The sequence below is a fragment of the Herbaspirillum sp. genome (assembly GCF_035644555.1).
Lineage (GTDB): Bacteria > Pseudomonadota > Gammaproteobacteria > Burkholderiales > Burkholderiaceae_D > Herbaspirillum.
In genome coordinates, this window is the sequence record NZ_DASQOH010000072.1 from 1 (window position 1) to 57,168 (window position 57,168).

General features: G+C 62.2%; 49 protein-coding genes, 1 tRNA gene, 1 other RNA gene, 1 pseudogene and 1 riboswitch (1 of these 53 only partly in view). Of the genes and pseudogenes, 22 read left to right on the top strand and 30 right to left on the bottom strand.

The window, feature by feature from the left end; all coding sequences use genetic code 11:
- The 15 genes and pseudogenes from VE092_RS20360 to VE092_RS20425 all read right to left on the bottom strand — a co-directional run.
- Positions 1-86: pseudogene (locus VE092_RS20360) on the bottom strand (DUF1153 domain-containing protein); the annotation flags it as partial.
- Positions 83-2,161: a phage/plasmid primase, P4 family gene (locus tag VE092_RS20365; protein ID WP_324879788.1), complete on the bottom strand. Its 2,079-nt coding sequence runs from the start codon at positions 2,159-2,161 to the stop codon at positions 83-85. The gene VE092_RS20365 and the pseudogene VE092_RS20360, both read right to left, overlap by 4 nt.
- Positions 2,162-2,269: 108 nt before the next feature.
- Positions 2,270-2,464, bottom strand: a complete 195-nt coding sequence (locus tag VE092_RS23180; protein ID WP_081496490.1) for a helix-turn-helix domain-containing protein — start codon at positions 2,462-2,464, stop codon at positions 2,270-2,272.
- Between the two features lie 430 nt (positions 2,465-2,894).
- Entirely contained in the window at positions 2,895-4,670 is a 1,776-nt protein-coding gene (locus VE092_RS20370; protein ID WP_324879789.1) for a phage/plasmid primase, P4 family, read from the bottom strand.
- Positions 4,667-4,879 (bottom strand): helix-turn-helix domain-containing protein, encoded by a 213-nt coding sequence (locus VE092_RS20375; protein ID WP_324879790.1) that lies wholly within the window; start codon positions 4,877-4,879, stop codon positions 4,667-4,669. The genes VE092_RS20370 and VE092_RS20375 overlap by 4 nt, the downstream gene beginning before the upstream one ends.
- A 116-nt stretch (positions 4,880-4,995) precedes the next feature.
- The gene (locus VE092_RS20380) at positions 4,996-5,724 is read right to left on the bottom strand and encodes a DUF6387 family protein (protein WP_324879791.1); all 729 of its coding nucleotides are present in this window, start codon (positions 5,722-5,724) and stop codon (positions 4,996-4,998) included.
- Between the two features lie 154 nt (positions 5,725-5,878).
- Positions 5,879-5,954: transfer RNA gene (locus VE092_RS20385), tRNA-Lys, on the bottom strand.
- A 111-nt stretch (positions 5,955-6,065) separates the two neighbouring features.
- Positions 6,066-6,821 (bottom strand): tol-pal system protein YbgF, encoded by a 756-nt coding sequence (gene ybgF, locus VE092_RS20390; protein WP_324879792.1) that lies wholly within the window; start codon positions 6,819-6,821, stop codon positions 6,066-6,068.
- Between the two features lie 5 nt (positions 6,822-6,826).
- Positions 6,827-7,345, bottom strand: coding sequence for a peptidoglycan-associated lipoprotein Pal (gene pal / locus VE092_RS20395; RefSeq protein WP_008326545.1), 519 nt, complete (start codon positions 7,343-7,345; stop codon positions 6,827-6,829).
- Between the two features lie 43 nt (positions 7,346-7,388).
- A complete protein-coding gene (tolB, locus tag VE092_RS20400) occupies positions 7,389-8,675 on the bottom strand; it encodes a Tol-Pal system beta propeller repeat protein TolB (RefSeq protein WP_077237655.1) in 1,287 nt (428 codons plus the stop codon).
- A 3-nt stretch (positions 8,676-8,678) separates the two neighbouring features.
- Positions 8,679-9,659 carry a cell envelope integrity protein TolA gene (gene tolA, locus VE092_RS20405; protein WP_324879793.1) on the bottom strand — a complete coding sequence of 327 codons (981 nt, stop codon included), beginning with the start codon at positions 9,657-9,659 and terminating at the stop codon, positions 8,679-8,681.
- A 17-nt stretch (positions 9,660-9,676) separates the two neighbouring features.
- A complete protein-coding gene (locus tag VE092_RS20410; protein ID WP_324879794.1) occupies positions 9,677-10,111 on the bottom strand; it encodes a biopolymer transporter ExbD in 435 nt (144 codons plus the stop codon).
- Positions 10,111-10,812, bottom strand: a complete 702-nt coding sequence (tolQ, locus tag VE092_RS20415) for a protein TolQ (protein WP_324879795.1) — start codon at positions 10,810-10,812, stop codon at positions 10,111-10,113. The genes VE092_RS20410 and tolQ overlap by 1 nt, the downstream gene beginning before the upstream one ends.
- A gap of 211 nt (positions 10,813-11,023) precedes the next feature.
- Entirely contained in the window at positions 11,024-11,476 is a 453-nt protein-coding gene (gene ybgC / locus VE092_RS20420; protein ID WP_324879796.1) for a tol-pal system-associated acyl-CoA thioesterase, read from the bottom strand.
- Positions 11,477-11,662: 186 nt separating this feature from the next.
- Positions 11,663-12,415 carry an SDR family oxidoreductase gene (locus tag VE092_RS20425; RefSeq protein WP_324879797.1) on the bottom strand — a complete coding sequence of 251 codons (753 nt, stop codon included), beginning with the start codon at positions 12,413-12,415 and terminating at the stop codon, positions 11,663-11,665.
- A 221-nt stretch (positions 12,416-12,636) separates the two neighbouring features.
- Positions 12,637-12,736: riboswitch (ZMP/ZTP riboswitch) on the top strand.
- A 139-nt stretch (positions 12,737-12,875) separates the two neighbouring features.
- Here VE092_RS20425 and glyA point away from each other — a divergent pair.
- Both glyA and nrdR read left to right on the top strand, forming a co-directional pair.
- Positions 12,876-14,120 (top strand): serine hydroxymethyltransferase, encoded by a 1,245-nt coding sequence (gene glyA / locus VE092_RS20430; protein WP_006464742.1) that lies wholly within the window; start codon positions 12,876-12,878, stop codon positions 14,118-14,120.
- 243 nt (positions 14,121-14,363) lie between these two features.
- Positions 14,364-14,843, top strand: a complete 480-nt coding sequence (nrdR, locus tag VE092_RS20435; protein WP_324879798.1) for a transcriptional regulator NrdR — start codon at positions 14,364-14,366, stop codon at positions 14,841-14,843.
- Positions 14,844-14,912: 69 nt separating this feature from the next.
- Here nrdR and ssrS read toward each other — a convergent pair.
- From ssrS to recG, 5 genes are all read right to left on the bottom strand, one after another.
- Positions 14,913-15,089, bottom strand: a non-coding RNA gene (gene ssrS / locus VE092_RS20440) — 6S RNA.
- Between the two features lie 198 nt (positions 15,090-15,287).
- The gene (locus VE092_RS20445) at positions 15,288-15,605 is read right to left on the bottom strand and encodes a cell division protein ZapA (protein ID WP_198982773.1); all 318 of its coding nucleotides are present in this window, start codon (positions 15,603-15,605) and stop codon (positions 15,288-15,290) included.
- Entirely contained in the window at positions 15,602-15,841 is a 240-nt protein-coding gene (locus tag VE092_RS20450) for a DUF904 domain-containing protein (RefSeq protein ID WP_324879799.1), read from the bottom strand. Before VE092_RS20450 ends, VE092_RS20445 begins: the two co-directional genes overlap by 4 nt.
- A 287-nt stretch (positions 15,842-16,128) precedes the next feature.
- A complete protein-coding gene (locus tag VE092_RS20455; RefSeq protein ID WP_324879800.1) occupies positions 16,129-16,815 on the bottom strand; it encodes a tRNA-uridine aminocarboxypropyltransferase in 687 nt (228 codons plus the stop codon).
- 252 nt (positions 16,816-17,067) lie between these two features.
- Positions 17,068-19,176 carry an ATP-dependent DNA helicase RecG gene (gene recG / locus VE092_RS20460; RefSeq protein WP_324879801.1) on the bottom strand — a complete coding sequence of 703 codons (2,109 nt, stop codon included), beginning with the start codon at positions 19,174-19,176 and terminating at the stop codon, positions 17,068-17,070.
- 250 nt (positions 19,177-19,426) lie between these two features.
- Here recG and queA point away from each other — a divergent pair, with 250 nt between their 5' ends.
- Positions 19,427-20,443 (top strand): tRNA preQ1(34) S-adenosylmethionine ribosyltransferase-isomerase QueA, encoded by a 1,017-nt coding sequence (queA, locus tag VE092_RS20465; protein ID WP_324879802.1) that lies wholly within the window; start codon positions 19,427-19,429, stop codon positions 20,441-20,443.
- Positions 20,444-20,475: 32 nt separating this feature from the next.
- A complete protein-coding gene (tgt, locus tag VE092_RS20470) occupies positions 20,476-21,606 on the top strand; it encodes a tRNA guanosine(34) transglycosylase Tgt (protein WP_324879803.1) in 1,131 nt (376 codons plus the stop codon).
- Positions 21,607-21,713: 107 nt separating this feature from the next.
- On the opposite strand, the gene VE092_RS20475 is transcribed toward tgt, so the two are convergent.
- The 4 genes from VE092_RS20475 to VE092_RS20490 are packed head-to-tail and all read right to left on the bottom strand — an operon-like array spanning position 21,714 to position 27,349.
- Positions 21,714-23,204, bottom strand: coding sequence for a PAS domain S-box protein (locus VE092_RS20475; RefSeq protein WP_324879804.1), 1,491 nt, complete (start codon positions 23,202-23,204; stop codon positions 21,714-21,716).
- Complete coding sequence (locus VE092_RS20480) at positions 23,191-24,159, bottom strand: HDOD domain-containing protein (protein WP_324879805.1); 969 nt, start codon at positions 24,157-24,159, stop codon at positions 23,191-23,193. The genes VE092_RS20475 and VE092_RS20480 overlap by 14 nt, the downstream gene beginning before the upstream one ends.
- On the bottom strand, positions 24,156-25,193 hold the full coding sequence (locus VE092_RS20485; protein ID WP_324879806.1) for an HD domain-containing phosphohydrolase: 1,038 nt from the start codon (positions 25,191-25,193) through the stop codon (positions 24,156-24,158). Before VE092_RS20485 ends, VE092_RS20480 begins: the two co-directional genes overlap by 4 nt.
- The gene (locus VE092_RS20490; protein ID WP_324879807.1) at positions 25,190-27,349 is read right to left on the bottom strand and encodes an ATP-binding protein; all 2,160 of its coding nucleotides are present in this window, start codon (positions 27,347-27,349) and stop codon (positions 25,190-25,192) included. The genes VE092_RS20485 and VE092_RS20490 overlap by 4 nt, the downstream gene beginning before the upstream one ends.
- 380 nt (positions 27,350-27,729) lie before the next feature.
- On the opposite strand from VE092_RS20490, the gene VE092_RS20495 reads away from it, so the two are divergent.
- From VE092_RS20495 to tcdA, 5 genes are all read left to right on the top strand, one after another.
- The gene (locus VE092_RS20495) at positions 27,730-28,026 is read left to right on the top strand and encodes a hypothetical protein (RefSeq protein WP_324879808.1); all 297 of its coding nucleotides are present in this window, start codon (positions 27,730-27,732) and stop codon (positions 28,024-28,026) included.
- Between the two features lie 253 nt (positions 28,027-28,279).
- Positions 28,280-28,558 (top strand): preprotein translocase subunit YajC, encoded by a 279-nt coding sequence (yajC, locus tag VE092_RS20500; RefSeq protein ID WP_006464756.1) that lies wholly within the window; start codon positions 28,280-28,282, stop codon positions 28,556-28,558.
- Between the two features lie 162 nt (positions 28,559-28,720).
- On the top strand, positions 28,721-30,637 hold the full coding sequence (gene secD / locus VE092_RS20505; protein ID WP_324879809.1) for a protein translocase subunit SecD: 1,917 nt from the start codon (positions 28,721-28,723) through the stop codon (positions 30,635-30,637).
- An 82-nt stretch (positions 30,638-30,719) separates the two neighbouring features.
- Positions 30,720-31,664 (top strand): protein translocase subunit SecF, encoded by a 945-nt coding sequence (gene secF, locus VE092_RS20510; RefSeq protein ID WP_324879810.1) that lies wholly within the window; start codon positions 30,720-30,722, stop codon positions 31,662-31,664.
- Between the two features lie 124 nt (positions 31,665-31,788).
- Complete coding sequence (gene tcdA, locus VE092_RS20515; RefSeq protein WP_324879811.1) at positions 31,789-32,655, top strand: tRNA cyclic N6-threonylcarbamoyladenosine(37) synthase TcdA; 867 nt, start codon at positions 31,789-31,791, stop codon at positions 32,653-32,655.
- A gap of 18 nt (positions 32,656-32,673) precedes the next feature.
- Here the strand turns inward: tcdA and VE092_RS20520 are convergent, their stop codons facing one another.
- Complete coding sequence (locus VE092_RS20520) at positions 32,674-33,624, bottom strand: DMT family transporter (RefSeq protein ID WP_324879812.1); 951 nt, start codon at positions 33,622-33,624, stop codon at positions 32,674-32,676.
- A 194-nt stretch (positions 33,625-33,818) separates the two neighbouring features.
- On the bottom strand, positions 33,819-34,379 hold the full coding sequence (locus VE092_RS20525) for a DUF4337 domain-containing protein (protein WP_324879813.1): 561 nt from the start codon (positions 34,377-34,379) through the stop codon (positions 33,819-33,821).
- A 543-nt stretch (positions 34,380-34,922) separates the two neighbouring features.
- On the opposite strand from VE092_RS20525, the gene katG reads away from it, so the two are divergent.
- Together katG and VE092_RS20535 are read left to right on the top strand one after the other, a co-directional pair.
- Entirely contained in the window at positions 34,923-37,172 is a 2,250-nt protein-coding gene (gene katG / locus VE092_RS20530) for a catalase/peroxidase HPI (RefSeq protein WP_324879814.1), read from the top strand.
- A 186-nt stretch (positions 37,173-37,358) separates the two neighbouring features.
- The gene (locus VE092_RS20535; protein WP_324879815.1) at positions 37,359-37,937 is read left to right on the top strand and encodes a phosphonate degradation HD-domain oxygenase; all 579 of its coding nucleotides are present in this window, start codon (positions 37,359-37,361) and stop codon (positions 37,935-37,937) included.
- Here VE092_RS20535 and VE092_RS20540 read toward each other — a convergent pair.
- Both VE092_RS20540 and VE092_RS20545 read right to left on the bottom strand, forming a co-directional pair.
- Positions 37,925-38,650: an AraC family transcriptional regulator gene (locus tag VE092_RS20540; RefSeq protein WP_324879816.1), complete on the bottom strand. Its 726-nt coding sequence runs from the start codon at positions 38,648-38,650 to the stop codon at positions 37,925-37,927. The two genes, VE092_RS20535 and VE092_RS20540, sit on opposite strands and share 13 nt — an antisense overlap.
- Positions 38,651-38,711: 61 nt before the next feature.
- The gene (locus VE092_RS20545; protein WP_006464765.1) at positions 38,712-39,494 is read right to left on the bottom strand and encodes a 3-hydroxybutyrate dehydrogenase; all 783 of its coding nucleotides are present in this window, start codon (positions 39,492-39,494) and stop codon (positions 38,712-38,714) included.
- A gap of 481 nt (positions 39,495-39,975) precedes the next feature.
- Between VE092_RS20545 and VE092_RS20550 the strand changes: the two genes are divergently transcribed.
- The 6 genes from VE092_RS20550 to VE092_RS20575 all read left to right on the top strand — a co-directional run bounded on the left by VE092_RS20550 (position 39,976) and on the right by VE092_RS20575 (position 49,138).
- Positions 39,976-40,743: a GNAT family N-acetyltransferase gene (locus VE092_RS20550; protein WP_324879817.1), complete on the top strand. Its 768-nt coding sequence runs from the start codon at positions 39,976-39,978 to the stop codon at positions 40,741-40,743.
- The gene (locus VE092_RS20555) at positions 40,740-41,630 is read left to right on the top strand and encodes a UDP-2,3-diacylglucosamine diphosphatase (RefSeq protein WP_324879818.1); all 891 of its coding nucleotides are present in this window, start codon (positions 40,740-40,742) and stop codon (positions 41,628-41,630) included. Before VE092_RS20550 ends, VE092_RS20555 begins: the two co-directional genes overlap by 4 nt.
- Positions 41,631-41,675: 45 nt before the next feature.
- Positions 41,676-42,725: a glycosyltransferase family 1 protein gene (locus VE092_RS20560; protein WP_324879819.1), complete on the top strand. Its 1,050-nt coding sequence runs from the start codon at positions 41,676-41,678 to the stop codon at positions 42,723-42,725.
- A gap of 237 nt (positions 42,726-42,962) precedes the next feature.
- On the top strand, positions 42,963-44,936 hold the full coding sequence (locus VE092_RS20565; protein WP_324879820.1) for a methyl-accepting chemotaxis protein: 1,974 nt from the start codon (positions 42,963-42,965) through the stop codon (positions 44,934-44,936).
- Between the two features lie 366 nt (positions 44,937-45,302).
- On the top strand, positions 45,303-47,033 hold the full coding sequence (locus tag VE092_RS20570) for a methyl-accepting chemotaxis protein (RefSeq protein WP_324879821.1): 1,731 nt from the start codon (positions 45,303-45,305) through the stop codon (positions 47,031-47,033).
- A 338-nt stretch (positions 47,034-47,371) separates the two neighbouring features.
- Positions 47,372-49,138, top strand: coding sequence for a methyl-accepting chemotaxis protein (locus VE092_RS20575; RefSeq protein ID WP_324879822.1), 1,767 nt, complete (start codon positions 47,372-47,374; stop codon positions 49,136-49,138).
- 130 nt (positions 49,139-49,268) lie between these two features.
- On the opposite strand, the gene VE092_RS20580 is transcribed toward VE092_RS20575, so the two are convergent.
- Together VE092_RS20580 and ppk1 are read right to left on the bottom strand one after the other, a co-directional pair.
- Complete coding sequence (locus tag VE092_RS20580) at positions 49,269-49,748, bottom strand: SixA phosphatase family protein (protein ID WP_006464980.1); 480 nt, start codon at positions 49,746-49,748, stop codon at positions 49,269-49,271.
- A gap of 54 nt (positions 49,749-49,802) precedes the next feature.
- Complete coding sequence (gene ppk1, locus VE092_RS20585) at positions 49,803-51,917, bottom strand: polyphosphate kinase 1 (protein ID WP_324879823.1); 2,115 nt, start codon at positions 51,915-51,917, stop codon at positions 49,803-49,805.
- Between the two features lie 420 nt (positions 51,918-52,337).
- Here ppk1 and pstS point away from each other — a divergent pair, with 420 nt between their 5' ends.
- From pstS to phoU, 5 genes are all read left to right on the top strand, one after another.
- Positions 52,338-53,387: a phosphate ABC transporter substrate-binding protein PstS gene (gene pstS / locus VE092_RS20590; protein WP_324879824.1), complete on the top strand. Its 1,050-nt coding sequence runs from the start codon at positions 52,338-52,340 to the stop codon at positions 53,385-53,387.
- Between the two features lie 160 nt (positions 53,388-53,547).
- Positions 53,548-54,558 (top strand): phosphate ABC transporter permease subunit PstC, encoded by a 1,011-nt coding sequence (pstC, locus tag VE092_RS20595; protein ID WP_324879830.1) that lies wholly within the window; start codon positions 53,548-53,550, stop codon positions 54,556-54,558.
- Positions 54,558-55,454: a phosphate ABC transporter permease PstA gene (gene pstA / locus VE092_RS20600; protein ID WP_077237676.1), complete on the top strand. Its 897-nt coding sequence runs from the start codon at positions 54,558-54,560 to the stop codon at positions 55,452-55,454. The genes pstC and pstA overlap by 1 nt, the downstream gene beginning before the upstream one ends.
- A gap of 35 nt (positions 55,455-55,489) precedes the next feature.
- Positions 55,490-56,290, top strand: coding sequence for a phosphate ABC transporter ATP-binding protein PstB (gene pstB, locus VE092_RS20605; protein WP_006464985.1), 801 nt, complete (start codon positions 55,490-55,492; stop codon positions 56,288-56,290).
- 187 nt (positions 56,291-56,477) lie between these two features.
- Positions 56,478-57,168 carry the 5' portion of a phosphate signaling complex protein PhoU gene (gene phoU, locus VE092_RS20610; RefSeq protein WP_324879825.1) on the top strand. Its footprint extends 17 nt past the window's final position, so the window shows 691 of its 708 coding nt (coding positions 1-691); its start codon is at positions 56,478-56,480; its stop codon lies off the right edge, out of view.

The window sequence follows — 57,168 nt, forward strand, 5'->3', positions numbered from 1 at the left end:
GTCTTGCCCTGGATGATTTCCATCACCAGCGCCGCTTTGCGCTTGGCTGTCCAACGCTTGAATTCTTCGTCCATGACCTTGCTCATTTTGATTTCCTTTTAGGATTATCTACTGAGCAGGTTTTTAGTGGGTCATTACACAGAAGCCTTGGCAAGCTATTCGTTGCACCGATCAATCGAGCATATGGCCTGAAGGAAAAAGACGGCTCAAACTTGCGCTCCGCCTCAATTTCGTCCCCAGCCGTGATTTGCTTCAGGTAGCCATCGGAGATCGTTGCTTGGGCGCTCATCTCGGAGCTGATGTTCACCAGTTTTCCGAAAAGCTCAGCTCTGACGAACTTATCCTGTAGGCGTTCGATGGCAGCATTACTGATATTCGTAGACCCAACAAGTGCCTGCAGCACCGAAAGAACAAGCGACTTGCCATTGCCCCCAGCGCCGACGAGCCATAGGAACTTGTGCAACTTGGTGTCGGGGATCAAGCAATAGCCGATAAATTCCTGCAGCAGCCTGATCTTGCTCTCCTTATCGGTATCTGGTGCAAAGATTTCGTCTAGGGTTTGCAGCCAAAGAGCGCATTCCGCCTTCGGTAGAAATTCAATCTGCAGGGCGTTTGTCAATTTGTGATCTGGACTGTGCGGAAGCAACGCCCCCGAGATTGGTTCTAATGTCCCATTCTTCAGACATATCAGATTCGATCTCCTTTCGAACATCGCTGGGTCTGCGGCATGATTGGTTCTAATCAGTTCGAAGATCGTGTTTATCTTTCTTGGGGTTGCTGCGTCTCCAAGATAATTCAGGATTGGATTTCGCACCTCTAGGTCTTGCTTGAGAACCTTCCAATAACCTTCTGCATATGCAAGCATCTTGCTATCGAAGCAGGCAAGGTGACCTCCGAAGAGTTTCTGCCCCAGCTCTTTTGCCATCTGCATGGGAGATGGGTCTTGCTTCTTGCCCGATAAGCGTGGACTTGCGTGAACTGACTCTCCTTTATCTTCCAGAGCGTCTTCGCTGGGAGTCATCCAGGGGGTGTCTATCCATAGATCATTGCCAAGGTCAGCAAGCGTTTGGGATGTCCATCCATCACGCAGGGCATCGGCAAGATCATAGCCTTTGGGGAGATCACTTCCAGGCTTCGCTAGAAGCTTCAGGTCCATGATGGCCGCTACTTGAGCTCCGACTTCTGAAAGCAAGTCGTTAAGAGACTTGGCATAGGCGATGCCAGCTTCATCGTTGTCCGGAGCGATATAAACGGTGCGCCCTGCAAAAGGCATCAAATCGGTCTTTTCAGGCGACTTTGCTCCATTCAAGGTGGTGACTGCCACGAAGTCGGGGAAAAGGCTCTGGGCGGCATCTGCTGCCTTCTCTCCCTCTGTGAAAAGGACAGGTGCTTCAGGTCTTGTTGCTAGCTGGTCTAATCCGTATGCGGGGCGAGGCTCTGGCGGTGCTTTCAATTGCCAGGAGGGATGTCCGGTCTTATCTTTGCAGTATGTCTGTGGGAGATATGTCTTCCCCTCTGCAGTGTCAAACCGGTTCTGGAGGAACAAGATCTCACCGGCTGCATTACGGTAGGCCCAAGTAGCGGTCGGCTTCCCAAGACGTGCACCGAAGTAAATGGGCCGTCGTGTAAGTGCGTCCTCAGGTACTGGCATGATGGCGATGAATTCAGGCTGGTCTGTACGTTTTTTGAAATCGCCCTTCGCTACCCTAGCCGCAGCGATGGCTTCGGATCCCGATGCAATATGCTGCAAAATAAGGCGAGCGGCTTCAGTTTGGTTGATGCCTCCCTCCACGTACGCAACTAGGCTGATCAGGTCGGATCCGCTCTCGTTATTGGCCCCCGCAAAATCTTTCCAGACTCCGTTTTCTGTATTGATCGTAAAAGACCCAATGCTTCCGTCATTCCGAGTCGGATTTAATGCGGCGTATTGCTTGCCTCTGATTTCGCCATCGGGGATCCAGCGTTCGAAGATATCGTCCTGACATTCGAAGGCAAGCTCCTTGGTCAAGTCAAAATTAACTCCTCCTTCCATCGATGCGTCGAGGGTCAAAAGCTCCTTGGCACGGATTACGGGGTTTGTTTCTGCCGGTAGGAGATGTGTTTGTGACGGTGCTGCTGCGGGCGTTTTTTCGCCTTCTAATAATTGGTTAAAATATGTCATATATAGTTTTTATTGTTATGTGCTCCGCCAGAAATTCGTAGTTTCGGGCGGATTTTTTTTCGCCGATCTTCACCATGAAGAAGCGGCAAGCAGGGCATTTCTCTGTGCTTACTGCTCGAAGCGAGGGCGAAGCCTCGATACATCGAATCCACTGGCCTTGGCGACGATCTCTGCCTTATCCAAGTTCGGGATGTGATTGTTGCGGATCCACTTGCCAACTGTGCTTTTTGATACTCCAAGCTTTCGGCTAACCATGGTTGTTCCGCCCATGTTGTGTATGGCTTTTGCTGTATCTCCTCTCATTTTTATATTCCTTTCTTGTTATAAATTGGGGCTTTCTTGCTTACCCTATCAGTATGTTAACTTCGGTTTTGGAATGCGATCGGAAAATTAAAAAAATTTTCATGGGCTGCGATCACAGTGGTGTACGGAGCTCCACTCGGAAAGACTTCTTCCGGGAGTATTTCAGGATCTGCGATGTCAGACAGCAGGAAGTTTAAGCAGGTATCCTCCCTATCTTCCCTACGGTAACAGTCGTGGTTCACAGCTTATGGTGTATGGCGACCTGTATGTGCGGAATTTCGGATGCGACGTTCTGACCGTAAGGGGGAGGCTAGACGGTTTTGCGCAGACATCTTCCCTATCTTCCCTGCGGCCAGTTGGCAGGGTCTAACGAACTGCCCGAGTCTATCCGAACGCTCCCCACTTTTGAGGGTGGGGAGACTGACTTGGATTACATCACCTGAGCTGGCTGGCGATGTGTCGCTGGTAGGGTTGCGATATTGCTGGGGAAGTACTGTCGCCCTGCATCGCTGGGGCTGACCATCCAGACGGTTGAGCTGACCTTCCTTGAGCGGAAGCCCAGGCTGCTAAGCTCCCTACCAAGCGAAACCGAATTGCCCGGCGAGAATCCGTGTGATCTGCACCAGGTGCTGTATGCCGAGAACAGTTCTTGAGCCTTGATGCTACTGGGACCTTGCGATGGCACAAGGCATTCCTCGGCAAAGCTCCTGGCTGGTGATATCTCCGCACGATATGCTTGAATTTCCAGAGCAGATGATGGCGGAATCGAAAATCTGCCTTGTGCTCGCAGTGCCCGTGCACCGGCAACCGCCCAGGCAACAATTCCAGGCATTTCATCCTTGAGCTTCGTGAGCAACTGGGGATCTCGCTCGTGCTCGGAAAAATGACGGTTAAACGTCAACACCACCAACCGACGGAAGTAGCCTTCGGTGGTGTCGCTGCTATGAGGCATGTTGTTCGTCGCTACCATCAACCTGACGTAGGGCTTGAAATGCGAGGATGGCTTGTATTTCGCCGACGCTTCAATCGAGTCGCCGCCGATGATTGCCTTGAACTCACCATCCGATACATGACGTAGCTTCGGTAAGTCCGGGGACTGGTTCAGGAGCTTCTTATCCAGTGTGGCACGGACATCTGGATGCTTCAACCTGTGCAGCATAGCGCTGGTTGTGTTTGCCTCGCCAACCATGTGGCGTGCGATGTCCATCAATACAGACTTGCCGTTAGATCCTTCCCCTTTCAATATCAGCATGCACTGCTGGCTGCTGTCGGCGAGCAAGAGGCCGCCCATCCACTGCTGGATGAACTGTCGCTTTTGCAGCACGTCACTGTCGCCTTGCCAGATGCTATCCAGGAAGGCCATGAAGTTGGGGCATTGGCTACCCGAAACGTAGCTGTGCGGAATGCGGTTGAACAGATTGTTGCTGATGTCGTGTTCACCCAGTCGTCCGGTGGTGACGTCCAGCGTGCCATTGGCGAAGCAGATGTGGTTAGGGCTCGGCTGCACTTCAGCATCTGAAAGTTCGATGGCCAGGATCATCTTGCGGATAGCATTAGCCCTCGTGATAGTGGCGTCAGTATCCAGGTGCTTGATGATCAGATTCTGGATCTTCCTGGTATCAATAGGCTGATATGCACCCTCGTGAGGGGCATACATCTTATCTCCAGGTGCGACAAGTAAGCCGCTGCCAAACTCGCTGGCAACGACCGATCGAGCGAGGATGACGTCGCCGATATCCTTGTGTGCGCACTTCCACTGCAGAAGATCTTCTGGTGATTCTGCGATGCTGCCACCCGGCAACGGACAACCACCTGGTGGGCAAGTGGTGGCGCCGCTCTCTCGGATTTCCTCGCACGAAGGCGGTCGAGTAATGTCTGCGGCGGCAATGGCCGAGCCGAGCGTATCCAAGCCCTTCGATCTAGCGAAATCTTGGATACCCGCATACCTGCCGAGCTGTTTGGCCGCAGCAGCAACGAGTCCATGATTGGAGCAAGCAGCTTCAGATGAGCAGCAAGTGCGCAGGGTTCTGCACTTCAGCAACTGAAGTGGCAGAAGAGCGTGCTGGCGTACTCTGGCTCCAAGGGGCAGCCCTTGCTCTGCAAGTGTGGCTGCAGCGATGTCGAAGACTTTGGCAAAAGGATCCTGCTCACCATTGCTTGTAAGCAGGGTCACTTCTTCCAGTTCCACGGGCACGTTAGTGCTCATGCCGACTCTCCGCTTTGGGTAGAGCCAGAATGTGAGAAGGTATTTGCCTGAAGGAAAGCTTGCAAATCGCTCAGACGATATTTGGCGTACCGCCCTACTTTGACCACCGGCAAGGAATAGCGTCCGGTAGAGAACCAGACAGCGAGAGTTTGGGGTTTAACGCCGAGGTATTGCGCTGCTGCGGAACGGCTAAAAAGGTCAGATTGCATATTAGTCCTGTTGAAGGGCCGGCTAGGAATTAGCCGGACAGACGAGACTTTATGCGGTTGCCTTTTCTAAGTGGGGTGATCTTTTTCTGGATTTTTTCCCGCAGAAAAAGGGGGCTTCAGGATTCGGCTGCCAACGCTAGCTGGCGCAATGTGGTCATGGTGAAGGCAAAATTTGCAGCATCGCCGATTTCCCGTACCTTGTCTTTGGTCCCGGCGCCATCTGGATACAGCCATGTGGATAGTACCTGGTCAGATGGCCTCTTTTCTCCTCGCCGTCTGAACCACAAGATGAGATCTTGGTAGGGGAGGATCCGTTGTCTAGACCAAGATGCCAAGACCGTCTCTGTGATTTCGGCCTCCCGTTTGCGCTCGAATCGTTGGCGATTTGCTTGGATTTCTGCAGTCAAGTATTTTTCGAAGTCTCGTCTTATTTTGCTCTCGGACGCCCGAAGGTCGATGGTGACGTGCCGCTGCATCGAGAACCCATCGGCACCGATGTCTGTTAGCTTCTCATCACATTGAGTATGCCGATCTACTTCATCTTTTTCCATGTTGCCGATGAGTGCTTCGAGGATGGTCACGGTTTTTGCGATCGTCAGTGGATAGACCGAAGAGGGGGCTGCGTAGTTTGCATCGAAGCCGATGTCATGAAATGGGCCGGCACTGATCTCTGCAAAGTGAAGATCAAATAGTTCGTATTGCTCGCTGGCGATCAGTCCTTCCAGATAGATGCGATTGCCTATCTGTGTTTTCCAGCCATCGAAGTCAAGAGACTTGGTGCGGGAATAACGTTCCAGATGAAACCATGATGGGCAGGAAGGAGAGGGTTTGGAGGATCTAGGCATGGAATAAACTGCAGGGGCGAGTTCACTCAGATCTGCTGGGGAGAGAGGCGGCTAAATTGATCGAATTTGACCGCCATTGTAACCCCGGTGTAACCCCGTGCTTTTAGGCGCACAAAGAAAAAGGGCTCCAGCAAGCTGGAACCCTTTTATTTATTGGTGGGTCGTGCGGGACTCGAACCTGCGACCAACGGATTAAAAGTCCGCTGCTCTACCAACTGAGCTAACGACCCGAAAGACCGCTATTATAGGCAAACTCTATCGGCACTGTCAACACTGAGGCGGCACGATACGCCCGCCCGGCGATGATCGCCTGTCACGCCGCACCATCCCGTGGTGCGTGCTTACTTCAGTGAGGCCATCCGGTCCTTGCCGGTCTGGGCGGCAGGGGTGTTCGGATACTTGGCGATCAACTGCTCCAGGGTCTTCTTGGCGGCAGCCTTGTCCTTCAGCTCGGCCTGCGAACTGGCGATGTTGAGCAGGGCGTCAGCGGCCTTGGGGTTGTCCGGATAATTCTTCACCACCACCTGCTGCGCGGCAATGGCGCCCTTGTAGTCGCGCTGGGCGTACAGGGAATTGCCTTGCCAGTACTGCGCCGAAGGGGCGTAGCCGGATTGCGGATAGCGCTTGAGGAAGTCGGCGAAGGCATTGGCCGCTCCCTTGTAATCGCCGCCCTTGAATTGTGACAGGGCCGCATCATAGGCCTGCTGTTCGGACACGCCCACAGCCACGGTCTGGCCATCGACGTTCACCTGCTGGGGTTCCAGCTTGCGCAGGCGCGCGTCCAGATCGACGTAGAAATCCTTCTGTCGTTGCTGGGCGTTGGTAATCTCGTTGGTCAGGACCTCGATCTGGCCGCGCAGCGCGGCAATCTGCGATTGCAGGTTGTCGTTGCGGTCCGAGAGGGTCAGGACACTGTTCTTGTCGGCCTTGTTGGCGACATCGCGCTGCAGGGCTTCGATCTTGGCACGCATGTCCAGGATGGCCTTGCGCGCCTCGTCATCGTCAAACAGGCCGGCACGGGCGGTAAGCGGTAGGAAAGCCGTGGCGGCCAGTAAGGCCGCCACGGTCACCGATTTCAGTTTGAAAGCGGTATGCATGTCGATTATTGATAAGCGATGTCAGCGCGACGGTTCTCGGCGTAGGACGCTTCATCCTGGCCCAGTGCCTTGGGCTTTTCCTTGCCGAAGGAGACCGCTTCCACCTGTGCATCCGATACGCCCAGCAGGACCAGTGCCTTGCGGACGGCTTCGGCGCGCTTCTGACCCAGGGCCAGGTTGTACTCTGCGCCGCCGCGATCATCGGTGTTGCCCTGGATGATGACCTTGCGATCCTTGTGCGCCACCAGATACTTGGCGTGGTTCTCGATCACGGTACGGTATTCCGGCTTGACGGTGTAGCTGTCGTAGTCGAAGTACACGCTACGCTTGGCCAGCACGCCTTGCGGATCGTTCAGCGGATCGACCGAACCGGCGTTGACGGTGCCCACGGCGCGGGTGTCAGCGCCGTTGCTGGCGCCGTTCTGCACGGGAGCGTTAGCCTTGTCGTCCAGCTTGGTGGACGAGCAGGCGGCCAGCAGGACTGCACTGGAGACGATGAGGGCGAAGGTACTGATAGTGCGCATTTTGGATTTCTCCTTGTCGTGATGAAAGCAATATTGGATTTCTTTATTTCATGAACGGACCCCAGGTCGGTTCCCTGATATCACCGGCCTGCGTCGTGAGACGCTGTTTGATTCGGCCGTCGACGGAGACGACGGCCAGGGATCCGCGACGACCAGATTCCGTCGCGTACATGATGTATTTGCCGTTGGGCGCAAAGCTGGGCGATTGGTCACGGCTGCCGTCGGAGAGGCGGGTCTCCTGGCCATTGGTCAGGTCCAGCGCATAGAGCTGGAACAGGCCGTCGCGACGCGAGATGAAGGCCAGCGTCTTGCCGTCAGGCGAAATGCGCGGGCTGATGTTGTAGCTGCCGTTGAAGGTGACCCGTTGCGGCGAGCCGCCATCCAGGCCGACCTTGTACACCTGCGGGCCGCCGCTGCGGTCGCTGGTGAAATAGATGCTGCCGCCATCGGGCGAAAACTGCGGTTCCGTATCGATGCCGGCGCTGTTGGTCAGGCGGCGCAGGCCGGAGCCGTCGGCATTGATCACGTAGACCTGGGTCAGGCCGTCGCGGGTCAGGGCCACGGCCAGGCGCGAACCGTCCGGCGACCAGGCCGGGGCCGAGTTGCTGCCCTTGAAGTTGGCCACGATGGAGCGCTGGCGGGTCACCAGGTTCTGGATGTAGACCACCGGCTTCTTCATTTCGAAGGAGACATACGCGACCTTGGTGCCATCGGGCGACCAGGACGGCGAGATGATGGGCTCATTGGAGCGCAGCGCCACCTGGGTGCCTTCGCCATCGGCGTCTGCCACTTCCAGGCGATATTCGCTGCCGGACTTGGTCACGTAGGAAATGCGGGTGGAGAAGATGCCGGGGATGCCGGTCAGCTTCTGATAGATGTCATCGGCGATCTTGTGGGCGGTCAGGCGCAGCAGCTGCGGCTGGGCGCCGATGGAGAGCGCCGACAGCTGGCTCGACTGCACGGTGTCGAAGAGGCGATAACGCACGTCAAATCGGCCATCGGCCAGACGCGTGACGCTACCTACGGCCAGCGCATTGGCGCCGCGCTTCTGCCAGTCGCCATAGTTGATGGCGGAGGAATCGGAGAGGGCATCGCCATTGTCGATGAGCTTGAAGATGCCGCTGCGGGCCAGGTCGGCCTTGACCACCGAGGTGATCTGTTGCGGGGCCGATTCCTCGCCGGGGAAGGCGGTGATGGCGATCGGGATCTGCGAAGCACCCACGCCGGTGATCTCGAAGCGGATCTGCGCCTGCGAGGCCGGGGCGAAGGACAGGCCGGCCACCACGGCGGTGGCGGCGGCGATGCTGGTCAGGTAACGGGCTTTAATCATCGTTTACTGATCTTTCGGATAATGGGTGAAAGTGAAGCTGGACGGTACCTTGCCATCCTTGTCGGCCGGGAAGGGCTGCGACTTCATGATGGCCGTACGCACGGCTTCGTCGAAGCCCGGCACGCCTGAAGGTTTGTTCACACGCACCGTACGCACGGTCCCATCCGGGAACAATTCGACAGTGTACTCCCCGGCAGGGTTTCCGCTTACGCCGCTGTTATCGAACACAGTGTTGCTGCGGATCTTGGCGCGCAGCTTGTTGGCGTAGTCCGGGCTGCCCTTGGGACCTTGCGACTTCTCGGCCGTGCCGGTACCACCGGTGGCACTGGTGGCCTGGCCCATCATGCGCTTCAGGTCTTCCTGGCGACGCTGTTCGGCAGCCTTGGCGTCAGCCGCGGCCTGCTGCTGCTTCTTCTTGTCGGCAGCCTGCTTCTCGGCGTCGGCCTTCTTCTTGGCCTCTTCTTCCTTCTGTTTCTCTTCCTTCAGTTTCTTCTGCTTCTCGGCTTCCAGCTTTTCCTTCTTTTCGCGGTCGGCCTTGTCCTTTTCAGCCTGTTCCTTCTTCTCGCGCTCGGCCTTTTCCTTCTCGGCCTTGAGCTTGTCGGCCTTTTCCTGTTTCTCCAGCTTTTCCTGCTCTTCCTTGCGCTTCTTTTCCTTTTCCAGCGCGATATCGGGCTTCTCGACCTTGGGTTCGTCGATCACCTTGGGCGGGACAGGCTTGGGTTCGGGCTGGGGTTGCGGCTGCGGCTGCGGCTTTGGCGGCTCGACCACCGGCGCCGGTTCCGGCTGCGGCGGGGTAGGCAGAGGGGCGGCTTCCTTGTATTGCGGGTCCCAGATCTCGGCTTCCACCGTGAGCGGGGTCTCGCTCTGCCAGCGGATTCCGATCCAGAAGAACAGGAACAGGGCCACGTGCATCACCAGCGCCAGCGTGATGGCACGCCAGCGGCCCGGGGCCTTGGGGATGTTGTAGTGTGCGTTATCGCTCATATCGCTGGGGTATGCGCTTACTTGGTGGCCAGGCCGACCCGCGCGATGCCCTGTTTCTTCGCTTCCGAGATCACCTGGACCACTTCGTCATACTTGATTTCCTTGTCCGCCGAAATCATCACGGCCAGCTCGGGATTGTCTTCATGCAGCTTGCGCAGGCGTTCGGCCAGATCGGTCTTGCCGGTCACGGTCTCGGCCTTCTTGCCGCCGCTCTTGGGGCCGTTGATGCGGATCGTGGCCTGGGTGTTGGGCTTGAGGGCGATCTCGATGTAGTCCGACGGCGGCTGGGTTGACTTGCCGGCCGTGGGCAGGTTGATCACGCTGGGGTTGGTGATGGGCGTGGCCACCATGAAGATGATCAGCAGCACCAGCATCACATCGATGTAGGGCACGACGTTGATCTCGGACTTGAACTTGCGGGGACGGCCCCCGCGCATCGATGAGCCAGCCATTAGCGTGCCTGACGTTGCAAGATGTTGGAAAACTCTTCGATGAAGCTTTCGAAGCGGATCGCCAGGCGGTCGATATCGTGCGAGTAGCGGTTGTAGGCGACCACGGCCGGGATGGCGGCGAACAGGCCGATGGCGGTGGCGATCAGGGCTTCGGCGATGCCGGGGGCGACGGCCGCCAGGGTGGCCTGCTGCACGTTGGCCAGGCCACGGAAGGCGTTCATGATGCCCCAGACGGTGCCGAACAGACCGACATACGGGGAGACCGAGCCGACCGAAGCCAGGAAGGCCAGGTGCGATTCCAGGGCATCCATTTCGCGCTGGTAGGCTGCGCGCATGGCGCGGCGGGCGCCGTCCAGCAGCAGGCCGGGATCGACCGCACCGCCACGGGCCGTGACCGAGGCCTTGGCCTTGGTGAATTCACCCATGCCGGCCTGGAAGATGCGTTCCATGGCACCACCGCTACCGGCCTTGCGGCGGTTGGACAGGGCCTCCTGGTACAGCGCCGAGAGATTGCCACCGGACCAGAAGACGCGTTCGAATTCCTCGGTCTGCATGCGGGCGGCGCGGATGGTGAACATCTTGCGGAAGATGTAGGTCCAGCTGGTGATCGATGCGGTCAGCAGCAGCAGCATCACCAGTTGCACCAAAACGGACGCGTTTGCGATCAGTGAAATGAAGGACAGGTCTTGTGTGACGTTCATGGGGAAGGGTGGCGGCGTGGCAGCGGTGAATGGATGGTAAGTCGGCGGTTTGTATCTTTTGTTCAGTTATCGAATCGAATACATGAAACAAAAGACGGTCATTTTAGGTAGAAGGTTTCCGTTTCGGATATCGTCCCAAGCGGCAGGATGGCCTGGCCGGGCTGTTGGCTTCCCAGAACCATAAAGGTCTGGATGCGCTTTTCCGTTGACATCATGTGACATTCCTGATGCAGGTGAGCAATTCTTCGGGAATGGGACGTGGACGGAAAGTGGCTTCGTCTACGCATACGACGGTGATGCGGCCCCGCGCCAGCAGCGTCTGTTCCCCGTTGCAGGCGGTCTTGCCATCCCCCGACGGCAGGCGCCAGGCTTCCTGGGAAAATTCCATGGAAGCATTTCGAAGTTTTTCGACCACGACGGTCAGGCGGAGTTCATCGTCCAGGCGCGCTGGCGACAGATAGTCGACATTGGTGTTCCGCACCACGAAGATCGCCCCGGTGGTCCGGGCCAGGTGCTGTTGCTGGAAACCGAAGGAGCGCAGCCATTCCGTGCGGGCGCGCTCGAAGAACTTCAGGTAGTTGGCGTAGAAGACCACGCCTCCGGTGTCGGTATCTTCATAGTAGACCCGGATGTTCCAGTCGAATGGACTACTGGCGGCACTCATATGCTTCTTGTTATTGGGAAATCTGCTGTGGCAGCGGAAAAGGAGTCAATCGAACAATCGCATCAAATGTTGCCGCGAAGACAGGAATTGCGAAGGCCGCGTATCCTGCCTGGGGGAACGTGGCGAAAATGGCGTTCCTGCGGCGCCGGGGGCGCCTTCGGCAAAAACGCCATTTTACCCCATCCCTTACTGTTTGCGCTTGATGTTGAAGGGGCTGAAACCCTGACAGGTCGGCATCAGTTCCATGTAGTTGATGTTCACGTGCGCCGGCATGGTGGCGACCCAGAAGGCGGCTTCGGCGATATCTTCGGCCGTCAGCGGGGTGGTGCCTTCATAGACCTTGGCCGCAGCGCCATCGTCGCCCTTGAAGCGCACGTTGGAGAACTCAGTGCCGCCGCACAGGCCAGGGGCCAGGTTGGTGGCACGTACGCCAGTGCCGACCAGGTCGGCGCGCAGGTTCAGCGTGAACTGGTCCACGAAGGCCTTGGTGGCGCCGTACACGTTGCCGCCGGGGTAGGGGTAGGCACCGGCTACCGAGCCCAGGTTGATGATGGTGCCGCTGCCGCGCTTGACCATCTCGGGCAGCAGGGCGTGGGTGATGGTGACCAGTCCCTTGACGTTGGTATCGATCATGGTTTCCCAGTCCGACAGCGCCACTTCGTGGGCCGGCCCCAGTCCCAGTGCCAGGCCGGCATTGTTGATCAGGACGTCGATCTGCTTCCAGTCGCCGGAGAGGCTGGCCAGGCCGGTTTCGATGGACTGCTTGCTGGTCACGTCCAGCACCAGCGGCAGGACCTTGTCGGCGCCCAGTTCCTTGACCAGGTCATCCAGGCGCTCCTTGCGGCGACCGGCTGCGATCACCTTGTGACCGTTGCCGGCGAATTTGCGCGCCATGGCGGCGCCGAAGCCTGCGGTAGCTCCCGTAATCAACACGACCATCTCTTGATTCTCCTGTTGTGTGGCGTAAGAACCGGTGCCGGCGGGCGGGCAGGTGCAGCCTTGAGGCCGACGTTCCGGAAAGAAAACGAAATTGTAGCCCAAAGCGGCTTTTTACGAAGGACGGCTCGCTTTTCCGGGCTTGCGCGGCGCGAGCGAGGATGTTGCGAAGCAGCCATGCTTCTTGCCGAAATCGCCCCATTTCACTACAATGCGCTCACCATTTCGTCTCACGTGACTGGCGAAACGTCGGGTAAAACCGACCAAGATGGGGATCCATCGGGAAGCGTGAGATTTCAACAGCCGTGCGCCTGGGCAGCCGAATGGACAGTACGACTGAGGCTGCCCGCAATCCCCCGTATTTTCTGGCCCTCATTCGATTTTGGAAGTCGAGCATCAGGCATGCCTTCGCGCATCCGGTGACCCGATCTTCGGCCGCACCTCATCAATTTGGAGAAACACCATGTTTGACAAGAACCAGACTCTCGCGAAAGTCGATCCCGACCTGTGGTCTGCCATCCAGAAGGAAAACGCACGCCAGCAGGATCACATCGAGCTGATCGCTTCGGAAAACTACACTTCGCCGGCCGTCATGGAAGCGCAAGGTTCGCAACTGACCAACAAGTATGCCGAAGGCTATCCGGGCAAGCGCTACTACGGTGGCTGCGAATACGTGGACGTGGCCGAACAGCTGGCCATCGACCGTCTCAAGGCCCTGTTCGGTGCCGAAGCCGCCAACGTGCAACCCAACTCCGGTTCCCAGGCCAACCAGGGCGTGTTCTTCGCCATGTTGAAGCCGGGCGACACCATCATGGGCATGTCGCTGGCTGAAGGTGGCCACCTGACCCACGGCATGGCACTGAACATGTCGGGCAAGTGGTTCAACGTGGTCTCCTATGGCCTGAACGACAAGGAAGAGATCGACTACGAAGCCATGGAAGCGCTGGCCCGCGAGAAGAAGCCCAAGCTGATCATCGCTGGTGCCTCGGCCTACTCGCTGCGCATCGACTTCGAGCGCTTCTCCAAGATCGCCAAGGAAGTCGGCGCCTACTTCATGGTCGACATGGCCCACTATGCCGGCCTGATCGCCGCCGGTGTGTACCCCAACCCGGTGCCTTTCGCCGACTTCGTCACCTCGACCACCCACAAGTCCCTGCGCGGTCCGCGCGGTGGCGTGATCCTGATGAAGGCCGAGCATGAAAAGGCCATCAACTCGGCCATCTTCCCTGGTATCCAGGGCGGTCCGCTGATGCACGTCATTGCCGCCAAGGCCGTGGCCTTCAAGGAAGCCGCTTCGCCCGAATTCAAGGCCTACCAGCAGCAGGTGGTCAAGAACGCCGACGTGCTGGCCAAGACCCTGATCAAGCGCGGCCTGCGCATCGTCTCCGGCGGCACCGAGTCCCACGTGATGCTGGTGGACCTGCGCCCCAAGGGCCTGACCGGCAAGGAAGCCGAAGCCATCCTGGGTTCGGCCCACATGACCTGCAACAAGAACGGCATCCCCAACGACCCGGAAAAGCCGTTCGTGACCTCGGGCATCCGCCTGGGCAGCCCGGCCATGACCACCCGTGGTTTCAAGGAAGCCGAGGCCGAGAAGGTCGGCAACCTGATCGCCGACGTGCTGGATAACCCGCACGACGCTGCCACCATCGAGCGCGTGAAGGTCGAAGTGAAGAAGCTGACCGACGCCTTCCCGGTCTACGGCTGAGCAGGACCGTGACGCCGGCCCGCTGCGGGCGGGCGTCGCCGGTCTGACGGCTCGATGTTCCATGCGGTATCCGACGGCGCCCGTCTTTGCGGGCGCCGTCGTTTATCTGTACGACGATACGATGGCCGCCAGGGGCGGGGGTATGCAATACTGCCGCCCTGGTCCGGATCGCCGGCATCGGGTCGTACCACGAAGTCAGGAGGGCGGTCCCTCCTTGTCCAGTCCAATCAAATCACTGCCGCCATGAAGTGCCCATTCTGCAATCACGAAGATACCCCGGTGCTGGACACCCGATTGTCCGAGGACGGTCATTCGATCCGCCGCCGCCGTCGCTGCGGCAACTGCGACAAGCGCTTCACCACCTATGAGCGCATTGAGCTGACCCTGCCGGTGATCGTCAAGAAGAATGGCAGCCGTACCGAGTTCGACCCCGCCAAGCTGCGCGGCAGCCTGATGCTGGCCCTGCGCAAGCGCCCGGTGTCGGCCGAGGCGGTGGACATGGCGATCCAGAGCATCCAGGACAAGCTGTTGCAGAGCGGGGAGCGGGAAGTGATGTCGGGGCAGGTTGGCGAGCTGGTCATGCGCGAACTGAAGCGGCTGGACAAGATTGCCTATATCCGTTTCGCCTCGGTCTACAAGAGCTTCGAAGACGTGACCGAATTCCAGGACGCCATCGATGAAGTGGGGCAGGAGCGCAAGAGCGCGCGCAAGCGCGAGAGCTGAGAAGCAGCACCACCGGCGAAACCGGACGGGCATAAAAAAACGGCTGCAGATGCAGCCGTTTTCCTTGAATCAAGTCCCGCCTGTGCCGCTGTGCCGGCATCCTGAACCTGACGGTTCAAGTTGGCTGCAGTAGTTCAATTTCGGGTTCATCGGACTAGCGACGCTCACGCCCATCGAACAATCCCACAACCTATGCTCGTAAATGGTTCAAGGAATATATGGCAATCGCGAACACGGCAGGAGTACGAAGTCTAACGCATTCGCCGTCGCTCTCCAAGACTTGCGTGAAAAATTTACTGGCGATTTTGTAACCGGATTTTCCATCGCCGGATCGCCCCGGCACATGCCCCCACTCTCCCATGAAATGCAAAATGGCTGCCCTCGGGCAGCCATCGTGTTTTGCGCCATATCGGCATATCGGGGGTACCGATGTATCGCCAGCGATCAGAACAGTTTTTCCTGTGGCGCCAGTGCCTGGTCCACCACTTCGGTGATGGCGGCGATCTGTTGCTGCCATTGGGCAATGGTGAGGCCGGCGAAGGGCCCCTCGGCGCGTTGCATGCTCAGCAACTCGGCAGCGATGCCCAAGCCGGCCATCACGGCGATGCGATCGGTGCCCTTGATGCGCCCGGCATCGCGGATTGCGCGCATCCTCTGGTCGAGGTAGGCCACTGCGTGGTGCAGCGCCGCCTGTTCCCCTTCCTGGCAGGCCAGGGTATAGGACTGGCCCATGATCATGGCCTGGATCTGGATGGTGCTCATGCGGCCTCCTCGTCGGCGGCAGCCGCCGCTTCTTCTTCTGCCTCGGCCACCGGCAATTGCGCCAGTACGGCGCTCACGCGCTGGTAGGCATCGTCCACGCGGGCGGTCAGGGTGGTGTTGTCTTCGGAGAGCAGTTTGACTTTCCGGCGCAGCTCGGCATTTTCTTCGCGCAGGCGTTGCGCCAGCTTGGCGAGCTGAGTGACTTTTTCAGCCAGTTGCAGGAATTCGGAACTCATGTGTTGATTGTTCGCAGGATGGGATTGCGCTGACGGGCGCCAGCGCGTGTCAGGAATGTTCAAGGTTCATTGCCTCGATCCGCTCAATTATAAGCGCAATGCGCGGCTGCCTGAACAAGAACGGCTGCGCCAGGCAGCCGGAAGAGCTTGGTCCCGCCTGGGCCGGAATGGTTCCCCGCAGCGGGTGCAGGCACCATGTCACCGGTTCTTTGCGCGATTTCTGCCGGGTTTCCGCATGAGCCTGGCGCGTACACAGACCTTCAGGCCATCCTTCGTCGACCGTTCGCCTATTCGCTGCGGCGGGCGGCCTGGCCGTGCATGCGCATGTAGCCCTGCTGCAGAACGAAGTTGTCGAAGGCGGTCATCAGCGGATGATATTTCTCGCTGTTGCGTTCCAGTTGCATCAGGGCATAGCCGGCGGCTTCCAGGGTGGACAGCTGTTCCGGCTTGTGCGACTTGCGGATGGTGTAGCGCGAGGTCGGGGTATCCACCAGTACCATGCGCGGCAAGGCCTGCAGCAGCGGATTCTCGAAGAGCATCTTGCGGCTCTTGCGCCAGGTGCCGTCGAGAATCACCAGGCGGATCCGCTTGATGGCCTGTTGCTTGTCCACCATCATCGTGCGGGCATCGAAATGCCGGGTCTCGGCCGTGGCCGCGTCGTCGGTGTAGAGCAGTACCGGCTGCACCGGTTCGCTCTCGGGCACGTTGCGTACGCGCGAGGGTGCATGCAGTTGCTGCTGCAGCTCTTCCGGGTCGAACACCGAGCCGATCACCAGCTTGCTGTACGGCAGGCTCAGGTGCAGCAGCCGCACGCTGTTCTTGGCATTGCTGACTTCCAGGGGGTGTTGCAGGATCAGGACATCGACGGCATGGTCGATCGGTGAGGTCCAATGGCAGATGCATGCCGACAGGGCACGCTGGCAGATCGGGCAGAGCAGTCTGCGGGAGGTTTGTGGATCGTGGTTGGAAACCAAAATTATCAGCCTTCTCTAGTTGCACAATGGTCATCCTGCAGCCTGGCGATGACGCTTGCCGGCGCCATCAGCGGTGGATGGACCGATTCATGTGGGCCGTAGATTGGACTCTGTATTGTGAGGCGTCAATCGACATTAAGCGAAGATATTCTCGATTTTTACGGAAAATCGATTGGCATTTTGCCGATTCCCGTTTACTGCGCCGGGTCTTCCCTGTTCCATGAAAGGTTTGGCCGCGCAGGGCATGCCGGTTCAGACCTTGAGATAGTCTTCGCGCCCGCCCAGCCAGCGTGCCAGATGGCGATCGACGATGTCGGGTGCGTGTTCCAGCAGGGCCTGGGCGGTATCCCTGGCCTTTTCCACCAGCCACTGGTCGGTGCCGAGATCGGCAAAGCGCAGCATGGCCTCGCCCGACTGGCGCGCACCCAGGAATTCGCCGGGGCCGCGGATATCCAGGTCGCGCCGGGCGATCTCGAAGCCATCCGTGGTTTCGCGCATGGTGGCCAGGCGCTGCTTGGCGGTACCGCCCAGCGGCCCCTGGTACAGCAGCAGGCACACGCTGGCGGCCGACCCGCGTCCGACCCGTCCGCGCAACTGGTGCAATTGCGACAGGCCGAAACGCTCCGCATGCTCGATCACCATCAGCGAGGCATTGGGCACGTCCACGCCCACCTCGATCACCGTCGTGGCCACCAGCAGGTGGATCGCGCCCCGGCTAAAGCCTTCCATGACGACCTGTTTCTCGACCGGTTTCATGCGCCCGTGTACCAGCCCGATACTGAGATCAGGCAGCGCCGCCGATAGCGCCGCATGGGTATCGGTGGCGGTCTGCAGCTGCAGCGCCTCCGATTCCTCGATCAAGGGGCAGACCCAGTAGATCTGCTTGCCTTCCAGTGCCGCCGCATGTACCCGTTCGATCACTTCGTCCCGGCGGTTCTGATCGATCACGCGGGTCACGATGGGCGAGCGGCCCGGCGGCAGTTCATCGATCACCGATACTTCCAGGTCGGCGTAATAGGTCATGGCCAGGGTGCGCGGAATGGGCGTGGCCGACATCATCAGCTGGTGCGGCACGGCGGCGGCGTCCCGGTCCTCAGGATTGAAGCTCTTGTTGCGCAGCGCCAGGCGCTGGCCGACGCCGAAGCGATGCTGTTCGTCCACGATCACCAGGCCCAGGTTCTCGAACTGCACCGTGTCCTGGATCAGCGCATGGGTGCCGATGACCAGACGCGCTGCGCCCGATTCGATATGGGCCAGGGCCTCGGTCTTTTCCTTCTTCTTCTGGCTGCCGGAAAGCCAGGCCACACCCACATCCAGCGGCTCCAGCCAGGCCGCGATCTTGCGGAAGTGCTGCTCGGCCAGGATTTCGGTGGGCGCCATCAGCACGGCCTGGCAGCCACTGTCGATGGCCTGAGCCGCCGCCAGTGCCGCCACCACCGTCTTGCCGCTGCCCACATCGCCCTGCAGCAGTCGCTGCATGGGGAAGGACTGGCGCAGGTCGGCGCGGATTTCCTCCAGCACGCGCTGCTGCGCGCCGGTCAGCTGGAACGGCAGGACCTTGGTCAATTCCTCGGTGAGGCGTCCGGTCACCGTCAAGGCCCGCGCGGTCTTGGCGCGCCGCGCTGCCTGGGCGCGCTTGAGCGAAAGCTGCTGCGCCAGCAGTTCATCGAACTTCATGCGGATCCAGGCCGGATGTGACTTTTCCGTCAGCGCGTATTCATCCACGTCCGGCGGCGGGTTGTGCAGCAGCCGCACTGATGGCTCGAAGGCGGCCAGGTCCAGGGTCTGCAACATCGAGGGCGGCAGCGTATCGCTCCAGTCCAGCCGGCTCATGGCATTGGCAATGGCCTTGCGCAGGTAGGCCTGCGACAGGCCTTCGCCGGCAGGATAGACCGGCGTAAGCACGTCCGGCAGCGGGGCCCCTTGGTTGACCACCTTGTAGGAAGGATGGACCATCTCGGCCCCGAAGAAACCATGTCGCAACTCGCCGCGCACCCGCACCCGGGTACCTTCGGCCAGTTGCTTGGTCTGGCTGCCGTAGAAGTTGATGAAACGCAGCGTCAGCTGGCCGCTGTCGTCACCCACCGTCACGATCAGTTGCCGGCGCGGGCGGAACTGCACTTCGCAGGCCGTCACCACGCCTTCCACCTGCACCGTCTGCAGGCCACGCAGGGAGGCTTCGGCGATGCTCATGAGGGTGGTCTCGTCCTCGTAGCGCAGCGGCAGGTGCAGCACCAGGTCCATGTCATTGTGCAGGCCCAGCTTGGCCAGCTTGTTTTCGGGCTTGGCGGCAGGCTTGGCGGCGGGTGCGGCTTTTTTCTTCGAGGCCGGTGAACTGGTTTTCTTCGCGGTAGCGGGCATGCGGTCAGCGGTCGGATAGTCGGATTGCCATAGGTACACTAGTCGCACACGGAGATGGGAAAAACGCGCAGACAGCGTAAAATAGCGGGTTACGCTATTTTACTGTGAATATTTACAGTATCAATCCCGCCGGCAACACTTCTTGCCGGGGAAGGCTGCCGGACCCGACCGCATTCTCGCTTTCGTTTTCTCTCGATCGCGTTTGAGCACTGGTCGCTGTCGACGCCGCCTCCATCATTATTTTGCAAGCATGTACTCTCTTTCCGACTTCGATTTCGATCTCCCCCCCGAGCTGATCGCCCAGACCCCGCTGGCCGAGCGCAGTGCCTCGCGCCTGCTGCAGGTGCAGGGTGCGCAGCTGACCGACCGCCGTTTTTCCGACATCGTCGACCTGCTGCAGCCCGGCGACCTGCTGGTCTTCAACGATACCCGCGTGATCAAGGCGCGCCTGTTCGGCGTGAAGGAAACCGGCGGCAAGATCGAGGCCCTGGTCGAACGCATCCTCGATGCGCGTACCGTGCACGCCCAGGTGCGTGCCTCCAAGTCGCCGCCGCCGGGCAGCCGCATCCGCCTGGCCGACGCCTTCGATGTCACGGTGGGTGAACGTTTCGGCGAGTTCTATACGCTGCACTTCCCGGCGGATGCTTTCGAACTGCTGGAGCAATACGGCAGCCTGCCCTTGCCACCCTACATCGATCACGAAGCCGACGCCTACGACGAAACCCGCTACCAGACCGTCTACGCCAAGGCGCCCGGCGCGGTCGCCGCGCCCACCGCCGGCCTGCACTTCGACCAGGCGCTGCTGGAACAACTGGCCGCGCGCGGCGTCAAGCAGGCCTTCGTGACCCTGCACGTGGGCGCCGGCACCTTCCAGCCGGTGCGGGTGGAAGACCTGTCGCAGCACAAGATGCACAGCGAGTGGTACACCATCTCGCCGGAGACGGTGGAGGCCGTGCGCGCCACCCGGGCCGCCGGCGGGCGCGTCGTCGCCGTGGGCACCACCAGCATGCGGGCGCTGGAGTCCGGTTCGCAGAACGGCCAGCTCCAGGCCGGCAGCGACGACACCCAGCTCTTCATCACCCCCGGCTACACCTTCAAGACCGTCGATCTGCTGGTGACCAATTTCCACCTGCCCAAGTCGACCCTGCTGATGCTGGTGTCGGCCTTTGCCGGCTATGAACATATCCGCGCGGCCTATGCCCACGCCATCGCCCAGAAGTACCGTTTCTTCAGCTATGGCGATGCCATGCTGCTGACCCGTACCTGATCTACCGATCTATCTGAAAAACAGAGAGCACCATGCTGGAATTCACCCTGCTGAAAACCGACGGAAAGGCCCGCCGCGGCCGCGTCAAACTGAACCACGGCACCGTCGAGACCCCCATCTTCATGCCGGTCGGTACCTATGGTTCGGTCAAGGCCATGTCGCCGCTGGAACTGAAGGAAATCAATGCCCAGATCATCCTCGGCAACACCTTCCACCTGTGGCTGCGCCCGGGGCTGGAAGTGGTCAGCAAGTTCGGCGGGCTGCACAAGTTCATCGGCTGGGACAAGCCCATCCTGACCGACTCCGGCGGCTTCCAGGTGTTTTCCCTGGGAGAGATGCGCAAGATCACCGAAGAGGGCGTGCACTTCGCCTCGCCCATCAACGGCGACCGCCTGTTCCTCTCGCCGGAAATCTCCATGCAGATCCAGCGCGTGCTCAACTCCGACATCGTCATGCAGTTCGACGAATGCACACCCTACGAGATCGATGGCCGCCCGGCCACCCGCGAAGAGGCCGGCAAGTCCATGCGCATGTCGCTGCGCTGGGCCAAGCGTTCCAAGGATGAATTCGACCGCGGCGAGAATCCCAATGCGCTCTTCGGCATCGTCCAGGGGGGCATGTTCGAGGGTTTGCGCGACGAGTCGCTGGCCGGACTGGAGGAGCTCGGTTTCGACGGCTTCGCCATTGGCGGCCTGTCGGTGGGCGAGCCCAAGGAAGACATGATGCGCGTGCTGGAACATGTCGGCCCGCGCCTGCCGGCCGACAAGCCGCACTACCTGATGGGCGTGGGCACGCCCGAGGATCTGGTCGAAGGCGTGGCCAATGGCGTAGACATGTTCGACTGCGTCATGCCCACCCGCAATGCGCGCAATGGCTGGATCTTCACCCGCTACGGCGACGTCAAGATCAAGAACGCCAAGTACAAGAACGACGACCGCCCCTTCGACGAGACCTGCGACTGCTACGCCTGCAAGAACTTCTCGCGCGCCTACCTGCACCACCTGCACCGTGCCGGCGAAATCCTCGGAGCACGCATGAATACCGTGCACAACCTGCATTACTACCTGCAGCTGATGCAGGAGATGCGCGATGCCATCGACGCCGGAACCTTCCAGGACTTCGTCAAGAAATTCAAGGAAGACCGCGCGCGCGGCGTGGACTGAGCCAGGCCGGCGCGGGCCGGTGAACAGGTCTGGCGCAATCGTGCAAGGTTTTGGAACGGTTCTTCATATCCCGAGCCCGTCTTCAACCATGCCATCCCCGCTGCGCCTCAGTTTCCGGCGGTTTTCTGCTCCAGGCACAGTGTGAAGCGACTACCCTGGCCGACCTGGCTCTGTACGCTGATGGCACCGCCCATCAGGTGCGCCAGCTTCTGGCTCAGGTACAGGCCCTGGCCCATGCCCGCGTGCTTGCGTGAGGCCGAGGCGTCGAGCTGGGTAAAGGCGCGGAACAGCTTCTGCTGATCCTGCTCGCTGATGCCGCAGCCGCTGTCCTGGACGTCGATGCAGGTGGTGAGATGGCCGCCCTGCGAGCACTGGCGCAGGAGTACCTGCACCTGCCCGCGCTCGGTGAACTTGATGGCGTTACCCACCAGGTTGAGCAGGATCTGGCCCAGCGCGCGACGGTTGGCGTGGATCACGGTTTCGGCCGGACAGGGCAGCACTTCCAGCAGCAATCCCTTCTTCGCGGCCGCCGGCCGCAGTACCGCCACGGTCTGGTCGATCAGCTGCGAACAGAGCAGGGCCTCGGGAATCAGGTCGGCGTCCTCGGCTTCCATGCGCGACACATCCAGCAGGCTGGTGATCAGGCCCAGCAGGTGTTCGGCACTCTCGTGCACGGTCTGCAGCTGCTGTTCCTGCTCCGGGGTCAGCGGGCCAGCGATGCGGGTGAGCAGGATATCGGTGAAGCCCAGGATCGCATTGAGCGGCGTGCGCAGTTCATGCGAGGTATTGGCCAGGAAGCGGTTGCGCGATTCCACCGCCTCCTGCAGGGCGCGGTTCTTTTCGGCCAGGTCTTCTTCGATGCGCTTGCGGTCGCTGATGTCGCGCACCGCGATGAGCAGGAAGGTCTCGCCTTCCACCACCAGCGGACTGAGACTGACATCCACCGGAAACTCGCTGCCATCGCGCTTGAGGCCACACAGGTCGGGCGTGGGATTGCTGGCCAGGGGCGCCGTCTGGGTCAGGTAGGTGGCCAGATTGCGCGCATGCATGGCCAGGAAGCGCTGCGGAATGAGGGCATCCATGGCGCATCCCGTGAGCTCGCCCACTTCCCAGTCGAACAGTTCACCGGCCCGGCGATTGGCCAGTACGATGCGATCCAGCGCATTGACCACGATGATGCCGTCCGGCAGCGAATCGTAGAGCCCATGCACGCTGGCGGCGATCAGGCTGATGTCGCGCAGGACCGTGGCCTGGCTGATGTCGCGTTTGCAGGAGAGCACGTATTGCGGATGCCCGTGCTCGTCGCGCAACAGCTTGTTGGACACCGACAGATGCAGCAGCGAACCATCCTTGCGGCGACGGATGGACTGGCATTCGGCCCGTCCCAGGCTGATGGTATCGGCGAAGACACGGTCTTCTTCCTGCCGCCGTTCGGGCGGCACGATGAAGTCTGATAGATGCTGGCCCAGCACTTCCCGCGCCGCATAGCCGAAGATCTGTTCGGCGCAGCGGTTCCAGTAGATCACCTGGCCTTGCATGTCCATCAGGACATAGGCGTCCGGTGCCTCGCTGAGCAGCAGTTGTTCAAGCTGCAGCATCGTCGTCGCTGCCGGTTTGTTGCAGGCGCAGGAGCCGATCGTGGACCTGGGCCGGCAGGCCCTGCCAGAGCGACTTGCCGGCGATGTGCATGGTCTGCGTCCAGTCCTGCCAGTCTTCGCCGGCCTGCTGGTACAGCTCAAGGAAATCGTGCGGTGCCAGCTGCAGTTGTGGCAGCGCCGTGGCGACCTTGCGCAGCGCTGCCTCGGTCGCCGCCGGCGCGCCGCAGCCCAGTTCGGCCATGGCCGAGGACAGCGCCAGGGTCCACACGATCTCCAGCGGCCGCGGCGCCGGCAGTACCTCGGGCAGGCTGGGCGACTCGTAGTGCAGGACGGCATCGCAGAACAGTTCCGGGATCTTCCAGTCCTGCATCAGGGCGGCGGCGATGTTGAGGTGGTTGAAGCCGAACAGCGACTGTTCCATGGCCAGTTGGGCCGAGGGCTCCAACGGTCGTGTGAGCAGCGAGGAATAGCCGGCCGGATGGGCCGAGGCCAGGGTCAGCCGGCCGATGTTGGCCAGCAGGCCGGTGGTAAACATCTCGCCCAGCGGTGCCACCCGGGTATGGCCGCTGATGGCCTGGGCACTGCAGGCCATGGCGAAGCTGTGGGCCCAGAATGCCGGCAGCTTGAAGTTGACGCAGGAGGCCGGTGCCGTGGTTTCGGCCAGCGACAGCGCCAGCGCCAGCTGGCGCACCGCCTGCAGGCCCACCAGCAGCATGCTGTCCATGCTCACCGAGGCGATCGGCCGCACCCGGTGCGCATTGAGCACGTTGACGATGCGGATGATGCGCCCCGACAGCGCCGGATCGGACTGGACCAGGTGGATCAGTTCGGCCATGTCGGGGTCATCCTGCGCGCACAGGCGCATGATGGTCAGGCGCACCCCGCCCGGCGAGGGCAGGGCCTGGGCGCTCCTGAGCTTCTCGAACAGGGTCGGTTCAATGAAGGTCAGCATCATTTGCCATCCTGGAAGCGGTTGTAGATATCGAGTACATCGTCCCAGCCGGCGAAGAAGGCGTCCACGCAGCGCGGGTCGAAGTGCGAACCGGCATTGTCGCGCAGATAGCGCGAGGCGTCTTCCAGGTTCCAGCCTTGCTTGTAGGGGCGCGAGGAGGTCAGCGCGTCGAATACGTCGGCCACGGCGACGATGCGCCCGTAGAGCGGGATGTCTTCGCCCGCCAGGCCCTTGGGATAGCCGCTGCCATCCCATTTCTCATGGTGGGTCTGGGCGATCTGCGAGGCCGTCTGCAGCAGCGGGGAAGGGCTGCCGCGCAGGATGTCGGCGCCGATCTGGGCATGCAGGCGCATGACCTTCAGTTCTGCTTCGTCCAGGCGCCCGGGTTTGAGCAGGATATGGTCGGGGATGCCCATCTTGCCGATGTCGTGCATCGGCGCGGCGTTGAGCAGCAGGTCCTGTTCTTCCTTGGGCAGGCCCAGTTGCGCGGCGATGATGCGGGTGTAGTTGGACATGCGCAGCAGGTGCTCGCCGGTCTCGGGGTCGCGATAGCCGGCCGCGCGCGCCAGCAGGTCCATGGAATTGAGTGCCAGGGAGTTGGTCTGCTGCGACTTCTGCTCCACCTCCTCGGCCAGGTGTTCGATCTTCTGGCTCATGGCCAGCTGCGACTTGCGCATGGCCAGCATGTTCTTGACCCGCGCCAGCAGTTCCACCCGGTTCACCGGCTTGGAGAGGAAATCGTTGGCCGTCATCTGCAGCGCCTGGTGGCGTACCTGCAGGCCCATGTCGGCGGTGATCATGATGACCGGCGTCATCTCCTGGCCCGGCATGGCGCGAAAACGCGACAGGAAATCCAGGCCATCCATGCCCGGCATCATGTAGTCCAGCAGGATCAGGTCCGGATCGTGCGAGCCGCACCAGTCCAGTGCCTCATAGGCGTCGGGACAGGTGCTGATGCTGGTATCGGGCAGTTGCGCCAGCATGTGCGTGAAAAGTGAAAGATTGGTCTTGTCGTCATCGACGATCAGGATTTTCATGTGCTCCCCCGGCCCCTCTGTTGTATGTGTTCACGCAGGGCCCTGAATGCGGTGGCGCATTGGCCGGCCAGTGTGCGTACCTGCGCCAGTTCCCCCTGGCGGGCAGCGATTTCCATTTGTCGTCCCAGCTGGCCCAGCGCCTGGATGCCCAGGTTCAGGCAGCTGCCGGCGAGGCGATGCCCCAGCGCCTGGACTTCGCCCAGCAAGGGATCGGCGGCTTCGCAGTGGCGCGCCAGGTCTTCCATCACCGGGCCGGTATGTTCGATGAACATGTCCAGCATGTCGGCCGCCAGCCCCGTATCCTCGCCGAACAGTTCCTGCAGGCGGGCCTCGTCGATGACCGGCTGCGGCGCCTCGGCGGCGGGTTCTGCCGCCACTGGCAGGTAATGCTCCAGCATCGCCGCCAGTTGCGAGCGCAGCAAGGGCTTGGTCAGATAGTCGTCCATACCCGCCTCCAGGCATTGTTCGCGGTCACCGGCCATGGCATTGGCGGTCATCGCGACGATCGGTGTATGCACCAGCTCGCCCTGCATGCGCCGGATGCGACGCGTGGTTTCATAGCCATCGAGCACCGGCATCTGGCAATCCATCAGGATCAGCGCATAGTTGCGCGTGGCCAGCTTTTGCAGCGCCTCCGCACCATTGGAGGCGATATCGACCGTGTAGCCCATGGCATTGAGCTGGTACACCGCCACCTTCTGGTTCATCACATTGTCTTCCACCAGCAGCAGGCCCTGTGCCTCCCGCAGTCCGCGCAGCCCGGGCGGGCGCACCGGCGGTGCCGACGCTTCGAGCTGTCGCTCGCGGCCGCCCTCGCCTTGCTTCGCCCCATCCACCGCGCGCAGCAACTGCTGCTTGCGCAGCGGCAACTGCAGCACGGTCGAGCTTGCCGATCCGTCTATATTAAGGCCATGTACGCCATGGTCAAGCAGCACGCAGCTCAGGTCCGGCCGTTGCGTACGCAGGCGGGTCAACACTTCCGTGGCGGCAAGATCGCGCACCTCGGAACTGACGATCACCGCATCGATGCCGGAGGTGGCGGCCAGCGGTCCGGTGAGGGCGGCCAGGGCATCGCTGGCGCTGCCGTAGCGCACCGTTTCCAGACCGGCACCGCGCAGGTATTCATGCAACATGGCGGCACTGGCATCATGGGTTTCGATCAGGGCCACCTGTCGTTTTCCGTTCGCTGGTGTTCGGGCCGACAGACCGGCGCCGGCCGCTACCGGGATACCCAGTTCGAACCAGAAGCAAGAGCCGGCCCCGGGGCTGCTGTCGACTCCGATGCTGCCGCCCATCAATTCCACCAGGCGCTTGCAGATCGACAGTCCCAGGCCGGTGCCGCCATATTGCCGCGTCACCGAACTGTCGGCCTGTGAAAACGGCGAGAACAGGCGCCGCATCGTCTCCTCATCCATACCGATGCCGCTGTCGCGTACCTCGAAACGCAGCCGGCAATGGTCGCCTGCCACATGCAGGGCCTGCACCCGCAGCAGCACCTCGCCCACGTGGGTGAACTTGAGCGCATTGCCCAGCAGGTTCAGCAGGATCTGGCGGATGCGCCCGGGGTCGCCCAGCAACCGGGGCGGCAGACGCGCATCCACGTGGGTCAGCAGGCGCACCTGCTTTTCGCGGGCCTTGAAGGAGAGCGCCTCGGCGCTGGCTTCCACCACTTCCAGCAGGTCGAATTCGACCACCGCGATGTCCATCTTGCCGACATCGATCTTGGAAAAATCGAGTACGTCGTTGACGATGCCCAGCAAGGCGTTGGCCGAATCCTCGATGGCCTTGGCGAACTCGGTCTGCTGGGTATCCAGGCGCGTGGTGCGCAACAGCCCGGCCATGCCCAGCACGGCATTCATGGGGGTGCGGATTTCATGGCTCATGGTGGACAGGAAGGCGCCGCGCGTGAGCATGGCTTGGTCGGCAGCCTCCTTGGCCAGCACCAGATTGCGGGCAGCGCGCCGGTTTTCGCGCATGAAGCGCAACAGCACCAGGGCCCGTACCGCCCACAGCGCCAGCAGCCCCAGGGTGAGCCAGGCCGGCAGATCGGTCTGCCACAGCGCGAACACCGCCAGCCCGGCAAAGCAGGCTTCCGACAGCAGCAACAGCAGGCGGCCGTCGGGCGGCGTCGAGGATCGTGCGGCCTCTGGTCTCACGACAGGTTCTCCATGGTCTTGTGGCTCCGGTGGTTGCTGGAAGGGGGGGATTACCCGGACCCTGCTCCAGGATATTGGAATCAATTATAACGAATAAGATTATAAATTGTGGAAATTGCTTTATTTGTTCCCTTTTAAGCGATGAGCTGTGGTCAAAAAACGCCGGGGGAATGCATGGGTTTGCCGCCCCGGCAGGCCTGAAATCTGCAGGAGAAGGCACGCCGGCCGGCCATTGCAGGCGCTGGCGGGGAAGATGGGCGGTATTGGTATTTTGTCTTGCCAAATTAATTTAATTGATTTAATCGATAAAATTATTTAAAATGGGTCTACATTCAAAAAATGCAGTGACCCATCCCCTCTCAAGACAAGGAGCCTGCGCGATGAACGTTTCCCCCTCTCGTATCCTGGCCCGGCCACACCTGTTGCGCTGGAGCGGCATGCTGCTGATCCTGGCCCTGGTGTTGTGCGGCTGGTCCCGGCAGCAGTTGCAGGCCGCCACCACCGCGCGCCTGTCGGTCTCGGCTGTGGTGCCGACGCGCTGCAACGTGGTGGTGCAGATCATCAACGGCAGCGCCGCCGTCACCAATACCTGCGGCGGGGTGGCGGCCGGCAGTCCGGATGGACGCGCGCTGCTGCTGGTGGATCAGCGCGACCGCTCGGTGCTGGTGGTGTACTGAGCCCCGGACTGACCCGCCCTGACCCCGACCTGACCCCGCCCGGCCACGCCGGCTCCTGCTGCGCGCCCATGGCCGGCGCCGGCTACGAAAATAGCCAATTCCCCCTTGATCTGCGGCAAGACGTCCCGATTTGGCGTCAATAGCGCTGGTGCAGTGCTAGAATGCAGGGCTATTTTTCAATCAACCTTTGGAGCCTTACGTGTTTATTTCCGACGCATACGCGCAAACGGCCGCAGCAGCCCCTGGTGGCGCGATGGGCAACCTGGCCAGCTTCCTGCCGATCATCCTGATGTTCGTGGTGTTGTACTTCCTGATGATCCGCCCGCAGATGAAGCGTCAGAAAGAACAGAAAGCCATGATGGACGCACTGGGCAAGGGCGACGAAGTGGTCACCTCCGGTGGCATGCTGGGCCGCATCACCAAGGTCGCCGATGGCTACATCACCATCGAAGTGGCTGAAGGCACCGAAGTCGTCGTGCAGAAGGGCGCCGTCACCACCCTGCTGCCCAAGGGCACCATCAAGGGCCTGTAAGGGCTCACAGGCCTCACCGGTTCGGCCGGCCGCAGTGCCGGCGAACCCATGGGCGCATCGCTGATGCGCCCATCTTGTTAGGACCCCGGACATCTTTCCCCCGGTCCTGAACAGGGCGGCAGGTCCCTGCCGCTCTCTCCCGCAAGCAAGAAGCACAAGACCATGAATCGTTACTCTCTCTGGAAATACGCACTGATCGTCCTGGCCCTGCTGTTCGGCGTGATCTATACCGTCCCGAACTTCTTCGGCGAATCCCCGGCCGTGCAGATCAGCAGCGCCAAGTCCACCCTGAAGGTCGAGCCTGCCGTGGCCGGCCGGGTCGATCAGATCCTGAAACAAGGCAATCTCGGCGCGGAGAGTGTGGCGTTCGACAACGGCGGTTCGCAGCCTTCGGTGCGCGCGCGTTTCGCCACCACCGACATCCAGTTCAAGGCCAAGGCCCTGCTGGAAAAGGAACTCAATACCGACCCCACTGACCCGACCTACATCGTCGCCTTCAACCTGCTGCCCAACACCCCGCAGTGGCTGCAGAGCCTGCATGCCTTCCCGATGTATCTGGGCCTGGACTTGCGCGGCGGCGTGCACTTCCTGATGCAGGTCGATGTCAAGGCCATCGTCAACAAGCGTCTGCAAGGCCTGCAGGCCAGCGTGCGCGGCCTGCTGCGTGACAAGAACATCCGCCACAGCGGCATCAACCGCGTCGGCGACAGCATCGAGATTTCCTTCCGCGATGCCGATACCCGCAGCAAGGCCCGCGCCGCCCTGGGCGAGCTGCAGGAAATGCTGCTCACCGACGCCGGTTCGGGCGATGACCTCAAGCTGGTCGGCACCCTGCGTCCGGAAGCGATCAAGCAGACCCAGGAAGATGGCGTCAAGCAGAACATCAGCACCCTGTCCAAGCGCGTCAACGAGCTGGGCGTGGCCGAACCACTGATCCAGCGCCAGGGCGCTGACCGCATCGTGGTCGAGCTGCCGGGCGTGCAGGACGTCTCGCGCGCCAAGGACATCATCGGCCGTACCGCCACCCTGGAAGTGCGCATGGTCGACGAGAGTGTGGTGCGCGGTACCGAAGAGACCTCGGCCATCCCCTTCGGCTCCGAACTGTTCAAGGTCGGCAAGGGTGCCCCGGTGGTCCTGAACAAGGAACCGGTACTGACCGGCGACTACATCTCCAACGCCTCGGCCAGCTTCGATGAAAACCACCAGCCGGCAGTCAGCATTGACCTCAACGGCGATGGCGGGCGCAAGATGCGCGAAGCCACCCGCGACAAGGTCGGCAAGGCCATGGCCATCGTCCTGTTCGAAAAGGGCAAGGGCGAAGTCCTGACCGTGGCCACCATCCGTTCCGAACTGGGTTCGCGCTTCCAGATCACCGGCATGGGTTCGCCCGAAGCCGCCAGCGACCTGGCCCTGCTGCTGCGCGCCGGTTCCCTGGCCGCACCGATGGACATCATCGAGGAACGCACCATCGGCCCGCAACTGGGTGCCGACAACATCAAGAAGGGCTTCGACTCGGTGCTCTACGGCTTCCTGGCGATGGCCGTCTTCATGGTGATCTACTACCAGCTGTTCGGCTTCTTCAGTGCCCTGGCGCTGTCGGTGAATGTGCTGCTGCTGGTGGCGCTGCTGTCCACGCTGCAGGTGACGCTGACCCTGCCGGGTATTGCGGCTATCGCGCTGGCACTGGGCATGGCGATCGACTCCAACGTGCTGATCAACGAACGCATCCGTGAAGAGCTGCGCGCCGGCAATTCGCCGCAGGCCGCCATCGCCGCCGGTTTCGACCGTGCCTGGGCGACCATCCTGGACTCCAACGTGACCACCCTGATCGCCGGCCTGGCGCTGCTGATCTTCGGTTCCGGCGCCATTCGCGGCTTCGCCGTGGTGCACTGCCTGGGCATCCTGACCTCGATGTTCTCGGCCGTGTTCTTCTCGCGCGGCGTGGTCAACCTCTGGTATGGCCGCAAGAAGCGTCTCTCCAGCCTGGCCATCGGCCAGATCTGGAAGCCGCAGGGCGAGGTGCTGTCCACCTCCGGCAAGGCCTCGGCCAAGCGTGACGCCAAGCGCGACGCCAAGTAAGGGCGCTCTCCAGATATCGCAGCACAGCCAGATTTGAGCCGGCCGCCACCATCCGTGTGGGGCCGGCACCGAAAGGATAGTGATGGAATTTTTCCGCATCAAAAAAGACATTCCCTTCATGCGTCATGCCCTGATCTTCAATGCGATCTCGGCACTGACCTTCGTGGCCGCGGTGTTCTTCCTGTTCTCCAAGGGATTGCACTTCTCCATCGAATTCACCGGCGGCACGGTCATGGAAGTGGCCTACAACAAGCCGGCCGACCTGGAAAAGATCCGTAAGTCCATCGAAGGACTGGGTTATCGCGATACCCTGGTGCAAAGCTTCGGCACTGCCCAGGACGTGATGATCCGCCTGCCCGCGCAGGCTGGCGTCAATGCCAGCCAGCAGAGCGAGAAGGTCAATGCGGCGCTGCGGGCCGAAGATCCGGACGTGCGCCTGCAACGGGTGGAATTCGTCGGCCCGCAGGTAGGTGACGAACTGGCCCATGACGGTCTGCTGGCGCTGGGCATGGTGGTGCTGGGCATCGTGATCTACCTGGCCTTCCGCTTCGAGTGGAAGTTCGCGGTGGCGGCGGTGATCGCCAACCTGCACGACATCGTCATCATCCTGGGCTTCTTCGCCTTCTTCCAGTGGGAATTCTCGCTCACCGTGCTGGCTGCCGTGCTGGCCGTGCTGGGTTACTCGGTCAACGAATCGGTGGTGGTCTTCGATCGGGTGCGCGAGGCCTTCCGTGATCGCCGCTTCGGCAAGCTGTCCGCGCCGGAAGTGCTGAACCACGCCATCACCAGCACCATGTCGCGTACCGTCATCACCCACGGCAGTACCGAAATGATGGTGCTGGCGATGTTCTTTTTCGGTGGTCCCACGCTGCACTATTTCGCGCTGGCGCTGACCATCGGCATCCTGTTCGGTATCTATTCGTCGGTGTTCGTTGCCGCCGCCCTGGCCATGTGGCTGGGCGTCAAGCGCGAAGACCTGATCAAGCCGGTCAAGGTCAAGGACGAGAACGGCGGCGCCGTGGTCTGATCCCGCGCCACCGCCAATGAGGGCCGCAGCGTTCGCGCTGCGGCCCTTTTTCATGAGAATCCCGTAAAGCCGGGATAATGCTTTACTTCACCCCATTGCATCACCGAATGACGTTTTTCTGATCATGAGCACATCCACCGACCTGCACGATATCGACTATGAACGCCGCTTCGGCGGCGTGGCGCGCCTGTATGGCGCCGCTGCCTTGCAACGCTTTGGCCGGGCGCGGGTGTGCGTGGTCGGGGTAGGGGGCGTGGGATCGTGGATCGTCGAGGCGCTGGCGCGTAGTGCGATCGGCCACCTGACCCTGATCGACCTGGACAACCTGGCCGAATCCAACGTCAACCGCCAGATCCATGCCCTGACCACGACCCTGGGCCAGGCCAAGGTGACGGCGCTGCATGAGCGCATCCGCCAGATCAATCCGACCTGCGTGGTGACCGAGGTCGAGGATTTCGTCGATCCCGAGAATGTGGAGCAGATGTTGGGTGGTGGCCGTTTCGACTACGTCATCGATGCCATCGACAACGTCCCGGCCAAGGTCGCCATGATCGCCTGGTGCCGCAAGAACGGCATGTCCATGGTCACCATCGGCAGTGCCGGTGGTCAGATCGATCCGACGCAGATCGAGATCCGCGATCTGTGCCGTACCGAGCAGGAACCGCTGCTGGCCAAGGTACGCAAGCGCCTGCGCTCGCAGCACGGCTTCCCGCGCGGGACCAAGAACAAGTTCCACATCGATGCCGTGTTCTCCACCGAACCCCTGCGCTTTCCCGAGTTGGCCGAGGGTGAGGTTTGCGAGGTCGCTCCGGCCGAAGACATGGATGTCGGCGAGGATGTCGCCGATAGCACGCAAGCCGGCGTTACTGGCCTCAATTGCGCCGGCTTTGGCTCGGCCATGGTGGTGACCGCTACCTTCGGCCTGGTGGCGGCCGCCCATGTGTTGAAGAAGCTGGCCGCACAGGCCGATATCGCTGCCGCAGCCGGGTGAACTGCACGGCGTCAGCCCTCAGTGCCCGCCCCCCTCATCGACCCGGTGCGCCGAGACACACAGCAGTACGCTCACGGTCACCAGCACCATGGCCGCGATCTCCAGCAGGGTCGGCCAGCGCTGTTCCCACAGGAAGCCGTAGAGCAGGGCGAACAGGGTCTCGAAGAGGATCATCTGGCCGATCATGGTCAGCGGCAGCAGCCGGCTGGCCTTGTTCCAGCAGGCATTGCCGAACAGCGAGGCGAAGATCGCCACCCCCGCCGACACAGCGATGAAGTGCCACCATTCACCTTGCGGATGCGGCTGCAGCATGACCGTGAAGGCCGGCACCGCTACGAACAGTGACAGCAATCCCGTAACCACGCCGATCAGCAGGTTCCAGTCATGCGCCGAGATCGCCTGCAGGCGTCCCAGCCAGCGGCTGTTGCCGACCGCGTAGGTGGTCCACGACACCAGCGCAGCCAGCGCGCAGAAGAACCCGATCACGCCATCCCCGAATCCACCGCCGTTGGCACCAACGGTGCCACTACCCAGCGACTGCCACGCCACACAGGCGATCCCGGCCAGCCCCAGCGCCAGTGACGGTGCCAGCTTGCGCAAGGGGACCGCTCCCTGGCCACGGCTACCGATGATGCTCACCGCCACCGGCAGGAAGCCGATCACCAGCGAGGTCATGGCCATGCCGCCCAGTTGCACCGCACTGGCCAGGAACACGTAATACACCACATTGCCCAAGAGGCTCAGCCACACCAGCGCCCGCCATTCGGCGCGGCCCAGGTGCGGCAGCAGTTGGCGCAGGCGCGGCGCGATCAGTATGGCGGCGAACAGGCCATAGGCCAGGTAGCGACCGGCGGTCAGTTGCCAGGGCGAGAAGGCGCGGGTCAGTTCCGGGGCCAGGAAGACCAGGCCCCAGGCGGCCCCGGCCAGCGCGCCGAAGAGTATGCCCCGCAGAATAGGATTGGAACGCATGGTTCAGGCGTGGACAGGCCACGGCAGGTTGACGAAGGCTGGCAGTATGCCGCAGCGGCGCGGGCGGGAATTGTTGTGGACTACGGTTTTCTTGTTACCGACTGGGAAGCCGCACCTGCCGCGTACCCCCGTGGCGCCGATGCAAAAACGCCGGCGCGGGGCCGGCGTTTGCGTGGGGTGTGCGGAGGTTGCGCTCAGATCACCGTGCCGAACAGGCCCGCACCCACGAAGGCCAGCGCGACCACGCCGATGCCCATCGAGAGATAGGCCAGCACCGCCACGCCGGTAATGATGGTGGCCGAGGCCAGCACAATGGCGACCTGCAGCATGCCGGCGGCCATTTCCATCTTCTCGTACTTTTCCATGTAGGCATGCGCCTCGTGCTCCGCCTCGCGCGCCTTGTGCGCCAACTCCTTCTTGCCTTCACCGGTCTTCTCGTCGCTGTCATAGTGGGCGATGGCGTCGTCCAGCTTGGCGATGGCTGCATTTACGCGCTCATCCTTGGGGTTGCCCAGCAGCGCCAGTTGCTGCTTGGCCAACTGCGCCGCATTGCCACGCACCGACTTGGCCTGGAAGAAGGACCACAGGTTGGCCGCCTCCTGATGCTTCAGGATGACCTCGGTCTGGTAGGACTTGGACAGGGTTTCGGTAATGGCCAGCACCAGCGCCAGGATGGCGATGAGCAAGGCCAGCTTCTTGTTGCCGGAGGCATGGGCGTGCTCGGCGTGTTCCAGGTTTTCGGTGGCTTCCGTCATGATGGTTTTTGTAATGTGGAGGAAATGAGGGCCACCCGGGAGGCGGGCAGCGTTCCAAGAACGATTCACCTCGGGAACGGTTGACCTGAATCATGGGGAGACTCGTATTTTCCCGCGCAGCGGGGAGATGCGAAGAAAAGGGAAGAGCCGGGAAGATCCGCCCCAAAGGACAGCCGGCAGGATCAATATTCGCATTTCCTCACAGCGGCGCCGGGGCGGCAGGCCGAGCAGGAATGCCTGTCATTGGCTACACTGATGAGCCACAAATTCTGAAGCCTTGGGATTGGATTTATTGACCGACGTTATACAAAAAGACAATCAACAGATTGTTTTTGATGAATTACATTAATGGTTCTTCGCAAGCATGACCGGGACAAGCCCGGGCTGGCCCCGCAGTACGTCGCCCTCGCGCCGTAGCAGAACGCAGCCAGCCGGGTACGCATTACCGAGACGCTTCACCCAGCCGTGCGGGGTGGGGCCAGAGAGGTCCGTTTCCCGGTCCGGATGTCATGACCATCGGGTCGATCAACAGGAGAGAACGCAATGTCGAATGAAGCCAAGTGCCCCTTTAACCACACCGCCGGCGGCGGCACCAGCAACCGCGACTGGTGGCCCAAGCAGCTCCGTCTGGACCTGCTGGCCCAGCATTCTTCCAAATCCAACCCCATGGGTGAGGATTTCAACTACGCAGAAGCCTTCAAGAGCCTGGACCTGGCCGCCGTCAAGGCCGATCTGGCCAAGGTCATGACCGATTCCCAGCCCTGGTGGCCGGCCGACTTCGGTCACTATGGCCCATTGTTCATCCGCATGGCCTGGCACAGCGCCGGCACCTACCGCATCGGCGATGGCCGTGGCGGCGCCGGTCGCGGCCAGCAACGCTTCGCCCCGCTCAACAGCTGGCCTGACAACGTCAACCTGGACAAGGCCCGTCGCCTGCTGTGGCCGGTCAAGCAAAAGTACGGCAACAAGATCTCCTGGGCCGACCTGCTGATCCTGACCGGCAACGTGGCGCTGGAAACCATGGGCTTCAAGACCTTCGGTTTCGCCGGTGGCCGCGAAGACGTGTGGGAACCGGACCTGGACGTCTACTGGGGTACTGAAACCACCTGGCTGGGCGGCGATGATCGCTACGGCAAGGGCAAGGCCGGTGCCGCTCACGGCGAAATCACCGCCGACGCCGACCGTCACGGCCAGGAACAGGCGCGTACCGCGCCGGCCGGACGCAATCTGGAAAACCCGCTGGCCGCGGTGCAGATGGGCCTGATCTACGTCAATCCGGAAGGCCCGGAAGGCAATCCCGACCCGCTGGCCGCCGCCCAGGACATCCGCGAAACCTTCGCCCGCATGGCCATGGATGACGAAGAGACCGTTGCCCTGATCGCCGGCGGCCATACCTTCGGCAAGACCCACGGTGCCGGCGATGCCAAGCATGTCGGCCGCGAACCCGAAGGCGGCGACCTGGAAAGCCAGGGCCTGGGCTGGAAGAGCAGCTTCGGCAGCGGTGCCGCAGGCGATACCATCAGTTCCGGTCTGGAGGTGACCTGGACCCAGACTCCGGCGCAGTGGAGCAACTACTTCTTCGAGAACCTGTTCAACTACGAATGGGAACTGACCAAGAGCCCGGCCGGCGCCCACCAATGGGTGGCCAAGGGTGCCGACGCCGTGATCCCGCACGCCCATGGCGGGGCGCCGCTGCGTCCCACCATGCTGACCACCGACCTGTCGTTGCGCGTCGATCCGGCCTACGAAAAGATTTCGCGCCGCTTCCTGGAAAATCCCGACCAGTTCGCCGAGGTCTTCTCCCGCGCCTGGTTCAAGCTGACCCACCGCGACCTGGGACCGCGTTCGCGCTATCTCGGCCCCGAAGTGCCGGCCGAAGAGCTGATCTGGCAGGACCCGCTGCCCAAGGCCGATGCACCGGCGCTGCAGGCCGCTGACATCAGCGCGCTCAAGGCCCAGGTACTGGCCTCGGGACTGACGGTGTCCGAACTGGTCTCGACCGCCTGGGCGTCGGCGTCCACCTTCCGTGGCGGCGACAAGCGCGGTGGCGCCAACGGTGCCCGCATCCGCCTGGCCCCGCAGAAGGATTGGGCGGCCAACCAGCCGGCCCAGCTGGCCAAGGTGCTGTCCACGCTGGAAGGCATCCAGTCTGCCTTCAACCAGGGTGGCAAGAAGGTCTCGCTGGCCGACCTGATCGTGCTGGCCGGCAGCGCCGCCGTCGAGAAGGCCGCGCAGGACGCCGGCGTGGCCGTGAGCGTGCCTTTCCATGGCGGTCGCGTGGATGCCTCGCAGGAACAGACCGACGTTGCTTCCTTCGAGCCGCTGGAGCCGGTCATCGATGGCTTCCGCAACTTCCAGAAGCAGCGTTATGCCGTGCGTGGCGAAGACATGCTGATCGACAAGGCACAACAGCTCACCCTGACCGCGCCGGAAATGACGGTCCTGGTCGGTGGCCTGCGCGTGCTGGGCAACAATGTCGGCGGCAGCACCAAGGGCGTGTTTACCAGCCGTGTGGGTGTGCTCACCAACGACTTCTTCGTCAACCTGCTGGACATGGGCACCGAATGGAAGTCCACCTCGCCGGCGCAGGAAGAGTTCGAAGGCCGCGACCGCGCCAGTGGTGCCGTCAAGTGGACCGGTAGCCGCGTCGACCTGGTGTTCGGCTCCAACGCCGTGCTGCGCGCCCTGGCCGAAGTCTATGCCAGTGCCGATGCCAAGGAAAAGTTCGTCAAGGACTTCGTGGCGGCCTGGGTCAAGGTGATGGAACTGGATCGCTACGACCTGAAGAAGTAAGACCGGTGGCTGCCTTTGCCGGCAGCCTCGGATGCAGGACAGCAGGAATCGGCGGGCCTCAGGGCTCGCCGTTTTTTTTGCCTGCCCGCCGCCACGACACGGTCGATGTCATGCCGATGTCATGGAGTCGCCATGTGCGGGGACTATAGTGGCGGACTGAATTTTTCTTCACCAACGAGGCGTACGATGGCCCTGAGTCTGGATGACATCGCCCTGCTGTTCGCACGGCATGGACATACCCAATACACCGGTGAGCCGGTGACGCAACTGGAGCATGCGCTGCAATCGGCGCTGCTGGCCGAGCAGGAGGGGGCTGCACCCAGTCTCATCGTGGCCAGCCTGCTGCACGACCTCGGCCACATGCTGGAAGACCTGGGCCAGACTCCGACCCTGGCCGGCATCGACGACCTGCACCAGTACCGCATCCTGCCTTTCCTGCGAGGCGTGTTCAGCGACGCCGTGCTGGCACCGATCGCGCTGCATGTGGATGCCAAGCGCTACCTGTGCGCCACCGATCCGGCCTATTTCTCGACGCTGTCGGCCGATTCCGTGCGCAGCCTGCAGCTGCAGGGCGGGGTATTCGATGTGGAACAGGCGGCCGCCTTCATCGACCGTCCGCATGCCGTGGATGCGGTACGGCTGCGGCGTTGGGATGACCGCGCCAAGACCGCCGGGATGGCCACGCCCGATTTCGCGCACTTCGCGCGCTACTTCGATCAATGTCTGGTCGCGCCCGGTGCCGGGCGGGTGATTCAGGCCAGGTAACTCTTGCGATAGGCCGAGGGCGTGGTGCCGCGCAGCTTGCGCATGGCATGCGTCAGCGCGCTCTGATCGCCATAGCCGCAACGCTGGGCGATGAACGCCAGCGGCAGGGCGCTGGTGCGCAGCAGGCGGCAGGCCTGCGCCATGCGTACCTCGGCCAGCCAGGCGCGGGGAGAAGTCGCCAATTCCTGCTGGAACCATTCATGCAGGCGGCTGGGGCTGATGGCCGCCAGCGCGGCCATGTCGGCTACCGTCCAGGGATGGGTCAGCTGTGCCTCGACCTGGGCCAGCATGCGGTGCAGGCGCGACCTGGCCTGTGGCGGATGTCGCGCCAGCGTATCCAGCAGCAGCGGGACCCAGTGCTGCAGGCTCGCGCCGGAGGGGCTCTGGTCCAGCGACAGCGCCATGAACTCCACCAGCTTGCCGGCCGCCGCCGTCAGCGTCACGAAGGGGGTGCGCGCCAGACTTTCCAGTTGCAGGTTGCTCATGGTGCTGGGCGCCAGGTCCAGCACCAGCGCCCGATTGGCGCCGCCGGCGCTGGTCGCGTGCGCCGCCCCGGGTTCGACGAAGGCCGCCGTGATGCTGTCGGCGCAGCCCTGGCGGCCGGCGATGTCCAGTTCCAGCCGGCCGGCCAGCGGCAGCACCAGTTGCGGGAAATCATGGCGATGCGCCGGCGACTCGTCGCGGTAGCTGCGCAGGTGGAGTTGGGTGTCCAAGATGGGGGAGAGCGGGGCGCTGCCAGGCGGTGCCACCGTCGGGTGACACCGCATGCCAGGCTTACTGCATGTGCCAGCCGTGGCTGACGACCACCGATTGACCCGTCAGCGCATTGGTCGGGAAGGCCGCCAGGAAGACCGCAGTCTGGGCCACGTCCTGGGTGGTGGTGAATTCACCGTCGACGGTGTCCTTCAGCATGATCTTCTTGATCACATCTTCTTCGCTGATACCGAATTCCTTGGCCTGCTCCGGAATCTGCTTTTCCACCAGCGGCGTGCGCACGAAGCCGGGACAGATGACATTGGTGCGGATCTTGTCCTTGGCGCCTTCCTTGGCCACCGTCTTGGCCAGGCCCAGCAGGCCGTGCTTGGCCGTCACGTAGGGCGCTTTCAGCGCCGAGGCCAGGTGCGAGTGCACCGAACCCATGTAGATGATGGAGCCACCGCGACCCTGCTTGATCATCGCCTTCATCGCCGCGCGCGTGGTCAGGAAGGCGCCGTCCAGGTGGATCGCCAGCATCTTGCGCCAGTTCTCCAGCGACAGTTCGGTCACCGGGCTGATGATCTGGATGCCGGCGTTGCTGATCATGATGTCCAGACCACCGTAGGTATTGACCGCATCGGCCACACCCTTGTCGACCTGGGTCTCGTCGGTCACGTTCATGGCCACGGCCATGGCGGTACCGCCGTTCTTGACGATTTCCTCGGCCGTCGCCTTGGCCGCTTCCAGGGCCAGGTCGGCGATGACCACCTTGGCGCCCTGCTTGGCGTATTCGACCGCGATTTCCTTGCCGATGCCGCTGGCCGAACCGGTGATGAGAGCGACTTTATCCTTGAGTAGCATGATCTTCCTTTATGTTTCGAGTTGACGGACATTGCAAAGCCTGGCCGTCACTGCCGTCGGCGCCTCGGACGCACGATCGACCCTGCCGGCCATCAATCCCTGTTTCGATGAAGTGCTCATCGAAAGATTCCTCGGGTCTGCACCCGGTTTCCTTACCCTCGCGCGCGCGCCTTGCCCCGATCCCGGAGGTCTCCCGGCGCCGCTTTGTCACGCCATTGTAACGCTGGCCGGGCTCTTGTTGCTGCACTGCCAAAACGGCTGCAGAGGTCATGTGGGTGAAACAATCGCTGGTTAGTCTGTGCAGCGTTATCCCGGGGATAGCGGCAGTTTCTCGAATTTCGACAAGGGATGTTTCGATTTCTTTCGGGGGCAGCCGCACTTTTGGGGGGTAGCAAAAGGTCGTCAGGAACAAGCCCTTATTTTTACCGGTTCTTTCCGATTGCCTGAGTTTCTCCCCACCCATCACCATAAAGGACAATGCATGAGACTGCTTACCATTCCTGCCGATGCCAATCCGAGTTTTGCCAAGCTCAATCTGAGCCTGGCCAGCACCCCGGAAGAAGTGCGCGAAGTACAGCGCCTGCGCTACAAGGTCTTCATCGAAGCGATGAACCTGTCGGCCCTGGCCAACCCCGAAGGCCTGGACAAGGATGAGTTCGACGACTACTGCGACCACCTGATCGTACGCGACAGCAAGACCCTCTCCGTGGTCGGCACCTATCGCGTCCTGAGCCCGCACGGCGCGCGCCGCATGGGCAAGTTCTACTCGGAACAGGAATTCGATCTCTCGCGCCTGGACAACATCCGCGGCGTCATCGCCGAAGCCGGCCGCGCCTGCATCCACCCGGACTACCGCAGCGGCGGCGTGATCATGATGCTGTGGGCCGGCCTGGCCGCCTACATGCGCAAGGAACGCTGCGAATACCTGATGGGCTGCGCCAGCGTCAGCCTGGCCGATGGCGGCCACAATGCCGCGGCCCTGTACCACGCCTTCCGCGAAAAGAACCTGGCGCCGCCCGACTACCGCGTCACGCCGCTGCTGCCCTTCCCGCTGGAAGACCGCGAAGCCGGCATCGAACCGCAGATTCCGCCGCTGTTGCGCGGCTACCTGCGCAGCGGCGCCTGGGTCTGCGGCGAACCGGCCTGGGACCCTGATTTCCACTCGGCCGATTTCTTCCTGCTGCTGCCCTTGTCCAAGCTCGACAGCCGCTACGCCCGCCACTATCTGAAAGACACGAGGGCCGCATGAAGCCACGCGAACAGTTCATGGAAAAAGCCCAGGGGCTGTTCGCCGACCTGGGGCCTGAGCACGATGCCGGTGACGACGAAGCGCGACGCGATCCGCTGCGCTTTCGCAGCATCTGGATTTCCGACATCCACCTGGGTACCACCGGTTGCCAGGCCGAGCGCCTGCTGGAATTCCTGCGTGCCACCGAGTCCGATACCCTCTACCTGGTGGGTGACATCATCGACGGCTGGCAGTTGAAGCGTCGCTGGTACTGGGACCAGAGCCACAACAACGTGGTGCAGACGGTGCTCAAGAAGGCCAAGAAGGGGACCAACGTCATCTTCGTGCCGGGCAACCATGACGAAGTGATCCGCCAGTTCATCGACCTCGATTTCGGCGGTATCAAGATCCGTGACGAACTGGTGCACGTCACCGCCGAAGGCAAACGCATGCTGGTGCTGCACGGTGACCGCTTCGATGGCGTCATCGCCTGCGCCAAATGGCTGGCCTACGTGGGCGATTCGCTCTACACCATGATCCTCAAGTTCAACCAGTGGTTCAACAGCTGGCGCGCCCGTGCCGGCCTGCCTTACTGGTCGCTGTCGCAATACCTCAAGTCCAAGGTCAAGAACGCGGTGAACTACATCACCTCCTTCGAGGATGCGCTGGCCGACGAAGCCAAGAAGAAGGGCCTGGACGGCGTCATCTGCGGCCACATCCACAAGCCCGAGATCCGCGACATCGGCGGTGTCGTCTACTGCAACGACGGCGACTGGGTCGAGAGCCTGTCGGCACTGGTGGAAGACCCCGACGGCGCGTTGCGCCTGGTGACCTGGCAGGAAATCATGCAGCTCAAGCGGGCCGACAAGGAAGCCCGCCTGGCCGCACGCGAGCTGGCGACGGCATGAGGCATCAAGTCTGTTTCCTGAAGTTTTAAATTATCGATACGATTTATGCGCATTGCCATCATCAGCGACGCCGGCGAACCCCAGGTCAACGGGGTCGTCAACACCTTGCGCTCCACCGTGCGCTGCCTGCGCGGCCTCGGCCATGAAGTGCTGCTGCTGTCGCCGCGCGACTTCCGTACCTTCGCCTGCCCGACCTATCCGGAAATCCGGCTGGCCTACCAGCCCTATGCGCGCATCGCTGCCGCCCTGGAAAGCTTCCAGCCCGACTGCATCCACATCGCCACCGAAGGGCCGATGGGGCTGGCGGCGCGCCGCTACTGCCTGCGCCACAAGCTCAGCTTCACCACGGCTTACCACACCCGTTTCCCGGAATACCTGGCCGCCCGCAAGCTCTTGCCCAAGGCTATCACCTATCGTCTGCTGCGCTGGTTCCATGGCCGCTCCGCAGCCATCATGGTGCCCACCCCGGCGATGAAGACCGCGCTGCAGGAGCAGGGCTTCCGCAACGTGGTGCTGTGGGGCCGCGGCGTGGATACCCAGCATTTTCGCCCGGCGGTGGAAGACCACGCCTGCATCGAGCGCCCGCTGTTCCTCTATGTCGGCCGGGTGGCGGTGGAAAAGAACATCGAAGCCTTCCTCAAGCTCGACCTGCCCGGTACCAAGTGGGTGGTGGGCGATGGCCCGCAACTGGAAGAACTGAGCGCGCGTTACCCGCAGGTGCGCTTCCTGGGGGCCAAGGGTCATGATGAATTGCCGGCCTACTACAACTGTGCCGACGTATTCGTCTTCCCCAGCAAGACCGATACTTTCGGCCTGGTGCTGCTGGAGGCCATGGCCTGTGGCATCCCCGTGGCCGCCTATCCGGTCGAGGGGCCGATCGACGTGGTCGACAATGGCGTCTCCGGCATCCTGCGCCATGACCTGCAGCAAGCCTGCCAGCAGGCGCTCAAGCTGGACCACGCCGCGGTGCGCGCCCATGCAGCTGGCCGCTCTTGGGACTCAGCCACCCAGCAGTTCCTGCAGCACCTGCACCTGGCGCGCCGCCCGGCCCCGGGCAAGGCGGCGACGATCAAGCCGCTGGGCGAGACGCGCTGATCCGCCAGCCGTACCGGTTTCCTTCTCTTGTTCCTGACCATCGGGTCGCGCAAGCTCTGCCTTGCCGTGGTGGCTGTGGCATGCATGCCTCGCCGAGCCGGTAATCTTCCCACCGTTGGAATGGAATTTGCTAAATCTCAAAAGTCCAGGAGTTAGCTGGATTTACAGTTACGTCCGCCGCGCCGACGGTCAGCGTCGGCGGCCGTGATCTGGGATGACAACAACAGGAGGGGAGAGATGAAGAGACTGCTTGCCAATCTGCAACTGTGGCAGAAATTCGCTTTGCTGGGTGTGCTGGGACTGGTGCTGTTCGGGGTGCCCACCACCCTGTACGTGGTCAGCGCGGAGCGCGTGATCCGCTTCAAGGAGCAGGAGATCGCTGGCGTGGAGCCGGTGCGGCGCCTGCTGCGCAGCGTACAGCTGATGCAGCAGCATCGCGGGCTGTCGGCGGTGATGCTCAACGGTGCCGGCGACATGGCGGCGGCGCGCCAGGCCAAGGCGGGCGAGGTGGACCAGGCCCTGCAGGCACTGACCCAGGCGATGCAGGGCATGCAGACCAGCGATGCCCAGGCCGCTACCCTGTTGCAGGCCCAGCTGCAGGCCTGGAACCGGGTACGGGATGCGGTGGCCGCGCGCCAGCTCGCCGCTCCGGAGAGTTTCGCCGCCCACAGTGCGGTGATCACCGCGCTGTTCGATCTGAGCGAACGCATGCTGGATCATTTCCATTACACCATCGATCCGGATTTCGACAGCACCCAGCTCATCAATGCCGCCTTCATCGCCATGCCGATGCTCACCGAAGACCTCGGCCGGGCACGTGCGCGCGGCGCCAGCCTGCTGCTCAAGAAGAACATCAGCCGCGAAGACCGGCTGGAGCTGGTCGCCATGCTGGAACGCGCGCAGGAACGGCTGCTGGCGGCCCGCAAGTCCTTCGCCAAGGGGGCGGCTGCCAATGCCGACATTGGCACCCGGCTAGGGACAATATTCGACAACGCCAACCGCCAGGGCCAGGACGCCATCAGGCTGGCCCGCGAGCAGGTCCTGCTGCCGCCGGAAGTGAGCTATGCCTCCGATGCGTATTTCAAGCAGTTCACCCAGGCCATCGATGAACAGTTCAAGGCCATCAGCGAGGTCACCGAAGTGCTGGCCGCCCAGCTCGATCGCCAGAATGCCGCCTTGCGTCGGCAGCAATTGTCGGTGTTGACCGCCATCCTCTTGCTGGCGGCACTGGCAGCCTGGCTGGGCGTACTGATCACGCGCTCGGTCACGCAACCGGTGCTGGCTTCGGTGGCCATGGCCGGGCGGGTGGCTGCCTATGACCTGACCGTGCGCAGTGCGGTGCGCGGGCGCGACGAAACGGCGCAGTTGCTGGGCTCGCTCAACAGCATGACGGGCAGCCTGAGCGGGATCGTGACCCAGGTGCGCAGCAGCATCGATCTGATGCAGCACGCCAGCGGCGAGATCGCCATCGGCAATGCCGACCTCTCGCGCCGCACGGAGTCGCAGGCGTCCAGCCTGGAAGAGACCGCCAGCGCCATGGAAGAACTGACTTCCACCGTCCAGCACAACGCCGAGAACGCGCGCCAGGCCGATCAGCTGGCCGGCTCCGCCTCGCGCTTGGCCGAGCGGGGCGGGCAGGTGGTGGCCGATGTGGTCCAGACCATGGCGCAGATCAGGGACAGCTCGCGCCGCATCGTCGATATCATCAGCGTGATCGATGGCATCGCCTTCCAGACCAACATCCTGGCCCTCAATGCCGCCGTGGAGGCGGCCCGGGCTGGCGAGCAGGGGCGCGGCTTCGCGGTCGTGGCCTCGGAGGTGCGCTCGCTGGCGCAGCGCAGCGCCAGCGCCGCCAAGGAGATCAAACAGCTCATCGGCGATTCGGTGGAGCGGGTCGATACCGGCGGCAAGCTGGTCGACGAGGCCGGCGCCACCATGGGCGAGATCGTGGGCGCGGTGCGCCAGGTGGCTGGCATCATGAGTGACATCACCCAGGCCAGCCAGGAACAGAGCAGCGGCATCAGCCAGATCAACGACGCCATCACCCAGATGGAGGCCATCACCCAGCAGAACGCGGCACTGGTGGAGCAGGCCGCCGCCGCCTCCGAAAGCCTGCAGCAACAGGCCTCGGTATTGCGCGAGGCGGTGGCGGTCTTCAAGACCGATGAGGGTGTACCGGGCGACCCTGGACAGGCGCTGTTGGCGCGCTGAAGGGGCGCTCTGCGCGCCGATGATGGTCGATATTTCAACTATGCAAAAGAAACATGCGCGCATGCCGACAAAGCATTGGCTTGCGCGCCAGCCCCTCTTCTAATATGCGCCACGCGCAATGCGCGCCACGCCGGTCCAGGGGCCTGCGCGGTGGCGGCGGCGCTCGACAATAACAAGCCAACAACATGAATGCGTTGCGGTCGCGGCTTCGGTCTTGCGCCAGGGCGCTGCACGTCCATGAGCCTGCCGCCTGCCGTACGGGCGGGCATGAATCATGCTGGAAGGCTGCTGCAGGGGAGGCCGCGCAGCGGCGGCCGCCTTATCCGCACCATCATCGAAGTTTGCGTTACAAGGAAGACATCATCCATGATCCAACGTCTCAAGATCGGTAGCCGCCTGGCATTCGGCTTTTGCCTCATTCTCCTGCTGGCCATCGCGATCCTGCTGACCGGCCTGTGGCGCATGGCCGAGATGGAAGCCGGCAGCGAATACGTGATCGAGGAGAAGGTCACCGCCATGACCGCCGCCATGCACATGCGCGAGGCCGGCAGTGAGCTGGCCCTGGCGCTGCGCAAGGTGGTCACGCCCACCGATGCCGCCGAGGGCAAGGCCGAAGATGCGCACCTGGGCCGCATCCTGCAGGCCTACGCCGGCTTTGAGAAGCAGATCTCCGAGCTGACCACCAGCGAGCGCGGCAAGCAGCTGCTGGCGGCCACCGGTGCCGAGAGCAAGAAGCTGTTTCCGGTAGTCGAACAGATCCGCCAGCAGGTCATCAGCAACAATTACTTCGATGCGGCGCAACTGCTGAAAAGCGATTTCCTGCCGGCCCACGAAAAGTGGATGGCCAGCGTCGCGGCCCTGGCTTCCTTCCAGCAGGAAGACATGAAAGAGGCCCACGCGGACGCCAAGGACAGCTATCGCAAGGCGCAGATCGGCATGTTGCTGTTGGGCGTGCTGACCCTGGGTCTGGGGATATTCTTCACCTTTGTCATCACCCGTTCCATCGTCGACCCGCTCAAGCGCGCCGGCAGCATCGCCGACACCATTGCGCGCGGCGACCTGACCCAGGACTTCCACGACGGCGGCCGTGACGAAGCCGCCCATCTGGTCAACGCGCTGGACGCCATGCAGACCAACCTGGCGGCCACGCTCAACGAAGTCAAGGAAAGTGCCGCCGTCATCGCCGTGGCCTCGCACGAGATCGCACGCGGCAACGTGGATCTGTCCAACCGCACCGAGTCGCAGGCTTCCAGCCTGGAAGAAACCGCCAGCTCCATGGAGCAGCTCACCTCCACCGTGCAGCAGAACGCCGAGAACGCACGCCAGGCCAACCAGCTGGTGCTGTCGGCCTCCGACCATGCGACCAAGGGTGGACGCGTGGTCGGCGATGTGGTGGCCACCATGGGCTCCATCAAGGAAAGCTCCAGCAAGATCGTGGACATCATCGGCGTGATCGACGGCATTGCCTTCCAGACCAACATCCTGGCCCTGAATGCGGCCGTGGAAGCGGCCCGCGCCGGCGAGCAGGGCCGCGGCTTTGCGGTGGTGGCCTCGGAAGTGCGGGCACTGGCCCAGCGCAGCGCCGCTGCCGCCAAGGAAATCAAGCAGCTCATCAGTGATTCGGTGGACAAGGTCGATACCGGCGGCAAGCTGGTCGATGAAGCCGGCGCCACCATGAACGAGATCGTCTCCTCGGTCAAGCACGTGGCCGACATCATGGGCGAGATCACTGCCGCCAGCCAGGAGCAGAGCGCCGGCATCGCCGAGGTCAACAACGCCATTTCGCAGATCGACGAGATCACCCAGCAGAACGCCGCCCTGGTAGAGCAGGCGGCGGCGGCGGCCGAAAGCCTGCAGGAACAGTCCGATGTGCTGGCGCGGGCAGTGGCGGTGTTCCGTCTCAGGGCCGCACAAGCGGGCGCGACGCACGCTACCGGTACCGCCCTCCCCAAGGTGGCCGCACGCACCGTCAATCCACAGCCGACCCTGTTCGCCGCCAGCCCCGCCAAGCGCCCGGTCAAAGGCCTGCCGCCAGCCTCGTCGGCCAGCGGCAAGCCTGCTGCCACGGTAGGGGATGGAGAGTTCGAAGAGTTCTGAACGTTGTCATGACGGCCTGACTTGAGGGGCGTCATCGCAGTAACAAAAAATCAAGCTGTTGCGTAAGCGCCGCCACCTTCCGGGTGGCGGCGCTTTATTTTGACTGAAACGGGCAGGATTCATGAGAATTTAAGATAATTCCCAAGTTGCCGTAAAGCTATAGCATGCGCAGCGCGTGGATCGGTCCGGAAACGGGGAGGACGATCGGCGCTGCCGCCAGCAGAAGAGCACGGCGTCGGGGCCCTCCGTAGAGGGCGTCGAAGCACGCAGCCGCCCGTGGGATCACGCGGACCTGGTAGGCAACAGCGCACCTTCTTTCATCCACCGGAACCAGACCCATGTCCATCAAGAACCTTTCCATCAAGGCGCAACTCGCCATTGCCATCCTTGTACTGTCCATCCTGCTGCTGGCCATCGGCGCCTCGGGCCTGCTGGGCATGTCGGCGGCCGTCAGCATCAATCGCCAGCTCTCCGAAGAGCGCATGCCCAAGACCGTCGCTGCCGACAATACCCTGATCTGGATCGGCCGCCAGCGTACTTCGCTGGACCAGGCCGCGCTGACCAGCGACGCCGCCTGGGCCGAGCGCATGTATGGCATGGATGCCAACGCCCGCAAGGAAGCCCTGCAGTGGTGGGGCAAGTACACCGCGCTGCCGCAGACCGAAGATGGCAAGGCGCTGGTGAAGAAGGTCTCGGAGGGCATCGAGAAGACCGAGCAGGAGCTGACCCGCTTCGCTGAAGTGATCAAGGCCGGCGACCGCCAGGCCATCGCCGACCAGGCGCGCAAGGTCGGCACCATCTATACCGCCATGCAGCTGGATGGCCAGGCCCTGAGCAAGTACGAGACCGAACTGGCGACCCGCAGCGCCGAGACCTCCATGGCCCGCTATGAGGCCTCGCGCATGTTTTCCATCGTCGCCATCGTCGCCGGCCTGCTGCTGGCCTTCTACAGCTGGTGGTCGCTGCGCCGTGCCATCGGCGAGCCGATGCAACGCGCCCTGCGCCACTTCGACGCCATCGCCTCGGGCGACCTGACGCAGCCGGTACACGTGCATTCGAAGAATGAAATGGGTCAGCTGCTCTATGGCCTCTCGCGCATGCAGGAGAGCCTCACCCGCACCGTGCGCGCCGTACGGGGCGGCAGTGATGCCATCGCCACCGCGACCCGGGAAATCGCTTCCGGCAACCTCGATCTGTCCTCGCGGACCGAGCAGCAGGCGGCTTCGCTGGAGGAGACCGCCTCCAGCATGGAAGAGCTGACCAGCACCGTGAAGCACAATGCCGACAATGCCCGCCAGGCCACCACGCTGGCCGTCAATGCCTCCACCATCGCGGCCGACGGCAATGCGGTGGTGAGCCGGGTGGTGCAGACCATGGAAGAGATCCGCGAAAGCTCGTCGCGCATCACCGACATCGTCAGCATCATCGATGGTATCGCCTTCCAGACCAACATCCTGGCCCTGAACGCGGCCGTGGAAGCGGCCCGTGCCGGCGAGCAGGGACGTGGTTTCGCGGTGGTCGCCACCGAGGTGCGCGCATTGGCGCAGCGCTCCTCCAGCGCCGCCAAGGAGATCAAGGAACTGATCATGCATTCGGAAGAGCGGGTGCAGGCCGGCTCGCAACTGGTGGGCCAGGCCGGTGCCACCATGAGCGACGTGATCAAGGCGGTGCAGCGCGTGACCGACATCATGAGCGAAATCTCGGCCGCCTCCAACGAGCAGAGTGCCGGCATCGACCAGGTATCGCGCGCGGTGACGCAGATGGACGAGGCGACCCAGCAGAACGCCGCGCTGGTCGAGCAGGCCAGCGCCGCCGCCAAGTCGCTGGAGCAGCAGGCCCAGTCCCTGATGCAGGAAGTGGCGATCTTCCGCGTCGGTGGCGCGGTGCCGGTGGCGGCGATGGCAACTCCGGTACGGCCGGCGCAACCCGCCAGCAAGTCCGCGCCCAAGCTCGCCGCAGCGCATGCAGCTCCGCAAGCAGCCCCCAAGGCAGCCCCGGTCCTGAAGCGCCCGGCACTGCCGACAGCCAGCGCCGCGGCAGCGCCGTCGCGCCCGGCGCCGCGCGTGCCGGCCACCGGCGACGATGGCGATTGGGAGACCTTCTGATGTGATGCGCCCCGTCGGCTTCCTGGGCGGCGGCGCAATGCGTTCAAGCCGGAACGCGAAAACGCAAAACGCTGCGACCAGCCCGTGCCGGTCGCAGCGTTTTTTTATGCCTGCCTTGCCGGAGCGACTGTCAGCGGGGGTGATGCTTGCCGGAGGTCGCCAGCAATTCCGGGGCCACCACCGCCTTGAGGTAGTTGGTGGTGACGTCGCCGCGCTCGCGCTGGCTGATCCACCAGATGTTGGCCTTGCGCAGCGACCACTCCTGCGGCTGGCCGCAGATCAGTTGCGCGGCCACCTGGCCCAGCGTCGGCTGGTGACCGACGATGAGCACCGGCTCACGGCTGTCCGGCCAGTTGGCCGCCCGCAGCAGGTCGGCCGCAGTCATGTTGGGGGCCAGGTCGGCCACCACCTTGTGCCGGCGCTTGAGCGCTTCCACCGTCTGCAAGGTGCGCGTGGCGGGACTGACCAGGATGCGGCAGCTTTCCGGCAGGTTGCGGTCCAGCCATTCGGCCATCTTGGCAGCCTGCTTGTGACCCTTGGGGGTCAGGGCGCGACCCTCGTCGGGTTCGCCCAGCTCGGCCTCGGCATGTCGCCATAGAATCAGGTCCATCTCAGCTCCTCGGATAAATCGGCAGGTGGCGTCGGGAGTGCTTCGGTGTCGGGCTCACTCTTCCGGTGGTGTGGCCGGAATGCCCAGCGTGGTCATCAGGTGCTGCTGGGCGTTGAAGCACTGTTGCTTGGTGCGCGGTTTCTTGAGCGTATAGACGCCATTGACGTCGAGTTGCCAGGAATTGGTGTTGTCCTTCAGGTAGGGGTTCAGACCTTCCGAAATCACCCGCTTCTTCAGGGTCTTGTCCAGCACCGGGAAGGCCACCTCGATACGGCGGAACAGGTTGCGGTTCATCCAGTCCGCGCTGGCCAGATAGACGTCATGGGCCAGGTCGTTGCGGAAGTAATAGATGCGCGAGTGCTCCAGGTAGCGGCCGATGATGGAGCGTACCTTGATGTTCTCCGACAGTCCCGGTACACCCGGGCGCAGCGCGCAGGCACCGCGTACGATCAGGTCGATCTTGACGCCATCGGCCGAGGCCGCGTAGAGGGCGCGGATCACCGACTCGTCCAGCAGCGCATTCATCTTGGCGATGATGCGTGCCGGCCGGCCCTCGCGGGCGATCTGGCCCTCGTTGCGGATGGCACGGATGATTTCCTTCTGCAGCGAGAACGGCGCCAGCCACAGGTGCGTGAGATTGCGCGGCTTGGTCAGGCTGGTCAGATGGATGAAGACTTCGTTGACTTCGGCTGTCAGCTCCTGGTTGGAGGTCAGGAGGCCGAAGTCGGTATAGAACTTGGTGGTGTTGGGGTGGTAGTTGCCGGTACCCAGGTGGGCATAGAAGCGCAGGCCCTGGTCGTCGTCACGGCGGATCACCAGCGCCAGCTTGGCGTGGGTCTTCAGTCCCACCACGCCATAGACCACCTGTGCCCCGGCCTGCTCCAGCTTGACCGCCCAGTTGATGTTGGCTTCTTCGTCGAAGCGCGCCATCAGTTCCACGATCACAGTGACTTCCTTGCCGTGCTGGGCGGCGTAGATCAGGGCCTCCATCAGGTCCGAGTTCATGCCGGTGCGGTAGATGGTCTGCTTGATGGCCAGCACGCGCGGGTCATGGGCGGCGGTGCGGATGAAATCCACCACCGGCTGGAAGGACTGGAAGGGGTGGTGCAGCAGCACGTCCTTCTTGTCCAGGGCGGCAAAGATATTCTCGCTGGCCAGTTGCGCCGGCAGGGTGGGGGAGAAGGGCGGGAAGCGCAACTCCGGCTGGTTCACCAGGTTGACGATCTCACCCAGGCGCACCATGTTCACCGGACCCTGTACCGCGTACAGGCGGTTGCGTTCGATGTTGAACTGGTTCAGCAGGAACTGCGCCAGGTGTTCGGGGCAATTGGCCGCCACTTCCAGGCGCACCGCCACGCCGAACTGGCGGCTCTGCAATTCGGTTTCCAGGGCCTGGCGCAGGTTCTTGACCTCTTCTTCATCGACCCACAGGTCGCTGTTGCGGGTCACGCGGAATTGCGAATAGGCGGTGATATCGCGCCCCGGGAACAGGTCGGCGATGTGCGCATGGATCACCGAGGACAGCAGGCAGAACGAGGACTGGCCCTTGGCCGAGAGATGGTCCGGCAGCTTGATCACGCGCGGCAGCACCCGTGGCGCCTTGACGATGACGATGGCCGTGCCGCGCCCGAAGGCATCCTTGCCGGAGAGCTCGATGATGAAATTGAGGCTCTTGTTATGGACCTGCGGGAAGGGGTGGGCCGGGTCCAGGCCGATGGGCGTCAGCAGCGGGCGCACATGCTGCTCGAAATACTGCTTGACCCAGGCGCGCTGCGCCTCGTTGCGGTCATCGTGGCGCAGCAGATGGATGCCATTGGCCGCCAGCTGCGGCAGGATTTCGTCGTTGAGCAGTTCGTACTGGCGCGTCACGATGCGGTGACATTCGGCGCTGGTGCGTTCCAGCGCGGCGCGCAGTTCGGGCGGATCGATGTTCTCGCCCTCGATGCGATTGGCCAGCAGGCTGGCGATGCGCACTTCAAAGAATTCGTCGAGATTGCTGCTGCAGATGCAGAGGTAACGCAGGCGTTCCAATAGCGGCACGCTGTCGTCTTCGGCCTGGGCCAGCACACGGCGGTTGAAGGCCAGCTGTGATAGTTCGCGATTGAGGTAAATCGTATTGGCGGGAAGTTCAGGTGGTGTGCTGCTTTCCGTCTTTGCTTTTCTGGTCATCAATGATCCCTGTCCATCCACTTTGAGCGGGCAGTGTATTTAGGAGGTATGACGAGTTTATGACAAGGCACATGTCGCTTTGTCACATTTCCTCAGTATAAGAGCATCCCCATGTGATGACAAAAACATATTTGCTCTGACGCAATCCCGCGGGTCCGGCAGCCCCCGCCCGGGATGACACGGAATTGTCAGGAAACCCGCCAGCAGCCTGGTACCTGGCTTTGCGGGCCGGTGTCGGGAGTGGTCCAGGGACCGGGAAGGGCGCAGGGGTGGCGGGGCCAGGCCTTGGTCGCGATGACAAGGCCGGGTCATAAACTCGTCACATTAGCTGGTTAAAGTTCGCCCTGTCTCAGAAGTCATCCCTCCCATCGTGATGTTTCTTGCTGACGTTCCTCTCTCAAAATCATAGGAGTAGTTGAAATGGGGTTTAACCATCTGATCAAATCTGTTGCAGTCGCAGTGGCCGGCGCTTTTGCCTTCAGCGGAGCCGCTCATGCAGCAGAAATCACCGGCGCCGGCGCCTCCTTCCCGTACCCGGTCTATGCCAAGTGGGCCGAGCTGTACAAGACCGCCACCGGTAACAGCCTGAACTACCAGTCCATCGGCTCCGGTGGCGGTATCAAGCAGATCAAGGCCAAGACCGTCGACTTCGGCGCCTCCGACGCCCCGCTGCCGCAGAACGAACTGGCCGAAGCCGGCCTGACCCAGTTCCCGGCCGTGGTCGGTGGCGTGGTCCCGGTGGTCAACCTGGACGGTGTCACCCCCGGCCAGATCAAGCTGTCGGGCCAGGTGCTGGGCGACATCTACGCCGGCAAGATCACCAAGTGGAACGCGCCTGAAATCACCGCTCTGAACCCGGGCGTGAAGCTGCCGGCCGAAGACATCACCGTGGTCTACCGTTCGGACGCTTCGGGCACTTCCTACGTGTTCACCTCCTACCTGTCCAAGGCCAATGCCGACTTCAAGGCCAAGATCGGTGCCGGTACCGCCGTCAAGTGGCCCACCGGCGTGGGTGGCAAGGGTAACGAAGGCGTCGCCGCCAACGTGCAGAAGGTCAAGGGTGCGATCGGCTACGTCGAGTACGCCTACGTCAAGAAGAACAAGCTGAACTACACCCAGCTGAAGAACAAGGACGGCAACTTCGTCTCCCCGGATGACTCCTCCTTCAAGGCCGCTACCGCCCACGGCGACTGGGCCAAGACCCCGGGCTTCGCGGTTGACTTCACCGACGCCGCCGGCAAGGAATCCTGGCCGATCTCCAGCGCCACCTTCATCCTGCTGCACAAGGAACAGGCTGGCGATGGCGCCAAGGGCAAGGAAGTCCTGAAGTTCTTCGACTGGGCTTACAAGAATGGTGGCAAGGTTGCCGCCGACCTGGACTACGTGCCGCTGCCGGATTCGGTCACCAAGCTGGTGGAAGATTCCTGGAAGAGCAACGTCAAGGACAGCAGCGGCAAGGCTCTCTGGTAAGCCACCGCCAAGTCCGGCCGGACCCGGCCAAGCAAGCCTCTCCCTACGGAGTATTCGGGCCATCGCAGCGAGAACGAGCAACTCTGGAGCACAGAGCATTCGCGGCGATGGCCCGTTTTAATGGTGAATTCAAATGAGCGCTAATTATTCCACCACGGCAATGTCGAATACCGAAGTCAAAAAATCCCCGACAGAGACTGATAGTGCGCAGGTCGCGCGCGAGAAGTTGATGGCCGTCATGCGCCGCCAGCGACTGCAGGACTTCTTTTTCCACAAGATCACCCTGATCTTCGCCCTGTCAGTGTTGCTGATGCTGGGCGGGATCATCGTTTCCCTCATCATCGGCGCCGCACCCGCGTTCCAGGCCTTCGGGCCGGGCTTCATCACGCGCGTCGAATGGGACCCGACCAATAATGAATTCGGCGCCATGATCGCCATCGTCGGCACCCTGTCGACCTCGATCATCGCCTTGCTGATCGCCTTCCCGGTCAGCTTCGGCATTGCCCTGTTCCTCACCGAAATCTGCCCCGCCAAGTTGCGCCGCCCACTGGGCACCTGCGTGGAACTGCTGGCCGGCGTACCCTCCATCATCTACGGCATGTGGGGCCTGTTCGTGTTCGCCCCGCTGTTCGCCGAATACGGTCAGCCCTTCCTGAAGGCTACGCTGGGCCAGATTCCCGGCATCGGCGTGCTGTTCTCCGGCCCCACCATGGGCATCGGCATCCTCACCGCCGGCCTGATCCTGTCGGTGATGATCATCCCCTTCATCTCTTCGGTGATGCGCGACGTCTTCGAAGTGGTGCCGGCCGTGCTGAAGGAATCGGCCTATGGCCTCGGCTGCACCCGCTGGGAAGTGGTGCGCAAGGTGGTGCTGCCCTACACCAAGACCGGCGTGGTCGGTGGCGTGATGCTGGGCCTGGGTCGCGCCCTGGGCGAGACCATGGCGGTCACCTTCGTGATCGGCAACTCGCACCGCCTGTCCTGGTCGCTGTTCTCGGCCGGCAACTCGATCGCCTCGACCCTGGCCAATGAAATCGCCGAAGCCTCCAGCAAGCTGCACGTGTCCTCGCTGTTCGCGCTGGGGCTGATCCTGTTCGTCATCACCTTCATCGTCCTGTCCGCCGCCAAGATCATGTTGATGGGCATGACCCGCAAGGAAGGAGCCAAATAATGAGCCAGACCGTACCAACCGGCAGCGCCGCTGCCAACGCGCCGCAAGCCATGAATCCCGTCTATCGCAAGCGCCTGCTGCAGCATCGCATGGGCATGCTGTTCTCCTTCCTGGCCATGGGCCTGGGCCTGTTCGTGCTGGCCTGGATCCTGCTGACCCTGGTCTTCAAGGGCGTGGCCGCGCTCAATCTGGGCCTGCTGACCGAAAACACCCCCGGACCGGGCGATGCCGGCGGCGGCCTGTTGAACCCCATCGTCGGCTCGCTGATGATGGTCGGCATCAGTACCCTGATCAGCACCCCCATCGGCATCCTGGCCGGCGTCTACCTGGCCGAGTATGGCGAGGAGAGCAAGCTGGCCCAGGTGACCCGCTTCGTCACCGACATCATGCTGTCGGCACCGTCCATCGTGATCGGCCTGTTCATCTACGCCATCTACGTGGCCAACGTGAACCACTTCTCTGGCTGGGCCGGTACCTTCGCCATCTCGCTGATCGCCATTCCGGTGGTGGTGCGTACCACCGACAACATGCTGAAGCTGGTCCCCAGCGGCCTGCGTGAAGCCGCCTTCGCACTCGGTGCACCGCGCTGGAAGGTGGCCATCATCGTACGCCTGCGTGCCGTCAAGGCCGGCGTGGTGACCGGCGTGCTGTTGGCGGTGGCCCGCATCTCGGGCGAGACCGCGCCGCTGCTATTCACCGCCCTGAACAACCAGTTCTTCAGCACCAACATGAACCGTCCGATCGCCAACCTGCCGGTGGTGATCAACCAGTTCGCCATGAGCCCGTATGACAACTGGGTATCGCTGGCATGGGGCGGCGCCTTGCTGATCACCTTCAGCGTGCTGCTGCTCAACGTGCTCTCGCGCACCCTGTTCAAGCAACAAATCCCCGGCTAATTCTCCAAGTGACCGACATGACTACTGCTCATCAAATGGCAAGCCACGCTACTACCGCATCCGCCAACGCTGCTGCGGACAAGAAGGCCACGCTCGAAGTTTCGCAACTCAATTTCTACTACGGCGGATTCCAGGGCCTCAAGAACATCAACCTCAATATCTGGGAAGGCAAGGTCACCGCCTTCATCGGTCCTTCGGGCTGCGGCAAGTCGACCCTGCTGCGTACCTTCAACCGCATGTACGACCTGTACCCCGGCCAGCGCGCCGAGGGCAAGATCATCTACGCCGGCAACAACATCCTGGAACCGGGACAAGACCTGAACATGCTGCGCGCCAAGGTCGGCATGGTGTTCCAGAAGCCGACCCCGTTCCCGATGTCGGTCTACGACAACATCGCCTTCGGCATCCGCCTGTACGAAAACCTGCCCAAGGGCGAGATGGACGAGCGCGTCGAATGGGCGCTCAACAAGGCGGCATTGTGGGGCGAAGTCAAGGACAAGCTGCACAAGAGCGGTCTGTCGCTCTCCGGTGGTCAGCAACAGCGCCTGTGTATCGCCCGCGGTGTCGCGGTCAAGCCGGAAGTGCTGCTGCTGGACGAGCCGACCTCGGCGCTGGACCCCATCTCCACGGCGAAGGTGGAAGAGCTGATCGGCGAGCTGAAGAACGATTACACCATCGCTATCGTCACCCACAACATGCAGCAGGCAGCGCGCTGCTCGGATTACACCGCCTACATGTACCTGGGCGAGCTGGTGGAATTTGGCGAGACGGACCAGATCTTCATGAATCCGGTGCGCAAGGAAACCCAAGACTACATCACCGGCCGCTTTGGCTAATAGGGTACGGCCTGGGCTACTGCGCATCCCGATCTCCGCGCTGCGATGCTCGCCGTACCCCAGTACGGCTGCGCTTCTCCCGCAGACCTCGGGATTGCTCGCTACGCCCATGCCGCACCCCGAACCGCAGTCAGAGCGCTTTGACTTCAAGGCGCAAATTCTTTAAATATTTTTGTTAGGACGTCACATGACCGGCGATCATTCCTCCAAACAGTATGACCAGGATCTGGAGCAGATCCGCTCCAAGGTGCTTGCCATGGGCGGCATGGTGGAGCATCAGTTCCAGGATGCGATTGCGGCTTTCCGTAACGGTAACCTGGACGTGGCGCATCGCGTGATGAAGGACGACGAGGCCGTCAATCGGCTGGAAGTCGAACTCGATGATGCCTGCAGCCATCTCATCGTGCGTCGCCAGCCCACCGCCAATGACCTGCGTACCGTCATGGCGACCATCAAGATCATCACCGACCTGGAACGCGTGGGCGATGAGGCGACCAAGATCGCCCGGACCGCCATTCACCTGCACAAGCGCGGGATCGGTCTGGTGTCGCATTATGAGACCGTGAGCCTGATCGCCGAGCAGGCCATGGACCAGCTGCGTAGCGCCCTGGATGCATTCGCCCGCCTGGATGACAAGCAGGCCGCCGAGCTGATCAAGCAGGATGAACGCATCGACCACGGCTTCCGCTCCATCACCCGCAGCCTGATCACCTTCATGATGGAAGACCCGCGTACCATCTCCGGTTCCATCGATACCCTGTGGGTGGCCAAGGCCATCGAACGTATCGGCGACCATGCCAAGAACATCGCCGAGTATGTCGTCTACGTGGTCGGCGGCAAGGATATCCGCCATACCGACTTCGGTTCGGCCAATTCGA

What these genes read in the sequence shown, in the direction of transcription:
- VE092_RS20365 (WP_324879788.1), bottom strand. Translation starts at nt 2,161, where the DNA reads ATGACATATTTTAACCAATTATTAGAAGGCGAAAAAACGCCCGCAGCA.
- VE092_RS23180 (WP_081496490.1), bottom strand. Translation starts at nt 2,464, where the DNA reads ATGAGAGGAGATACAGCAAAAGCCATACACAACATGGGCGGAACAACC.
- VE092_RS20370 (WP_324879789.1), bottom strand. Translation starts at nt 4,670, where the DNA reads ATGAGCACTAACGTGCCCGTGGAACTGGAAGAAGTGACCCTGCTTACA.
- VE092_RS20375 (WP_324879790.1), bottom strand. Translation starts at nt 4,879, where the DNA reads ATGCAATCTGACCTTTTTAGCCGTTCCGCAGCAGCGCAATACCTCGGC.
- VE092_RS20380 (WP_324879791.1), bottom strand. Translation starts at nt 5,724, where the DNA reads ATGCCTAGATCCTCCAAACCCTCTCCTTCCTGCCCATCATGGTTTCAT.
- ybgF (WP_324879792.1), bottom strand. Translation starts at nt 6,821, where the DNA reads ATGCATACCGCTTTCAAACTGAAATCGGTGACCGTGGCGGCCTTACTG.
- pal (WP_008326545.1), bottom strand. Translation starts at nt 7,345, where the DNA reads ATGCGCACTATCAGTACCTTCGCCCTCATCGTCTCCAGTGCAGTCCTG.
- tolB (WP_077237655.1), bottom strand. Translation starts at nt 8,675, where the DNA reads ATGATTAAAGCCCGTTACCTGACCAGCATCGCCGCCGCCACCGCCGTG.
- tolA (WP_324879793.1), bottom strand. Translation starts at nt 9,659, where the DNA reads ATGAGCGATAACGCACACTACAACATCCCCAAGGCCCCGGGCCGCTGG.
- VE092_RS20410 (WP_324879794.1), bottom strand. Translation starts at nt 10,111, where the DNA reads ATGGCTGGCTCATCGATGCGCGGGGGCCGTCCCCGCAAGTTCAAGTCC.
- tolQ (WP_324879795.1), bottom strand. Translation starts at nt 10,812, where the DNA reads ATGAACGTCACACAAGACCTGTCCTTCATTTCACTGATCGCAAACGCG.
- ybgC (WP_324879796.1), bottom strand. Translation starts at nt 11,476, where the DNA reads ATGAGTGCCGCCAGTAGTCCATTCGACTGGAACATCCGGGTCTACTAT.
- VE092_RS20425 (WP_324879797.1), bottom strand. Translation starts at nt 12,415, where the DNA reads ATGGTCGTGTTGATTACGGGAGCTACCGCAGGCTTCGGCGCCGCCATG.
- glyA (WP_006464742.1), top strand. Translation starts at nt 12,876, where the DNA reads ATGTTTGACAAGAACCAGACTCTCGCGAAAGTCGATCCCGACCTGTGG.
- nrdR (WP_324879798.1), top strand. Translation starts at nt 14,364, where the DNA reads ATGAAGTGCCCATTCTGCAATCACGAAGATACCCCGGTGCTGGACACC.
- VE092_RS20445 (WP_198982773.1), bottom strand. Translation starts at nt 15,605, where the DNA reads ATGAGCACCATCCAGATCCAGGCCATGATCATGGGCCAGTCCTATACC.
- VE092_RS20450 (WP_324879799.1), bottom strand. Translation starts at nt 15,841, where the DNA reads ATGAGTTCCGAATTCCTGCAACTGGCTGAAAAAGTCACTCAGCTCGCC.
- recG (WP_324879801.1), bottom strand. Translation starts at nt 19,176, where the DNA reads ATGCCCGCTACCGCGAAGAAAACCAGTTCACCGGCCTCGAAGAAAAAA.
- queA (WP_324879802.1), top strand. Translation starts at nt 19,427, where the DNA reads ATGTACTCTCTTTCCGACTTCGATTTCGATCTCCCCCCCGAGCTGATC.
- tgt (WP_324879803.1), top strand. Translation starts at nt 20,476, where the DNA reads ATGCTGGAATTCACCCTGCTGAAAACCGACGGAAAGGCCCGCCGCGGC.
- VE092_RS20475 (WP_324879804.1), bottom strand. Translation starts at nt 23,204, where the DNA reads ATGCTGCAGCTTGAACAACTGCTGCTCAGCGAGGCACCGGACGCCTAT.
- VE092_RS20480 (WP_324879805.1), bottom strand. Translation starts at nt 24,159, where the DNA reads ATGATGCTGACCTTCATTGAACCGACCCTGTTCGAGAAGCTCAGGAGC.
- VE092_RS20485 (WP_324879806.1), bottom strand. Translation starts at nt 25,193, where the DNA reads ATGAAAATCCTGATCGTCGATGACGACAAGACCAATCTTTCACTTTTC.
- VE092_RS20495 (WP_324879808.1), top strand. Translation starts at nt 27,730, where the DNA reads ATGAACGTTTCCCCCTCTCGTATCCTGGCCCGGCCACACCTGTTGCGC.
- yajC (WP_006464756.1), top strand. Translation starts at nt 28,280, where the DNA reads ATGGGCAACCTGGCCAGCTTCCTGCCGATCATCCTGATGTTCGTGGTG.
- secD (WP_324879809.1), top strand. Translation starts at nt 28,721, where the DNA reads ATGAATCGTTACTCTCTCTGGAAATACGCACTGATCGTCCTGGCCCTG.
- secF (WP_324879810.1), top strand. Translation starts at nt 30,720, where the DNA reads ATGGAATTTTTCCGCATCAAAAAAGACATTCCCTTCATGCGTCATGCC.
- tcdA (WP_324879811.1), top strand. Translation starts at nt 31,789, where the DNA reads ATGAGCACATCCACCGACCTGCACGATATCGACTATGAACGCCGCTTC.
- VE092_RS20520 (WP_324879812.1), bottom strand. Translation starts at nt 33,624, where the DNA reads ATGCGTTCCAATCCTATTCTGCGGGGCATACTCTTCGGCGCGCTGGCC.
- VE092_RS20525 (WP_324879813.1), bottom strand. Translation starts at nt 34,379, where the DNA reads ATGACGGAAGCCACCGAAAACCTGGAACACGCCGAGCACGCCCATGCC.
- katG (WP_324879814.1), top strand. Translation starts at nt 34,923, where the DNA reads ATGTCGAATGAAGCCAAGTGCCCCTTTAACCACACCGCCGGCGGCGGC.
- VE092_RS20535 (WP_324879815.1), top strand. Translation starts at nt 37,359, where the DNA reads ATGGCCCTGAGTCTGGATGACATCGCCCTGCTGTTCGCACGGCATGGA.
- VE092_RS20545 (WP_006464765.1), bottom strand. Translation starts at nt 39,494, where the DNA reads ATGCTACTCAAGGATAAAGTCGCTCTCATCACCGGTTCGGCCAGCGGC.
- VE092_RS20550 (WP_324879817.1), top strand. Translation starts at nt 39,976, where the DNA reads ATGAGACTGCTTACCATTCCTGCCGATGCCAATCCGAGTTTTGCCAAG.
- VE092_RS20555 (WP_324879818.1), top strand. Translation starts at nt 40,740, where the DNA reads ATGAAGCCACGCGAACAGTTCATGGAAAAAGCCCAGGGGCTGTTCGCC.
- VE092_RS20560 (WP_324879819.1), top strand. Translation starts at nt 41,676, where the DNA reads ATGCGCATTGCCATCATCAGCGACGCCGGCGAACCCCAGGTCAACGGG.
- VE092_RS20565 (WP_324879820.1), top strand. Translation starts at nt 42,963, where the DNA reads ATGAAGAGACTGCTTGCCAATCTGCAACTGTGGCAGAAATTCGCTTTG.
- VE092_RS20570 (WP_324879821.1), top strand. Translation starts at nt 45,303, where the DNA reads ATGATCCAACGTCTCAAGATCGGTAGCCGCCTGGCATTCGGCTTTTGC.
- VE092_RS20575 (WP_324879822.1), top strand. Translation starts at nt 47,372, where the DNA reads ATGTCCATCAAGAACCTTTCCATCAAGGCGCAACTCGCCATTGCCATC.
- VE092_RS20580 (WP_006464980.1), bottom strand. Translation starts at nt 49,748, where the DNA reads ATGGACCTGATTCTATGGCGACATGCCGAGGCCGAGCTGGGCGAACCC.
- ppk1 (WP_324879823.1), bottom strand. Translation starts at nt 51,917, where the DNA reads ATGACCAGAAAAGCAAAGACGGAAAGCAGCACACCACCTGAACTTCCC.
- pstS (WP_324879824.1), top strand. Translation starts at nt 52,338, where the DNA reads ATGGGGTTTAACCATCTGATCAAATCTGTTGCAGTCGCAGTGGCCGGC.
- pstC (WP_324879830.1), top strand. Translation starts at nt 53,548, where the DNA reads ATGTCGAATACCGAAGTCAAAAAATCCCCGACAGAGACTGATAGTGCG.
- pstA (WP_077237676.1), top strand. Translation starts at nt 54,558, where the DNA reads ATGAGCCAGACCGTACCAACCGGCAGCGCCGCTGCCAACGCGCCGCAA.
- pstB (WP_006464985.1), top strand. Translation starts at nt 55,490, where the DNA reads ATGGCAAGCCACGCTACTACCGCATCCGCCAACGCTGCTGCGGACAAG.